Genomic DNA, 57,671 nt, shown 5'->3' on the forward strand with positions numbered 1-57,671 from the left:
ATCAGTCAGAATCTTGGTCAGCTGCTGCGTGGTGAGCCCAAGGAGCTCTGGGAGCAGGCTTACTCACGTTACACGGATGCCGGTGTGCCGGCCTCTCTGGCTCAGGTGGTGGCTGGCTCCGGTAGCTTGTATGCGGCGCTGGGAATAATCGAAGTGGCGCGTGAGCTGGACCGTCCGCTTGAGCATGCTGCCGCAGCCTTTTTTGGTCTTGGTGAGCGTCTTGAGTTGCAGTGGTTTTCACGCCAGCTTAACAGTCTGAGGGTAGAAAACTACTGGCAGGCTCTGGCAAGGGATGCCTTCCGCGATGATCTGGACTGGCAGCAGCGAGCTCTGATGGCCACTGTACTTAAAATGCACAAGCCCGATGGCGGCTCCATCGAGGAGCAGCTTGAGGATTGGGTGGCGTTGAACGAAGGGCTGCTGGAGCGCTGGAATCGTGTCCTGGCAGATCTGAAAAATGCTAAACATCAGGATTATGCGATGTATACTGTCGCCGTGAGAGAGCTGTTCGATCTCGCACGTACCTGTGTATTCGCTCAAGCTGACTGATATGAAGATGTCTGTCGGCTTTTTCATGCCGGCAGACATCCATGAAGCACCTGATCGTTGATCTTTTTATTACCAAAGAAGAGTACCTCAAATACTATCGTGGCAGTGCTGCCTGGGTATCCGCAGTTGCCCGTGATGGCCGTCAGGTACAGTTTCCAGCCAGTACTCTCAGGCGCTATCTGACCCATGCCGGTATCCGAGGCTCCTTTGTCATCTACTATGATAATGCCGGTAAGCTGATTCAAGTGGATAAACTCGGCTCAATGACTTGAGTCACGCTGTCATTTTTATCCCTCATCACGTTATAATGCCTCTCATTTTCCGACCATGATCCAGAGATGACCATGCTTTATACGCTTGCCAGATCCCTGATGTTTAAGATGGATGCCGAGACGTCACACAATCTTGCCCTGAGTGGTATGAATGCTGTCTCGCGGCTGGGGTTACAGCGTCTTGCCGGTGCCAGGGCAAGCGACCTGCCAGTAGAGGTGATGGGTATTCGCTTCCCCAATCCGGTAGGTTTGGCGGCGGGGCTGGACAAAAATGGTATTGCCGTGGACGGGCTGGCGGCCATGGGCTTTGGCTTCATTGAGGTGGGTACAGTCACACCTCGGCCTCAGGAGGGAAACCCCAAACCGCGCCTGTTCAGAATTCCTGAGCATTCCGCCATCATCAATCGCATGGGCTTCAATAATGCCGGTGTTGATCAACTGCTGAAAAATCTTGAGGCCAGCAGCTATGATGGTGTGCTGGGCATTAATATCGGTAAAAACAAGGATACGCCCAACAAGAAGGCGCATGAGGATTACCTGCTTTGCTTCCGCAAGGTATATAGTCGTGCCAGTTATATTACGGTGAACATCTCTTCTCCCAATACACCGGGGCTTAGAACCTTGCAGTTCGGTGATTCGCTGAACAGTCTGCTGGATTGCATCAAGACGGAGCAGGCCAAGCTGGCTAGACTGTACAAGCGTTATACGCCTGTAACCGTTAAGATTGCGCCGGATATGGGGCCGGAAGAGTTTGAGTTGGTTGCCAATGCACTGATGACCTACGAAATAGACGGTGTGATTGCGACCAATACCACCCTGTCTCGTGATGGGGTCGAGGACTCTGAGTTCTGCGATGAGGCTGGGGGCTTGAGTGGCGCACCTGTTCGCAATCGTTCAACAGCGGCAATCATGGCGCTTTCCCGGCATCTGAATGGCAGGATTCCTATTATCGGTGTGGGTGGTATTACAGAGGGTTTTGATGCGGCTGAAAAACTGGATGCTGGTGCGAGTCTGGTACAGTTGTATACGGGCTTTATCTATAAAGGGCCAGTGTTGATTCGTGACTCGGTCAGAGCGATAGAGAAGTTGAATAAAACTTGATTTGATGTCGGCTTTTTTGCCTGGAGTGCTCCCTTAAAAGGGAGCCCTCCGTGAAAGGAATAACTGTATGCTCCGTTTTATGAGTTTAGTTTAACCGAGTGATGGATTAACCTGAATTGCAGAAACGCCAGACATCCCGTTCCAGTGTGCTTCGCGTCCTTCTCGCCAGCCTCTCATCCAGTGACTTCGTTTTTCAGCTTCAGTAACCGGACAATCCTCTTTGGATTTGCCCCCGATTCCCGCATTAAAGCCACGGCTGAAAAGAGTTGAGCTTGGATCTCGTTTCTGTCTTTTCATAAATATACGCCTCTCATGCTTCTATTTTTCATAGCGTGCGGCAATAAAAACTACAGTCGCCGCAAGTGGCAGTGAGCCTGGTAGAAAAATCAGGTCACATGTACATTGATAACTGAATTCTGATCAGAAAGCGATTTAAAAAAACTATACCTTCGATGGTTCTTGATAGTTGTACTCACAACGCAGCTGCAAAAATACGCCGCTAATCATGCTGTTAAAGGTTACGATTGAATGAACAAAAAATGATGAATTTTTTTCATATTCATGACAGCTGTTCGGTTGTTCTGAATCGAGGTTACAGATGGAAATAAACGACGCGAATACGGCACTGAATTTTTTTGTGACCTGTCCCAAGGGAATAGAGCAACTGTTGGCGGAGGAGTTGCAAGTGCTGGGTGCAGAAGCAGTTCGCCAGACAGTAGCGGGCGTGTCATGTCAGGGTGATCTGGCACTGGGGTACAGGATCTGTCTGTGGTCGCGTCTTGGCAGTCGTGTGCTGATGCCATTGGCAGAGGGAGCGGTCAGGGATGCGGATCAGCTCTATGCTGTCGTGCAGCAGGTTGACTGGCTTGATCATCTGCGGCCCTCGGGAACCTTGACGGTAGACTTCAATGGTCGCTGTGAGGGAATTAATAATACCCATTTCGGTGCCCTCAAGGTCAAGGATGCGATCGTTGACCAGATCCGGGATGCGACAGGGCAGCGCCCATCGGTAGATCGTCAGGCTCCGGATCTTCGCGTCAATGTACACCTTGCCAGAGAGAAGGCCGTTATATCGCTGGATCTGTCGGGTGAGAGTCTGCATCGGCGTGGTTATCGTCAGGAAGCGGGTGAGGCGCCTCTGAAAGAGAGTCTCGCGGCAGCGATTCTGATCCGCGCGGGATGGGTGGAGAAAAGTAGCGGGCAGGCTGTGCTGGTCGACCCGATGTGTGGCTCGGGCACCTTGCTGATTGAGGCCGCGCTGATGGCGACCGATACTGCCCCCGGGTTGCTGCGTCGACAGTTTGGCTTTGCGCGTTGGTTGGGTCACAGGGAGTCACTGTGGCAGGCGCTGCAGGCTGAGGCTGTTGAGCGCAAGAATGCGGGTGCCGCGAATGTTCTGGTCAGATGTCATGGCTCTGATCAGGATCCTCGAGTGCTCGAGAAGGCAAAGCATAATGCGCGGCGTGCGGGTGTTGATCATCTGATCAGCTGGAAGGTGCAATCTGTTGAAGAGTGCCAGGCTCCTGAGCTGGGGGAAGCCGTCGGCCTGCTTATCTCCAATCCACCTTATGGTGAGCGGCTTGGCGAGGTGGAGCAGCTGATGTTTCTCTATCAGCAGCTGGGCAGGGTGATGAAAGATCAGTTTGCCGGTTGGCAGGCAGGTATCTTTACCAGCAACCCTGAGTTGGGCATGGTGCTGGGCATGAAGGCGCAGAAGCGCTATCAGTTATTCAATGGCACGCTCAAAAGTCAGTTACTGATGTTCGAGATCTATGAAAATCAGCCGGTGCCAGAGGAGCGGGAAAATCAGCCGGATCAGGTTCAGCCCCTGTCTGAGCAGGCGCAGATGTTCGCCAATCGACTGCGTAAAAACCTCAAGCAGTACTCGCGATGGGTCAGAAAAGAGGATATCGACTGCTACCGTGTCTATGATGCCGATATGCCTGAGTATGCTGTTGCGGTGGACTACTACGCGGGTCAGGTGGTGGTGCAGGAGTATGCGCCTCCAGCTAACATTGACAAGGTGCGGGCATTCAGTCGCTTGAATGACGTGCTGCAGGTAGTACCGGAGGTGCTCAATGTGCCGGCTGATCAGGTGGTCCTGAAGCAGCGCAAGCGTCAGCAGGGGACTGAGCAGTATCAGAAGCAGGATGAAACGGACCATTTTTTCACCGTCACCGAGCACGGCTGCCAGTTGCTGGTGAATCTTCATGATTATCTGGATACAGGACTGTTTCTGGATCACCGGCCGATACGCCGGCATATTCAGTCTGTAGCTGCTGGCAAGGATGTACTGAATCTGTTCTGTTATACCGCGAGTGCAACGGTGCATGCCATAGTGGGTGGTGCGCGCTCGAGTGTCAGTGTGGATATGTCCACAACCTATCTGGCCTGGGCTAAGCGGAATTTCAGGCTGAACAATGCTGATATGAGTCAGCATAAGCTGGTACAGGCTGACTGTATGCGCTGGCTCGAAGAGCAGCACAAGCCGGCCTATGATCTGATCTTCATGGACCCGCCGACATTTTCCAACTCTAAGCGGATGGAAGGGGTGCTGGATGTACAGCGCGATCATGTTGTGCTGGTGAAGGGTGCGATGGAGTTATTGCGTTCGGATGGTGTGCTGATCTTCTCCAACAACTATCGTCGCTTCAAGCTCGATCATGAGGCGTTGGATGCATACGAGATAGTGGATATCACACATAAAACGCTGGATCCTGACTTCAAGCGCAGCGCCAAAATTCACTGCTGTTTTGAGATTCGTCACAAGCGTTAAAAGAACTGGAGGAAGATCGGGGATCCGGGACGCCCATCAGGCGCCCCGGAGCAAGGCAGGAAATTATTTCTTGCCTGGGTAGTCGCGCATCTCTGCGCCAGTGTAAAGCTGGCGTGGACGGCCGATGCGGTTCGGGCTGGAGTGGAATTCGTTCCAGTGGGAAATCCAGCCAATTGTTCTGGACAGTGCGAAGATCACTGTAAACATGCTGGTCGGGATGCCGATCGCTTTCAAAATGATACCTGAGTAGAAGTCCACGTTCGGGTAAAGCTTGCGCTCAACGAAGTAGGGGTCTTCCAGGGCGATCTCTTCCAGACGCTTGGCGATCTTCAGTAGCGGATCATTTTCGATACCGAGTTCGGCAAGCACTTCGTCACAGGTCTTCTTCATCACCTTGGCGCGAGGATCAAAGTTACGATAAACGCGGTGACCAAAGCCCATCAGTCGGAAGTTGTCATCCGGATCCTTGGCCTTGGCAATGAATTCGGGGATATTTGCTTCATCACCAATCTCCTCGAGCATGCTCAGCACTGCTTCGTTGGCACCACCATGCGCCGGTCCCCACAGTGCAGCAATACCGGCAGCGATGCAGGCAAAGGGGTTTGCACCGGAAGAACCAGCCAGACGTACCGTGGATGTGGATGCATTCTGTTCGTGATCGGCATGCAGTGTGAAGATGCGGTCCATGGCGCGTGCCAGGATTGGATTGACTTCATAGTCATCGCAAGGTGTAGCAAACATCATCTGCAGGAAGTTTTCGGCATAGCCCATTTTGTTTCGCGGATGCATGAACGGCTGGCCGATGGAGTATTTGTAGCACATGGCTGCCAGTGTCGGCATCTTCGCAATCAGGCGATAGGCGCAGACCTCACGGTGGTTAGCATCATTGATGTCCAGAGAGTCGTGATAGAAGGCGGACAGTGCGCCAACTACACCACACATGATAGCCATCGGGTGCGCGTCGCGGCGAAAACCCTTGAAAAACTGGCTCAACTGCTCATGTACCATCGTATGATTGCTGATGGTATGGCTGAACTTGTCGAGCTCTTCCTTGGTTGGCAATTCTCCGTTCAGTAGCAGATAGCAGACCTCAAGATAGTGTGATTTCTCGGCCAGCTGCTCAATCGGGTACCCACGGTGCAGCAGAATTCCCTTGTCGCCATCAATGTAGGTAATGGAAGAGTCGCAGGCAGCAGTCGACACAAAGCCCGGATCATAGGTGAAAAGACCTTTGCCGGTCAGTGGGCGCACATCGATGACATCTGGCCCGAGTGTGCCGGAATAAACAGGAAGTTCAATGACTTCGTCTAGACCATCGACCGTCAAACGTGCTTTTTTGTCAGCCATTGGTGGCTCCTATCATTTTGTTTGGGTTACAACGACTTATAGTTAGTCGCGTGGCCATGCCTTGTGGGTCAGGCCTTCAAAGACCTGAACACTATAGAGCGTGTCACGCGATTGTCAATCAGTCGAAGGGTCAAGTTGTTGCGATGCAGCATAGCTTTACATTATCAACTTGTTACGGGGAATTAGCCGATAGTATGAGTCGGTGTGAGGCAAGCAAAAATACTAGACCATTGTTGTACAAGCCACGTGGTTCGTTGTATTCAGCCTTTGAAGTGACTATACTGCGTGCCCTGAGTTGGTGACATCTCTGATGCAAAGATGGATCGGAGAGTGATCCAGTTCGTGCATTTCGAGGTACTGCTTCTGAGCACTTCCTAGCAACCAAGTCCTGCAACAGGGCTATTGAGTGTGAACTAGAGCCGTGAACAAGAAAAGACCTGTAAATCTTGATATTCGTACCATTAAATTGCCACTCCCGGCGATTACTTCGATCATACATCGTGTCACAGGTGTAGCGCTGTTCTTCGGTGCCATCTTTGTCGTGTATATCCTGGGGTTGTCGCTGGAATCTCAGTCGGGCTTTAACGCTGCGGCTGCGATACTCCGGGATAGTTTCCTGGCTAAACTCATCGCATGGGGATTTGTGTCTGCCCTGCTGTACCACATGATTGCCGGTATCAAACACCTGATTATGGATTTCGGATACTGTGAAGAGCTCGAAAGTGGTCAGCTGGCGGCAAAAGTGACTTTGATTGTAGCTGCGGTCGCAGTTCTGCTGGCGGGAGTATGGATATGGTAACTAGCATCACAAGTTTTGGCCGTAGCGGCCTTTATGACTGGATGATCCAGCGCGTAACCGCTGTCGTATTAATGGCGTATACGATTTTTATGCTGGCATACCTGCTGTTTAATCCAGGTCTGGATTATGCGCAGTGGAGTGCTCTGTTCCAGGGTACCTTCATGCGTCTGTTCAGCTTGCTGGCGATCCTGTCACTCGCTGCTCATGCCTGGATTGGTCTGTGGTCTGTTTCCACTGACTATATCAAGCCAACGGTACTGCGCTTCATGTTCCAGTCCCTGTGTGGCCTGCTGGCATTTGTTTATGTCGTGTGGGGCATTCAGATCCTGTGGGGTATTTAACACATGTCTTCTAGTCTGCGTACATTGAGTTTTGATGCGATTGTTGTTGGTGGTGGTGGTGCCGGAATGCGTGCAGCACTTCAGCTGACTCAGTCTGGCTTGAATACGGCCTGTATCACTAAAGTATTTCCTACCCGTTCTCATACCGTCTCTGCACAGGGTGGTATCACCTGTGCAATTGCCAGTGCGGATCCCAATGATGACTGGCGCTGGCACATGTATGACACGGTCAAGGGTTCTGATTACATCGGTGATCAGGATGCCATCGAGTATATGTGTTCTGTCGGCCCTCAGGCGGTGTTTGAGCTGGATCACATGGGTATGCCTTTCTCCCGCACGGAGATAGGTCGTATCTACCAGCGCCCCTTTGGTGGCCAGTCCAAAAATTTCGGTGAAGGTGGCCAGGCGGCACGTACCTGTGCTGCTGCTGACCGTACCGGACACGCACTGCTGCACACGCTGTATCAGGCCAACCTGAAAGGCGGTACAACCTTCCTGAACGAATGGTATGCCGTAGATCTGGTCAAGAATGCAGACGGCGCCATCGTAGGTACTATTGCCATCTGTATCGAAACCGGTGAAACCGTTTATATCAAAGCCAAGGCTACGGTTCTGGCCACTGGTGGTGCGGGTCGTATCTATGCGTCCACTACCAATGCCCTGATCAACACGGGTGATGGTGTTGGTATGGCGCTGCGTGCCAATGTGCCTGCTCAGGATATGGAGATGTGGCAGTTCCATCCAACCGGTATTGCCGGTGCGGGTGTTCTGGTCACTGAGGGTTGTCGTGGTGAGGGTGGTTACCTGATCAACAAGGATGGCGAGCGTTTCATGGAACGTTATGCGCCCAACGCCAAAGACCTTGCAGGTCGTGATGTTGTAGCCCGTTCCATGATCCTTGAGATTCTTGAAGGTCGTGGTTGTGGTCCAGACGGTGACCATGTTCTGCTGAAGCTGGATCACCTGGGTGAAGAGGTTCTGCACTCACGTCTGCCGGGTATCTGTGAGCTGTCTCAGACCTTTGCAGCGGTTGATCCTGTCAAGGCGCCGGTGCCTGTTGTTCCGACTTGCCATTACATGATGGGTGGTATTATCACCAACATCGGTGGTCAGGCGATCACACAGGATGCCGACGGTAATGATCAGATCATCAATGGTCTGTTTGCCTGTGGTGAGGCGGCTTGCGTTTCCGTGCATGGTGCTAACCGTCTGGGTGGTAACTCACTGCTGGATCTGGTGGTATTCGGCCGTGCGGCCGGCATGCAGATCGAGAAGCAGATGCGTGAAGGCTATGAAGTGGCTGACGCAACTCAGTCCGATATCGATGCAGCCATGGCGCGTCTTAATCGCCTTAACAACAGCACGGGTGGTGAAAGAACTGCTGAAGTTCGCAAGGATCTTCAGAACACCATGCAGCTGTATTTCGGTGTATTCCGCGATGGTGCAAGCATGGAGAAGGGTCTTGCTCTGCTGCAGGAGATCCGCAAGCGTGTCGAAAATCAGTATCTGGATGACAAGAGCCAGGCATTCAATACATCACGTATCGAAGCGCTGGAGCTTGATAACCTGATGGAAGTGGCTGAGGCTACCGCAATTGCGGCTGTGGAGCGTAAAGAGTCCCGCGGAGCGCATGCGCGTAACGACTTTACCGAGCGTGATGACGAAAACTGGCTCTGCCATTCGGTCTATTTCCCGCAGGATAAGCGTATAGGTAAGCGTGCCGTCAACTTCGCTCCGAAGACGATGGAAGCCTTCCCACCGAAAACTAGAACCTATTAAGGGGCTGATACGATGCTGGTAAGTTTATATCGCTATAACCCTGAAACGGATGATGTGCCTTACATGCAGGATATCCATATCGATATCCCTGGCGGCAAGGACATCATGGTGCTGGATCTGCTTCAGTTGCTGAAAGAAAAGGACACAACGCTGACCTTCAGGCGCTCATGCCGTGAAGGCGTTTGCGGGTCCGATGGTCTGAACATGAATGGCAAGAATGGTCTGGCCTGCATCACTGCTCTGTCGCAGGTTGTTGAAAAAGACAAACTGGTGCTGCGTCCTCTGCCTGGTCTGCCTGTCATTCGTGATCTGGTCGTGGATATGGGGCAGTTCTACAAGCAGTACGAGAAGATCAAGCCTTATCTGATCAATGATACACCTGCACCAGCCATCGAGCGTCTGCAGTCTCCTGAAGAGCGGGCTGAGTTGGATGGTCTGTATGAGTGTATTCTCTGTGCCTGCTGTTCCACTGCATGCCCATCCTTCTGGTGGAATCCCGACAAGTTCGTGGGGCCGTCTGGCTTGCTGCAAGCCTATCGCTTCCTGGCGGACAGCCGTGATACTGCAACGGATCAGAGACTGGCAGAGTTGGATGACCCCTTTAGTGTCTTCCGTTGCCATGGTATAATGAACTGTGTCAACGTGTGTCCTAAGGGTCTTAATCCGACCAAGGCGATTGGCAAGATCAGGAATATGCTACTGCAACAAGCTACCTGATCCATAATAATAAAAACGGCGCTTATGCGCCGTTTTTTTATGTCCAGGGATGGGCGGTATGCCGGCAACGCAGGAGCGGTTGCCAGGTATATGTGTAGAAAGCGTTTTGATACAAGTTGTAGAACAACAGGGTTGTCAACGGCGACAAACCGACGGCTTGTTAATACCAGGTCAGATTCGTGCGGAGGCTAGCCAAAAGCACAATGTCTTTGGCTACCATAAATTCTGTAGAATTTATCCCGTTTGAAACGTGGTTTCAGTGTTAACAGCAGGCTAAAAGTCGTAAAATGTGCGCCTGCGTGGTCAGGCAGTATAATAACGACTGTGCAGCATCACAGAATCGGTAATCAGCAAAGGGCGGCTGGCACTGGTTGAGCAGGGACTTGGTGCATCCTGCTTTCCGGCTTCCCCAGACTCAGGGTGATATAACAATGCAAGACAGCATGATGGAGCTGCTTTGGAAGAATGCACATCTGTATGGTGGCAATCTTTCATACGTGGAACAACTGTACGAAGCTTACCTGATGGACCCGAATGCCGTTCCTCAGGAGTGGCGTGAAGAGTTTGATCGTTTGCCTGCAACAGGCGGCCCGATCTTCCAGGATGTGCCTCACTCAGCAATCAGAGAGCATTTCCTTCACCTATCCAAGAACCAGAGGCGTGCTGCGGCACCGTCTGCCGACAGCTACAGCTCCGAACACGAAAAGAAGCAGGTGCGCGTACTGCGTATGATCAATGCGTACCGTGTGCGTGGTCATCAGGTTGCCAAGATTGATCCCCTGAACCTGTTGAAACGTGAACCGATTCCCGATCTTGAACTGCGCTTTCATGAGCTTTCAGAAGCTGACTACGACACCACATTCCAGCTCGGTTCGCTGTTTTTCGGTCCTGAAGAAGCCACACTGAAGAATATCCTGGCCGATCTGAAGAAAACCTACTGCTCTTCGATCGGTGTTGAGTATATGCATATCGTTGATACGCAGGAAAAACGCTGGTTGCAGTCGCGCATGGAGCCTGTGCGTTGCGATCCTGTACTCGATGCTGAAGTGAAAACCCATATTCTGGAACGTCTGACGGCTGCCGAAGGTCTTGAGAAGTATCTCGGCTCTCGCTATGCCGGTGCCAAGCGTTTCGGTGTGGAAGGTGGTGAAAGCCTCATTCCCTGTCTGGATGAGTTGATTCAGCGTGGTGGACGCCAGGGTGCGAAAGAGATCGTGATCGGTATGGCGCACCGTGGTCGTCTGAACGTGCTGGTCAATATCTTCGGTAAGAACCCATCTGACCTGTTCGGTGAGTTTGAAGGTAAAAAATTGCTGGATACCTCCGGTGACGTTAAATACCACCAGGGCTTCTCATCCAACGTCATGACGCCGGGCGGCGAAGTCCACATGGCTATGGCATTCAACCCTTCACATCTTGAGATAGTGTCTCCGGTGGTTGAAGGCTCGGTGAGGGCGCGTCAGGATCGTCGTGATGACGCTGTCGGTACGACAGTCATTCCGGTTTCGATCCATGGTGATGCAGCGTTTGCCGGTCAGGGTGTGGTGATGGAAACCTTCCAGATGTCCCAGACTCGTGCCTATAAGACTGGCGGTACGATCCACATCGTGATTAACAATCAGGTCGGCTTCACGACATCCAAGAAAGAAGATGCTCGCTCCACTGAGTACTGTACCGATGTTGCCAAAATGGTTCAGGCACCTATCTTTCACGTGAATGGTGATGATCCAGAGGCGGTGCGTTTTGTGACGCAACTGGCGTTGGATTTCCGTAATGAGTTCAAAAAAGACGTGGTTATCGACCTCGTCTGCTACCGTCGTCGTGGACACAACGAAGCGGATGAGCCATCCGGTACTCAGCCTTTGATGTACAAACAGATCAAGGTGCAGAAAACTACGCGTGAACTCTATGCGCAGCGCCTGATTAACGAGGGCGTCATCACAGAAGATGAGATCAAGGCGCTTGAACAGAGCTATCGCAAGGCGCTTGAAAACGGAGAGCATGTTGCCAACTCTCTGGTACTGGAGCCTAACAGTGAGCTGTTCGTAGACTGGAAGCCATACCTCGGGCACCAGTGGTCTTTCGACGCTGATACGCGTGTCGACATCAAACTGTTGCAGGAGCTTGGCAACAAGATGTGCCATGTACCGGAAGGTTTCGGTATCCAGCGCCAGGTTGAAAAGATCTATGATGACCGCCGACGTATGGCAGCCGGTGCCATGGAGATCAACTGGGGCTTTGCTGAAACGCTGGCATACGCCACTTTGCTGGCTGAAGGATACCCTGTGCGTCTGACGGGCCAGGATGTTGGTCGTGGTACTTTCTCGCACCGTCATGCCGTTCTGCACAATCAGAAAGATGCCAGCACTTATGTGCCCCTACAGCATCTGGACGAAAAACAGCCGGATTTTGATATCTTCGACTCCTTCCTGTCAGAGGAAGCAGTACTGGCCTTCGAGTATGGCTATGCCACCACCATGCCAAATACCATGGTGATCTGGGAGGCTCAGTTCGGTGACTTTGCCAATGGCGCACAGGTAGTGATCGATCAGTTCATAACCAGTGGTGAGCATAAGTGGGGGCGTCTGTGTGGCCTGACCATGTTGCTGCCACACGGCTTTGAAGGGCAGGGGCCAGAGCACTCTTCTGCGCGTCTTGAGCGTTTCCTTCAGCTCAGTGCCGAACATAATATCCAGGTGTGCGTTCCGACCACGCCTTCACAGATATTCCACCTGATTCGCCGTCAGACAGTACGCCCTCTGCGCAAGCCGCTGGTAGTCATGACTCCGAAATCACTGCTCCGTCATAAGCAGGCGGTGTCGACGCTCGACGAACTGTCAGAAGGCAGCTTCCAGCCGGTAATCGGTGAGATCGATACGCTGGATCCGAAGAAGGTTAAGCGCGTAGTTCTGTGCAGTGGTAAGGTCTATTTCGATCTGTACAACAAGCGTGCAGAGCTTGAAAAAGACGATGTTGCGATTATTAGAATAGAGCAGCTATATCCCTTCCCTGAAGAGATTCTGGGCCAGGTGATTGCAGATTACACGAATCTCGAATCCGTGGTCTGGTGTCAGGAAGAGCCTATGAATCAGGGCGCCTGGTACTGCAGTCAGCACCATATGCGTCACGTGTTGCATCGCCACGATCCAAAGCTGTTCCTGACAGGTGTTGGCCGGCCACATGCAGCAGCACCGGCAGTAGGCTATATTTCTGTTCATCTTGAGCAGCAGGAACAGCTTCTGAACGAAGCGATTAACGGTTAACGACAGGTTCGATTGCGAACTACCAGAGCAGTTAAAAGGAAACAGCATGTCCATCGAAATTAAAGCACCGACTTTCCCTGAATCCGTGGCCGACGGTACCGTTGCAACCTGGCATAAACAGCCGGGTGACTCCTGCTCCGTTGATGAACTGATCGTTGATATCGAAACCGACAAGGTCGTCCTTGAAGTGGTGGCACCTGCAGACGGTGTTATCAAGGAAATTCTGAAGGCTGAAGGCGACACGGTTCTGAGTGAAGAGGTTCTGGCGCTGTTTGAAGCGGGTGCCGCTGCGAGTGCAGCGCCTGCTGCAGCGGCATCAGCGCCTGCTGCAACTTCAACTGATACTGCAGCAACAGATGCTGACAAGGTCGGTCCAGCCGCACGCAGACTGATCGACGAGCACGGCCTGGATGCATCCAAAATCCAGGGTAGTGGTAAGAATGGTGGCATCACCAAAGAAGATGTTCAGGCATATATCAACAGCCAGTCTTCTGCACCGGCAGCAGCACCTGCAGCAGCGCCAGCACCTGCTGCCAAAGCTGCGGCGCCTGTTGTCAATGTAGCGGCAGGTGAGCGTGTCGAGAAGCGCGTTCCGATGACCCGTCTGCGTGCGACTATCGCCAAACGTCTGGTTGAAGCTCAGCAGAATGCTGCGATGCTGACCACCTATAACGAAGTCAACATGAAACCGATCATGGAACTGCGTAAGCAGTACAAAGATCTGTTCGAGAAGACACATAATGGCACCCGTCTGGGCTTCATGTCCTTCTTCGTCAAGGCTGCTACTGAAGCACTGAAGCGCTTCCCTGCAGTCAACGCATCTATTGATGGCAACGATATGGTGTACCATGGCTATCAGGATATCGGCGTTGCCGTATCGACTGAACGTGGTCTTATGGTTCCTGTGTTGCGTGATACGGATGCCATGAATCTGGCTGATGTTGAAGCCGCCATTGCCGATTTCGGTCAGCGTGGTCGCGATGGTAAGCTGGGTATGGATGATATGCAGGGCGGAACCTTTACCATCACTAACGGGGGTGTATTCGGCTCACTGATGTCGACACCGATTCTGAACCCGCCGCAGACTGCGATCCTGGGTATGCACAAGATCCAGGAGCGTCCGATGGCTGTTAATGGTCAGGTCGTTATTCTGCCTATGATGTATCTGGCACTGTCATATGACCACCGTATGATTGACGGTAAGGAAGCGGTACAATTTCTGGTTACAATAAAAGATCTGCTCGAAGATCCGGCCCGCATGCTGCTTGATGTATAAGACAGCTGGTAACCCACGTGTTAACGACAGGATTGATTAAATGTCTGATAAATTTGATGTAATTGTTATTGGTGCAGGCCCTGGCGGGTATGTTGCTGCAATTCGCGCTGCTCAGCTTGGTCTGAAAGCTGCTTGTGTTGAGAAGTGGGTCGACGACAAGGGGACTCCTGTTCTGGGAGGTACCTGCCTGAACGTTGGTTGCATCCCCTCCAAGGCGCTGCTTGAAACCACTCACAAACTGCATGAAGCTCAGCATGGCTTTGCGGCTCAGGGTATCGTTGCTGAGAATGTTCGCATCGACACCAAGCAGATGGTTGCGCGCAAAGACCAGATAGTCAAAAACCTGACCGGTGGTATTGCAGGTCTGTTCAAGGCTAATGGCGTGACCCTGCTGCAGGGCAAAGGCAAACTGCTGGCTAACAAGCAGGTTGAAGTCACTGCGCAGGATGGTGCCGTGACTGTCTACTCTGCAGAAAACGTGGTCCTGGCTGCCGGTTCCGTACCGGTTGAAATTCCGCCGGCTCCACTGACCGAAGGTCTGATTCTGGACAACGCCGGTGCTCTGGATATCGACGAAACGCCAGAGCGCCTGGGTGTTATCGGTGCGGGTGTCATCGGTCTGGAAATGGGCTCCATCTGGGCGCGTTGCGGCTCTAAAGTCACTGTACTTGAAGCGATGGATAGTTTCCTGCCTGTAGCCGACCAGGACGTAGCTAAAGAAGCTCAGAAGCTGCTGACCAAACAGGGACTGGATATCAAACTGGGTGCGCGTTGCACTGGTACTGAAATCAAAGGTAAAGAGATCACCGTCAAGTACACTGACGCCAATGGCGATCAGGAGCTGGTGGTCGATAAGCTGATCGTAGCTGTTGGTCGTCGTCCTTTGACTCAGGATCTGATCAGCGCAGACAGCGGTGTGAAACTGGACGAGCGTGGCTTCATCTTCGTTGATGATCAGTGCCGTACGGATGCGCCGGGCGTCTATGCGATCGGTGACATTGTTCGTGGCCCGATGCTGGCACACAAGGCATCGGAAGAGGGCATCATGGTTGTTGATATCATTGCCGGTCATAAAGCCGCAATGAACTACGACTGCATCCCGAACATTATTTATACCTTCCCTGAGCTGGCATGGGTGGGTAAAACCGAGCAGGAACTTAAATCTGCCGGGGTCAAAATAAAAGTCGGCAAATTCCCGTTTGCGGCCTCTGGTCGTGCAATGGCAGCGAATACGACAGAAGGTTTTGTCAAAATGATCGCTGACGAAGAAACGGACAGAATACTGGGTGTTCATATGGTCGGAGGCATCGCTTCCGAACTGATCGCTCAGGCCGTTATTGCAATGGAGTTCTGCTCGACTGCAGAGGATCTGCAGCTAACGGTATTCGCTCACCCAACCGTGAGTGAGGCGGTACATGAAGCTGCTCTGGCAGTGGATAATCACGCCATCCACATTGCAAATCGCAAGAAACGCTAATAAGTGCTGCGATGCAGATGAGGCGCTAGTTTCGTCTGCCGTAGAGCAGCAAAGTGCGTGCAACGAGGTCTCTGACCGCAAGCGTTGTGCATGTTTAGTCAAATTTCAACGGATTAGAACATGAACCTTCACGAGTACCAAGGCAAACAGTTGTTTGCTGAATACGGTCTGCCGGTTTCCAAGGGTTTCGCGGTAGAAACACCAGAAGCAGCTGCTGAAGCAGCTGAAAAAATTGGCGGAGACATGTGGGTTGTTAAAGCCCAGGTTCACGCCGGTGGACGCGGTAAGGCTGGCGGCGTCAAGCTGATCAAGTCTCCTGCTGAAGCAAAAGAGTTTGCTGAAAAGTGGCTCGGCAACCGTCTGGTGACTTACCAGACAGACGCCAATGGCCAGCCAGTCACCAAAATTCTGGTTGAAACCTGCACAGATATCGCCAATGAGCTGTATCTGGGTGCTGTGGTTGATCGCTCAACTCGTCGTATTGTCTTCATGGCTTCTACTGAAGGTGGTGTTGAGATCGAGAAGGTTGCAGAAGAAACGCCTGAAAAAATCCTCAAGGCAACTATTGATCCAATGACTGGCGCTCAGCCTTATCAGGGTCGTGAACTGGCTTTCCAGTTGGGCCTGAAAGGTGATCAGATCAAACAGTTCGTCCATATCTTCATGGGTCTGGCGAAAATGTTTGAAGAGAAAGATCTGGCGCTGCTCGAGATCAACCCTCTGGTTATCACAGAGCAGGGTAACCTGCACTGCCTGGACGCTAAAATCGTGATCGACAGCAACGCGGTTTACCGTCACAAAGATATTCAGGAAATGCACGATCCTTCACAGGATGACGAGCGCGAAGGTCATGCTGCCAAGTGGGAACTGAACTACGTTGCCCTGGAAGGTAACATCGGCTGCATGGTTAACGGTGCTGGTCTGGCGATGGGCACCATGGACATCGTCAAGCTGCACGGTGGTCAGCCTGCCAACTTCCTTGACGTAGGCGGCGGTGCAACCAAAGAACGCGTAACTGAAGCGTTCAAGATCATCCTGTCTGACGACAGCGTGAAAGCCGTTCTGGTTAACATCTTCGGTGGTATCGTACGTTGTGACCTGATTGCTGATGGCATTATCGGTGCAGTCAAGGAAGTCGGCGTTAACGTACCTGTTGTTGTGCGTCTGGAAGGTAACAACGCAGAGCTGGGTGCACAGCGTCTGGCAGAGTCTGGTCTGGATATCATTGCAGCAACCAGCCTCACGGATGCAGCTGTTCAGGTCGTTAAAGCAGCGGAGGGTAAATAATCATGGCAATTCTGATTAACAAAGACACCAAGGTAATCTGTCAGGGTTTCACTGGTGGCCAGGGTACCTTCCACTCTGAACAGGCTATCGCATACGGCACCAAAATGGTTGGTGGTGTTACACCGGGTAAAGGTGGCACTGAGCACCTTGGCCTGCCTGTATTCAACACCGTTAAAGAAGCAGTAGAACAGACTGGTGCTGAAGCATCTGTGATCTATGTTCCTGCTGCCTTCTGTAAAGATTCTATTCTGGAAGCCGCTAACGCTGGCATCAAACTGATCGTCTGCATCACTGAAGGTATCCCGACTCTGGATATGCTGCAGTGCAAAGTGAAGTGCGATGAGTTGGGTGTTCGTCTGATCGGACCAAACTGCCCGGGTGTTATCACTCCGGGTGAGTGCAAGATCGGCATCATGCCTGGTCACATCCACCTGCCGGGTAAAGTCGGTATCGTTTCACGTTCAGGTACACTGACGTATGAAGCGGTCAAGCAGACTACAGATGCTGGTTTCGGCCAGTCTACCTGTGTTGGTATCGGTGGTGACCCGATCCCTGGCTCCAACTTCATCGACATTCTGGAAATGTTCCAGAATGACCCACAGACCGAAGCGATCGTCATGATCGGTGAGATCGGTGGTTCTGCTGAAGAAGAAGCGGCTGCCTACATCAAAGCCCACGTAACCAAGCCTGTGGTTTCTTACATTGCCGGTGTCACTGCACCTGCTGGTAAGCGCATGGGTCATGCTGGTGCGATCATTTCCGGTGGTAAGGGTACAGCAGCTGAGAAGTTCGCTGCCCTGGAAGACGCAGGCGTTAAAACTGTGCGTTCACTGGCCGATATCGGCAAGGCACTGACTGAGATCACTGGCTGGAAATAATCCTTCCAACCTTTGCTCCAGCGTACAAAAAGGCAGCCTCGGCTGCCTTTTTGTTTCTATTTACCGCCCAATTCAATGCTTACCTATGTGCAGCGAGGAGGTGAGAGAACGCAGGTGTATGGCATCGCCTGTGACTAATCGCCCTTTTGTCCGAGCGGCTGTGGCGATGCAGAGAAGTAGATGTCGCCATACCAGGCCCTCACCGTGCCACCGGTATCATCAGCGTCCGTCATCAATGCCACCCCATCGATAATATCAATGTCGATGCCAAAGACCTCCCTGAGGTCTTCACGCACGTTCCGTACATGGGTTACCCACTGGCCCACCAACTCGGGACCGCTATCCAGCGCCAGCATCTGTGCATTATCTCCGGCGTAGGCGTTGGGCCATCGGCTCCCCACTGGTTGGTGGTTGGACCACACATAATTGAGGGCTCGGGTACGCCAGAATGCCAGTCCGTTTCTTTTCACCACATAGATGCGCGCGGGGTAGTCATCGCCAGCCTTGGTGAGCTCATCCACACCGTCAATAATAGAGTCGATCCGCCAGCGCCAATGCAGGTATGGGGTTTCGCGCAAATCGATGTTCAGGGTGCGGTACAGTGCGCTGGCAGTACCGTTGGCGTCGGCTTGTAATACGCTCTCTCCATTGAGGTCAACAAGGCTATAGGTGGTTTTGCCATTGAAGGAGCGCTCACGCCACTCCTCCAGTCCGCTGGAAAAATCGCCGACTAATACTCTGTCTGAAGCGGAGGCGGTACCTGCCAGCATCGCTAATAACAATATTGGTGTGAAGATCCATTGCATTAAGATTCGCTCCGTATCAGCAGATTGTGCAGCAGCAGGTCGCTGATGGCGTGGTCGGTGTTTTCAAACAGAGCCAGACACTGCCGGGCAGTATCCGTTACGGGGTAAGTTAAGCTCGGTGTAACTATAGGTCATATGGTCGAGTGATAGAAGTGGCTACGGTACCTTACACAGGTGAGCTGGCATACGAGGGTGCCATGATCACATGGATAGCTAAAAACCTTACCTTACATCAGGTTAGTCTTATGTTGCATTTATCCTGCTGGCGTTCTACTCTCCGATAACTTAAACGGAATTGAATATATGCCCCACCTCCCTCAAAAGGATAGGGTACTGCCTGCAAAGGCGTCATGCTGGACGATAAACAATAAAAGGATAGAAGAATGAAATCGTTTAATCGTATGTTATTGAGTGTTGCGCTGGCTGCTGCTGTCAGCGCCGGTAATGTTGCCGCTTCTACTCTGGAGTCCATGAAGCCTGTTTCACTGCGACTTGCACATGTTGTGAACGAGCAGGATGGGTTTCATATCGCTGCAGTAAAATTTCAGGAGCTTGTGGCTGAAAGAACTGATGGCAAGGTGAGTGTCGAGATCTTCCCGAACGCATCCTTGGGTGATGAGCGTACGCTGCTGGAAGGCATGCAGATTGGCACGGTCGATATGGGTGTTATCACGAATGGTCCGGTTGCCAATTTTGTTGAAGAGATGGCTGTTTTCGAGCTGCCCTTCCTGTTTGCTTCACCGCAGGAGGCCTATGACGTGTTGGATGGCCCGATAGGTCAGGAGCTGCTGGATAAGCTGTCTGAAGTCAACTTGAAAGGGCTTGCCTACGCTGAGCGCGGCTTCCGTAACCTGACCAACAGCGTACGTGCAGTTCATTCGCCCGATGATATTCAGGGGTTGCGCATACGCGTGATGGAAAACCCTGTGTATACCGATACGTTCCGTGAGTTGGGTGCCAATGCTGTGCCAATGGCCTGGACGGAGGCGCTGACTGCCATGCAGCAGGGAACGATTGATGGTCAGGAGAATCCGGTTAACGTAATTCACTCCTTCAAGCTTAACGAAACCCAGACGCATATGACACTGTCACGTCATACTTATGCACCAGCCATTTTTGTGATGGGAATGGGAGTATGGAACCGTCTGCCTGAAGAGGCTCAGGGTGTTCTGGTGCAGGCGGCTAGAGAAGCAGCAGCGCATGAGCGTCAGATGAATGCGGATATGGAGTCCCAGCAGTTAGCCGATCTCAGAGCAGCAGGTGTGAACATTGTCGAAGATGCTGATATAGCAGCGTTTCAGGCTGCAGTAGCACCGGTGTATGAGAAGTATGGCGATCAGTTCGGTGACTATCTGGAGCGTATTCAGCAGGCACTGCAATAAGTGATAGGGTTACTTCAAAAGCTTGAGCGGGGTATTGATGCCATTTTGCAGCCGGTTGTCGTTCTGGGCATGCTGGCGCTGATTGGTGTCATTACTCTGCAGATCATTTCCCGCGTGTTTTTCAATGCGGTCCCCTGGACGGAAGAGATCGCGCGCTTTCTGCTGATCTGGATCACCTTTCTGGGGGCTGCGCTGGCGTTTCAGCGCGGGCGCCATATCGCAGTGACCTTTGTTGTCGATACCTTGCCCTTGGGGATTAAAAAGGTCGCTCGCATATTGGCGTGTCTGATCATCATCGGTTTTATGCTCTCGCTGGTAATAATCGGCTATGAGTATATGCAGGTGCAGAGTTTTCAGAAGTCACCCTCGCTGCGTTGGTCCATGTACTATGTCTATGCCATCATGCCGATCAGTGCGGCACTGATGTTGTTTTATGCCTTGATTGATTTGCTGGAGCTGGTGACCAATCGTGTACCCGCTCCGACTGCTGAGCCTCCCATATGACTGCTGTGCTCTTCTTGCTGTTTTTCCTGTTCATGCTACTGGGTGTGCCGATTGCGCTGGCTATCGGCGCCAGTACCCTGTTGGCGCTGCATGCTCAGGGTGTTCCGCTGATGGTGGTAACTCAGCAGATGTTTCAGGGTATCAACTCTTTTGCACTGGTTGCCGTGCCGATGTTTATCCTGACCGGTGATCTGATGGCTCAGGGTAAGATCAGCGAAAAACTGGTCAACTTTGCGGATTCGCTGTTTGGATTTCTGAAGGGTGGGCTGGCGATAGTATCGGTAATGGCGGGCATGTTCTTCGCCGCAATTTCTGGTTCCGGTGCTGCAACAACAGCGGCTGTCGGCTCAACGCTGGTGCCGGAACTGAAGCGCAAGGGCTATGATCCAGCCTCTGCTGCGAGCCTGATAGCAGCCAGTGGTACCATCGGTGTGGTCATCCCACCCTCTGTACCGATGATCATCTATGCGGTAATTGCTCAGGAGTCGGTTGCCAAACTGTTCCTGAATGGCTTTTTACCGGGGTTGGCGATGGGGGTAGGTTTGATGGCGGTTGCAATAGTGCAGGCGTATCGTCGCAACTATCCCAAAGGCACGCCACTGTCACTGAATACGATCCTGAGGACGCTGAAGAGTGCCAGCTGGGGTTTGATGACGCCGGTGATCATTCTGGGAGGAATTTTCTCGGGCATATTCACGCCGAGCGAGGCGGCTGTAGTTGCTGTTAATTATGCTTTGCTTGTATCACTGTTTATCTACCGTGATCTGACCTTGCGCCAGATCTATCGCATTCTGATCCGCTCGGCTATCACCACATCTGTGATCATGCTGGTCATTGCCACATCAGCGGTGCTGAGCTGGACACTATCCAGTTGGCAGGTTCCGAGTGCGTTGGCGAATACGGTTCTTTCTTATTCCACCAATCCCTACATTATCATGCTGCTGGTGGTGCTGGTGATCTTGCTGACTGGGGTGTTCATTGAAACAGCCAGTGCGCTGATCATCCTGACACCGGTCCTGCTGCCGCTGGTGACGAAAATCGGGATAGATCCGATTCACTTTGGCTTGATCATTGTTGTTGGGCTTGCGATAGGTATGATCACACCACCCGTGGCGATCAATCTCTATGTGGCCTCCTCGGTGACACAACTGCCGCTGGAGACAATTACGCGTGCCATCATACCCTATCTGCTGGTATTGATCGCGGTGCTGATGCTGGTTGTCTATCTGCCCATCATGCTGGGCGGGCTGGGGTGAGAGAGGCCAGCTATTCTCGCTCAGTCACTTTCGGAAACCAGTGTGGGAAACCAGTGCTGTCTGATTTCACTCAACCGTCCTGAGGCCTTCAGATGCTCAACACCCAGATCAAAGACCATTAACATATCACGGCCTGTGGGGTGGCTTTTGCTGGCTGTGGCATATTCAAAAGTTTCTCCAAAGGAGGGGTGTTTTGTGTAGGGGTTTGGCAGACCCGCTTCACTCAGTGCATAGTCGAAGTTGGTTTCATAGCCAGCCAGCCCATCGATCCTTCCTGCATCCAGCATCTGGAAACCCTGAAGTATGTCGGACAGTCCATATTTGTAAAAGCCCGTGGCTTGTTCCCACTCCGCTCCGTAGTTCCATCCACGCATGGCTCCGATCGTGAGGTTATGCAGTGATGCCAGCCCGTCCCACTCCAGAGTTTTGTCCGGCAGGGTATAGATGATAAAGCGGGCTTCATTGATAGGGTTTACCGAGTAGTGGAAATACTCGGTCCGCTCCTCGTTATATCCGGTAGGAAACAGGATCTCGACTGAATCGCTGCGGGCCATCTCGAAAGCGCGGGTCCAGGGAACGACATGAATCTGGATGGTATAGCCCTGGCTGTGATAACTTTCACGCAGGATGTCCCAGCTGAATCCCTGCAGGCTGCTTGAATCCTGTCCGGGAGGAATACGCTCTTCAACAACTCTCTTTGTATCGGGTTTATTGAAAATCAGAGGCGGGTAATCTGTCAGGGTAGCGACACTGACGATGCGCTCATCCGCTTGAGCTGCCGTCAGGGTGAGGAGCAGGCAGGTCAGTGGTATCAGTCTCAGTCTGAAAAGCATCAATAGTTCCCTCTTAATTATCATGTGGTGTTAATATTGGCTTGCGTTTTGGCTTTCAGCCGATTGCGGTGGTTCCGGTTGTGTTCGTAAAGGTCCAGTGCAGTTTTCATCGCGATCAGCAGAATCAGAACCGGGGCTATGCTGCCAGCATTACCAAGTAGAATCACGCCAGCACCCGCGATCAGTGCGACATGTAAAATCACAATGCGTCGATAGGGATCGGCCATGATGGATTCAGCCTTGCGACCGATATCCTCTTTGCCGATAAAGTTGTTCATGACGGTCGAGATGCCATGACTGATGACAAATGACAGCAGTGGCAGAGTCAGCAATGCCGGATACAAGGCGATGATGTTCCTGAACACTTCGGCGACCAATAGAAAAGGCATCAGGAGTATCAGCCCATCATCCGCGCCTGAGTTCAGTATTTCACTCTCGCCGACCAGCGTGGAGAGTGATAGCACGATCATTCCATGAACACCACAGAATGCGCTGTAGTGGAATGTGAAAAAAATCACGATGCCAATCGCCTTGATACCGCATGCATAGATCATGCGAACGATGGTATAGACCCCGATCACGATATTCTCAAGCCAGTAGAGCAGCAGCAGAGCGCCAGCATCCCATCCCAGAAAAATTACGCCAAACAGTGGGATAATGTTGGCAAGAATCAGCGCCTTGGCCGGGATACTGAGTGGGCCGGGAAAGAGTGCCTGTTTTATGCTGCCCTGTGTAAATGCTGACTGCTGCTCTGCCAGACTTGAGGGGGCTGCTTCTGTTCCAGGCTCATTCGCTTCGATCCGACTACCGGGCTTAGGGAGGGTCAGGGCTGACTCGACTGTCTCATGATCTATCTGAAGAGCGTCGGCGAAGTGATGTATCAGCCGACGTTCCTGAGCTGTAATGATGTTGTCATGCCGTGAGACAGCACTAAGCGCCAGAAACAACCTTTGGCGGAAAGCGGTTTTGGTGCCTGCAAAGTAATTTAATGCCTGATCCACCTGCAGATCGCAAACCTGCTTCTGAGGCAGGAGCGGCGGAAGCTGGTCCAGGGGGGCGAGCTTGATGCCTTGCTGATAAGCATCTGAGGCTGCTTGCTGTTGGCGATGCTCAGCCCAGGCAAAATGGCTGAGCAACAGCGCACAGTGCTGTCTAAGCTCTGCGGTAGTTGGTCTGTGGTGTGGTGAAGTGTCAGTGTTGTTCAACTGGATACTCCTCATCTGATGCGGTGAGGTGACTGTTCATACTGTCAGGAAACCATTGCACCTTGATGCGATCCAGTTCACCACTCGCGTTGAGATAATCCATGCCTTGGTCAAATACTTCAAGCAGATGAAGAGCATTTGGATTCTGCAGACTGGCTGCCGCAAACTCCATGGTTCTGCCGAAGGAGGGGAGCTTGGTGTAGATGTTGGGCTTACCGGCGTGATCCAGGGCATAGTCAAAATTGGTCTCGTAGCCGGCAAGTCCATCAATACGGCCAAGATCCAGCATCATGAACGCCTGAAGAATATTGCTCAGAGGGAATTTGTCTATCTGGTCATTGGCCTCCCATTCCAGGCCATAGTTCCAGCCACGTAACATGCCTATTGTCTGTCCTTCGAGCGACTTCAGTCCCTCCCAACTGATTGGTTTATCCGGCTGGGTATAGATGATGAATTCAACTTCATTGATGGGGTGTGTGGAGTAGTAAAAGTAGTTTGTACGCTCCTGATTGAAGCCGGTTGGAAATAGAATATCGATACTGCCCGCCTTGACCATCTCATAAGCGCGTGGCCAGGGCAGTATGTTCAGGTCTATCGTATATCCCTGACTGTGGTAGCTGGCGCGCAGCACATCCCAACTGAATCCCTGTAGACTGGTGGCATCCTCTCCCGGCGGGATGCTTTCCTCTATGAGGTCCTGAGCGTCTGATCTGGCAAAAGTCAGGGGAGGGTTATCTGTAAGAGTGGCAACTGACACGCGCAGCTTTTCTGATAGCGGTTCGTCAGATAGTTGTTCCTCAGCGACCAGTCCACCGGGGAGGAGCAGTACAGCCAGCAGAAGCAAGCAACTGAAGGGTCGAGTTGTTGTAACCCCGGTTGATTTCAGACTCATTGAATTGTCTGCCGTTATAATAGGTTACTGAAGTATAAAACAGTTGCTTGCCTGCGTGCAGAAAAACCAAAGCCTGATCTGTATCTATTAAATTTGACTTATATTCTCTGTATGCTGAGCTTATGGTTTTACAAGCGCTATGACTTGTCATTTTTACACATCTTCCGCAGGAGGCACATCAGGAATGACCCGCAAAGAACCCCCGTCAACTTCAGACAAACCGACCAGTTGGCACAACCTTTCTGCAGATGAAACGTTGACATCCTTGAAGGCGAATAAGCAGGGTTTGCCCGAGAGTGACTCTGTCGAGCGGTTGAGTCAGATCGGTCCCAATCGTCTTAAACCGCCCGTAAAGCAGAGTGGGTTAGCCCGCTTTATGCTGCAGTTTCATAATGTTTTGATCTATATCCTGTTGCTGGCTGCGGTCGGAACAGGCTTGATGCAGCATTGGGTGGATACCGGTGTGATTATCGGGGTGGTTGTAATCAATGCGCTGATCGGATTCATTCAGGAAGGCAAGGCAGAAAAAGCGCTGGACTCGATACGTAATATGCTCTCACCCAAAGCCAAGGTGCTGCGCAATGGGCATCCTGTAACGGTTGATTCAGAAACGCTGGTACCGGGTGATATCGTGATTTTGCAGGGTGGAGATCGTGTGCCTGCTGATCTGCGCCTGTTTGAAGCGCGCAATCTGCGCATAGATGAAGCGCTGCTGACAGGTGAGTCGGTGGCATCCGAGAAGGCTGTCGGTGCTGTGAAGCAGGATGCGGATCTTGGCGACCGTTTCTGCATGGCGTTTTCCGGCACGCTGGTCGCATTTGGCCGTGGCATGGGCGTCGTGGTGGAAACCGGCGAGCGTACGGAAATAGGTCGCATCAGCACTCTGCTGTCGGAAACCCAGAGTCTTACCACGCCACTGATTCGACAGATGGATGAGTTCGGGCGTCGGCTCAGCTTTGCCATCATGGCAATTGCTGCCCTGACTTTTGCTTTTGGTCTATGGGTGCGTGACTACTCGGCTATTGATATGTTTCTGGCTGCGGTCAGCCTGGCGGTGGCTGCTATTCCTGAAGGGCTTCCAGCCATCATGACCATTACCCTGGCCATAGGTGTGCAACGCATGGCACGTCGCAATGCGATTATTCGCAGGCTCCCTGCTGTGGAAACACTGGGGTCAGTCACAGAGATCTGCTCCGACAAGACCGGTACGCTGACACGCAATGAAATGACCGTACAGACAATCGTGACACGTGAGCGTGAATATCGTGTCAGTGGTGTAGGTTATGGGCCGCAGGGCGACTTCTATCTGGGCGAGGTGGATGTAGAACCGGGTGATACTGAGGAGGTTCTGGATGAGCTGCTGCAGGCGGCCCTGCTGTGCAATGAGGCTCATCTGGCAGAGCGCGATGGGCGTTGGGTGCTGGAGGGCGATCCGACAGAAGGTGCATTAATGGCAGTGTCCATGAAGTCTGGCCTTGATCCGGATCAGTTGCGAAAGGATCGCCCGCGTACCGACAGCATCCCCTTTGATTCCGCCCACAAGTTCATGTCCACGCTGCACCATGATCATGAGGGGCATGGTTACATTATCCTCAAAGGCGCACCTGAACGGGTTCTGGAGCGATGCACCAGTCAACGGATGCTGGATGGTGATGCACCGCTGGACAGCGAGTTCTGGCATCAGCAGATGGAGCTGGTGGCAGCACATGGACAGCGCTTGTTGGCGATAGCAGCGCGCCGCACCGCACAGGAACATGTTGAGCTGAATTTTGCTGATCTTGAAACGGATATGGTACTGCTGGGTCTGGTCGGTATCATCGACCCGCCACGTGAAGAGGCAATAGTCGCTGTGCGCCAGTGTCACGAAGCCGGTATTCGTGTGCGCATGATTACAGGGGATCATGCAGCAACGGCGCTGGCAATAGGTAGTGAGCTGGGTATTGGCGATGGTAAGCAGGCGCTGATCGGTCAGGAGATTGAGGCGATGACCGATCAGGAGCTGCAGGAGCGGGCGCGTGATATCGAGGTATTTGCGCGCACGACACCTGAGCATAAGCTGCGTCTGGTCAAGGCACTGCAGGCGGATCAGCAGGTGGTGGCGATGACAGGCGATGGTGTCAATGATGCGCCAGCCCTTAAGCGGGCGGATGTCGGGATCTCAATGGGGATGAAAGGGACAGAAGCTGCCAAAGAAGCATCGGAGATGGTGCTGGCAGATGATAACTTTGCCTCCATTGCTCATGCCGTTGAAGAGGGGCGGACGGTTTATGACAATCTGAAAAAAGCGATCCTGTTTATCCTGCCGACCAATGGTGGTCAGGCGTTTACCATTGTAGCAGCGATCTTTCTTGGGCTGGCGCTGCCACTGGAGCCGGTTCAGGTGCTCTGGGTCAATATGGTGACCGCGGTCACACTGGCGCTGGCACTGGCGTTTGAACCACCGGAGCCAGGACTGATGACAAGGCAGCCGAGGCGCCCGAACTCACCGCTGTTGAGTGGTTTTCTGGTCTGGCGGGTGCTGTTTGTGTCGGTACTGCTCGTCGCTGGAACATTTGGCCACTTTTACTGGATGCTGGAGCTGCAGGGTGCCAGTGAGGCTCTGGCCAGAACCACGGCGATCAACACACTGGTGGTGGCGCAGATGTTCTACCTGATCAACAGTCGCTATATTCTGGAATCTGTTCTGAATCGAAATGGTCTGCTGGGCAGTCGCCCGGTTCTTTTGGCGATCAGTATTCTGGTGGTGCTGCAGTTGCTATTCACCTACGCAGGGCCTTTCCAGTTCCTGTTCAACACGGTCGCCATCGGCTTTGATGAGTGGGTGAGGATACTGATTTTCGGTGTGTGCCTGATGCTGGTGGTTGAAGCGGAAAAGGCGATACTACGACCTCGGCTGGATCGCAGTAACACCTGAACCGGTTATTCGAATCGGTGAGGGTCCACCTGCAGACTGGTGACGCGGTGTCCGAGCAGAATGATTCTGCCCTGATACCGCTCATCACCGGTGGAGGTGAATTCAAACAGATAGCTGCGCCAGAGGTGCAGCCGACCGTCATCACCACGTTTAAACCAGAAGCCGCGCAGTGCGATACTCTCATCCAACAGTTGCAGATCCATGCTGGCGCAATAGCGTTTAACATGGCGCAGAGCCAGCTCCTTCATTTTCAATCCCTGCCACCATTGCAGCAGGATGAACAGAATCAGTGCCAGCCAGAAAAGGTCGCGCAGTTCAACAAACACCGGTTTCTGTCTCCCTGCCAGAAGCCACTGTGAGTGGCTGTACAGTGCAAATAGCCCTGATAATCATACGATGATAATTCCTGAGTAAAATGATAAGGTATAGACAGGACTCAACAGAAGATGGATACACGATATGGCTTCACATCATCACACTCTGGAGCAGCTTAATTTCGATAACAGCTATGCCAGGCTGCCTGAAACCTGGTATCAGCGCACCCAGATTCAGCCGCTGAAAAACGCCCATCTTATCAGCTTTAATCCTCAGGTTGCATCTCTTCTGGATCTTGATCCCTGCCGAGTGAACCCAGACCAGCTGGCTTATTATTTTGGTGGTGGGGGAGTGCTGCCTGGCACTGAACCACTTGCGATGAAATATACCGGTCACCAGTTCGGTGTCTATAACCCGCAGTTGGGTGATGGTCGTGGATTGCTATTGGGGGAGGTGTTGAATCATAAGGGTGTGCGCTGGGATCTGCATCTTAAAGGGGCAGGGCGCACCGCCTTTTCCCGCTTTGGTGATGGCCGTGCGGTATTGCGCTCCAGCATTCGTGAGTATCTGGTCAGCGAAGCGATGCATGGGCTCGGTATTCCGACCACGAGAGCCCTGTGTCTGATCGGCAGCGAAGAGTATACGATGCGTCAGGGCATGGAACCCTGTGCCATGCTGCTTCGTGTTACCCGGTCGCATATCCGATTCGGGCACTTTGAGTATTTCTACTACAGTAACCGTCATGATGAGCTGGCTCAGTTGGCTGATTACTGTATTGAGCGCTACTACCCTGAATGCAGGCAGGCCGAGAACCCGGTCAGCGCCATGTTGGATGAGGTGATTGAACGGACCGCCAGGCTGGTGGCACAGTGGCAGAGCTATGGTTTTGTGCATGGTGTGTTGAACACGGATAACATGTCGATTCTGGGTGAAACCTTCGACTATGGCCCTTATACCTTCATGGATGAATACAAGCCTTCTCTGGTCAGTAACAGTAATGATCATGACGCGCGTTATGCCTTTGAGCGTCAGCCAGCGATTGTGATGTGGAATCTGGCTTGTCTGGCGCAGGCGCTGTTACCACTGGTCCCCCGGGAAGAGTTGGAAGCGCATCTGGACAGTTTTCAGGCACGATTTGAGACCCACGAGCTGGATATTAAACGTCGCCGCCTGGGATTGCTGACTCATCAACCGGGTGATGATGAATTGATTGTCAATCTCTGGCAATTGATGGCTGATCAGCGTCTTGATCTCAACCGTCTGCTGCGAGCTCTGGCACAGTTTCATCCCTCGCAACCGGAAAGCCGCACCGCCGCATTGTCTCTGACATCGGCCGAACAGCCCTTGAGCGCCTGGCTGGATCGCTATGCTGATCGCATCGCTCTGGAAGCTGCCAGTCAACCAATACGCCGACAACAGATGCATGCCATGAATCCGCTGTTTGTTCTGCGTAACTATATGGCCGAAGAGGCGATACGTGCTGCGACTCAGGGGGATTATCGTCTGGTGAATGAGCTGCTGGGGCTGCTGCGTCACCCGGGCCAGCACAATGATGACATGATCCAGTATGCGTCAACACCACCGGACTGGGCTGCGGGTATCTGTTTGAGTTGTTCATCCTGAAGTGATTCGACAGGGTTTATGTTTTACTATATTGCAAAAGCTTATTTGCGGATGATGAGTAGACTGAATGGAAGATCTGCTGATTTTTATTGGAGGAAACTGGCTGAACCTGACGGCGTTGGCCTGGTTTCTGATCTGCTTCAATGGCTATATGAACTATGCCAGGGCCAAGAGCTATAACACCCCCTGTCTGGCCAGCATTCTGCACCTCTACCGCACCGAGTGGATGCGCCATATGCTGATGCGCGAAAACCGCATCACCGATACCACTGCTGTTGCAAATCTTGAGCGCAGCGTATCTTTCTTTGCCTCCACAACAATACTGGTGCTGGCTGGTCTGATCACCGTTTTCAGTGCCATGGACAAGGCTATTACACTGGTCGCGGAAATCCCCTTTGCCTATCCTGCGACCAAGGAGGAGCTTGAGCTGAAGCTGCTGGTGATGGTAATTCTGTTTGTGTTCGCATTTTTCAAATTCACCTGGAGTCTGCGTCAGTACGGTTTTGTTTCCGTGATGATCGGTGGTGCACCCATGCCTCAGGAAGGCGTTGATCGGCGCGCGAATGAAGCGCATGCCGCACGTATCGCAAAGATGTCGTCGATGGCAGCCAATAATTTCAATCTTGGATTGCGCTCCTACTATTTCAGCATTCCGGTCCTGAGCTGGATGATCAACCCCTGGTTGTTCATGGTGCTGTCTGTGGTGATTGTTTTTGTGCTATATCGCCGTGAGTTTGCCTCCTCCACGCTGAAAACCCTGATGATGAGTTCGGAGTTGAACCCAGAGCTTTATGATCGCCGTCAAGACGATAAATCCATGGGTGGTCTCTGAAAAGGGACTACTTGCTTTATCTTCCCAGTTATTGCCCTTGAAAAAACACGGGTCTTACCCCATATCCTCAGCACGTAGCAGAATTTTCAGTGTACATGCCATGTGCATGTATGTTTTTTGAACAGAACGACTGCAGTGATTGATTGGGTAATAGATCTATGAGCATAGAAACTCAGAAAGAAACACTTGGCTTCCAGACCGAAGTAAAACAGCTTCTGCACTTGATGGTGCACTCTCTGTATTCCAATAAAGAGATCTTTTTGCGTGAGCTGATCTCCAATGCGTCAGATGCGGCTGAGAAACTTCGTTTTGAAGCGCTTTCCAACGCCGACCTCTATGAAGGTGATGGTGATCTGAGAGTGCGTGTGGAGTTCGACAAGGACGCCCGCACCGTCACGATAGAAGATAACGGCATCGGTATGAGTCGCCAGGAGGTCGTGGACCATCTGGGAACTATTGCCAAGTCTGGTACGGCCGGATTCATGTCCAATCTGACTGGCGATCAGGCAAAAGACAGCCAGTTGATCGGCCAGTTTGGTGTCGGTTTCTACTCCTCCTTCATCGTTGCCGACAAGGTTGATGTGTACTCTCGCCGCGCCGGTTTGCCTGTCACAGAAGGTGTGCACTGGTCCTCTGCCGGTGAGGGTGAGTTCTCCATCGCCACTATCGAGAAATCCAGCCGTGGTACCCGCATTGTGCTGCATCTGAAAGAGGCTGAAAGCGAATTCGCAGATGGCTGGCGCCTGCGTTCACTGGTACGCAAGTACTCAGACCATATCGCCGTGCCAGTGCAGATGCTGAAAGAAGCGACGCCTGTTGAAGAAGAGGGCGAGGAAGCCAAAGCCGAGCCTGTGATCGAATATGAGAACGTCAACAGTGCGACAGCCCTGTGGACGCGCAGTAAAAATGATGTCAGTGATGAAGACTATCAGGCCTTTTACAAGCATATCTCGCATGACTTCAGAGACTCCCTGGCATGGTCGCATAACAAGGTTGAAGGCAATCTCGAGTACACCAGCCTGCTGTATGTACCGGAAAATGCACCCTACGATCTCTGGAACCGTGATGTACCGCGCGGCCTGAAGCTCTATGTACAACGCGTATTCATCATGGATCAGGCTGACCAGTTTTTGCCGTTGTATCTGCGTTTCATTCGCGGGGTGGTAGACACCAACAATCTGTCGTTGAACGTATCACGTGAGATTCTGCAGAAGGACCCGAATGTCGATAAACTGCGCTCGGCCTTGACCAAGCGTGTTCTGGATATGCTGAGTAAACTGGCTAAGGACGATACCGAGAAGTACAACAACTTCTGGAAAGAGTTTGGCCAGGTTTTGAAGGAAGGTCCAGCAGAGGATTATGCCAACCGCGAGAAGGTCCTCAAACTGCTGCGCTTTGCGTCCACACATGAAGGCAAGCCTGAGCAGACGGTTGCGCTGGAAGACTATGTGGCGCGAATGAAAGAGGGCCAGGATAAGATCTACTATGTGGTTGCAGACTCCTTCAATGCCGCTAAAAACAGCCCGCACCTTGAGATTTTCCGCAAGAAAGGGATCGAAGTGCTGTTGCTCAGCGATCGTATCGATGAGTGGATGATGAGCCAGTTGTTTGATTTCGATGGCAAGTCTTTCCAGGATGTGGCCAAGGGTGAACTGAACCTGGGTGATATCGAGTCGGAAGAGGACAAGAAACATCAGGAAGAGGCCAGCAAGCAGCTGGAAGGGCTGATTGAGCGACTCAACAAGGTGTTGGAAGGGCGCGTATCCAATGTGCGTGTCACGCACCGCCTGACGGATTCGCCTGCGTGCCTGGTGCTGGGTGACTATGATATGGGGCTGCAGATGCGCAAGATCATGGAAGCGGCGGGTCAGAAGGTGCCCGACAGCAAGCCCGTTTTTGAGGTGAATCCCGAGCATCCGCTGATTCAGAAACTCGATCAGGAGGGCATCGAAGACCGTTTCTCGGAGTTGGCGCTGGTACTGTTTGATCAGGCCGAGCTGGCTGCTGGTGGTCAGTTGGATGATCCGGCGAGCTATGTGGCACGCCTAAACAAACTGCTGCTGGAACTGAGTGCCTGATAAAAAACTGTTTGCAGCAGATTCATGACAGCCACCTTCGGGTGGCTTTTTTGCTTATGTCCAGGGATGGACGGTATGCTGGCAATGCAGGAGCAATTGCCAGCGATGTGTTTCCTTTTTTGGCAATATGGTTTAATTTGCTTGAAGACAGACTATTTTGATAACCGGTTTGGAGTAAGAAATGTCTGAAAATAAAAAGGCTTTACTCAATCAGTTCGATGCTCTGCTGGCGGTGACCACCGATATGGTTCTGTTGCTCAAGGATGACAGAGTGATAGGTGCCAGTGCCGGCGACCAGGAATGGCTTGATGCCAGTCTATTGGTTGAAAAAAAACTGACTGACATCCTGCCTCAGGATATGGCCAGTTATTTCAGTGAGCTTGGCAAGAAGGCGTTTGAATCTGGCGAGACAGTCTATGCGGACTATGCATTTCGTCCGGAGCATATGCCCTATTTCAGCGAGCTTGGTATGCCTGAGCCGATTGCGTACAAGGGTCGGATGCGGGCAGCAGACAATAATGTGATTGTCTGGGTATCCAAGAATATGAATGATCGCAAGAAGCTTGAGCGTAAGATCACGCATCAGGCGCAGCGAGACTCACTGACTGGCGCCTATAACCGCCGAGCTCTGTTGCCGGTGCTGGAGCAGAATGTGGCTCAGTCGATTCGTTATGACGGCATCTGCAGTCTACTGTTGATCGACATCGATAACTTCAGTGACATAAACGATCAGTTTGGCTGGGATGCCGGGGATCAGCTTTTGCGGCAGATTGTGACCGAGCTTCACCGTATGAAACGTACGTCTGATTTCCTGGCACGCTACGGGGATGACCAGTTGGCACTGTTTCTGTCTGAAACCAACCATGAGCAGGCGATGCTGGCTGGTGAGCGTGTCAGACGCCTGGTGCATGAGCTGGAGGTGCCCTACCCGACAGGCAATCTCAAGTGTACCGTCAGTGTTGGTGTATCCACAATTCTCGGGCTGGAGGATACTGCTCCGGATATGCTCAAGCGCATTGAAGAAAACCTGGCAGTTGCCCGGCAAAGTGGTGGCAACCGAGTTGAAGGGGAGGGGTGAGGAGCTCCAGGCTCTCCTGTCCTCTGTTTTCTCTTTTGTTAACAGGGCCAAGTTTTTGACTGGCCCTGATACCCATGCCCCATGCAATCTGTCGTTGACTCGTAACACATATTCCTGCCATTTATGGTTGCAAAATCCTTCCGTCTGAACCATCTTTAAATGTGACTGATTATTAATATTAAACGGAATGGAAAAATTCCTTTTAGTATCATGTAATTATAAAAATTATACAAAATGTCGGTACTTTTATACAAAGTGTCGTTTGCAGCCAGCACCCCGGTTGTACTATCAATCATATTCAGATATGTTTCTTGTAAGAACAATAATTACGACTGTGCTACTGAGCTGTTTTGTCAGTTCAGGCTTGTTTGGTCGATCTGCCCAGCCCAATAGTCGGGAGGAGAACTACCAATGGAAACACCGACCAATACGGATCGGAAAGGCAAGAAAAAATCCTTCGTGGTTTTTGACAGTGTGCAAAAAACCTACGATGGTGAATCTCTGGTTGTAAAGAATTTCAACCTGGATATGGATCAGGGGGAGTTCATAACACTGCTTGGGCCGTCTGGTTCAGGCAAAACCACCTGTCTGATGATGATGGCTGGTTTTGAAGTCCCGACACATGGGCAGATACTGCTCGATGGTGTACCCATCACCCGTTTACCGCCGCACAAGCGAGGAATTGGGATGGTGTTTCAGAACTACGCCCTCTTTCCTCACATGACCGTCGCCGAAAACCTCGCTTTCCCTCTGCAAGTCCGCAATATGAACAAATCTGATGTCACCGCCAAAGTGAAACGTGCCCTGAGCATGGTTCGCCTGGACAACTTCGGTGATCGTCGTCCAGCTCAGTTATCCGGTGGTCAGCAACAGCGTGTTGCCGTTGCACGTGCACTGGTGTTTGAGCCGGAGCTGGTATTGATGGACGAGCCTCTGGGTGCGCTTGATAAGAACCTGCGCGAAGAGATGCAGTTCGAGATCAAGCATATCCATGATCAGCTGGGCGTCAGCATGATCTATGTGACACATGATCAGTCAGAAGCACTGACCATGTCGGATCGTATCGCCGTATTTGATGACGGCATCGTACAGCAGCTCGCTTCACCCGAAGCGCTGTATGAAGCCCCCGAAAATGCGTTTGTCGCGAGCTTCATCGGTGAAAACAACGCTTTTGTTGGCGATGTACTGGAGCTGAGCGAGCAGGAGGCCTCGGTCAAACTGCCTACCGGTCAGGTGGTGCGTGCACTGCCGGTTAACGTATCAGGTAAGGGGCAGAAAAGCACCCTGTCACTTCGCCCTGAGCGCGTTGTGATCAACCCCGAACCCGGGACTCAACCTAATATTCTGGATGCCGTGGTGCACGAGGTGATCTATATGGGTGATCACCTCAGAACCCGTTTTTCCGTCGCCGGAAACGATAATTTCATTGTAAAAACCCCTAACTCTTTCGGTGTCAGCCGTCATAAGGCGGGAGACAAGATAACAGTTGGATGGAACGTAAGTGACTGTCGCGCATTAGATGCGTGAATCGAAACACAGGCATATGCCTTAACAAAAACAACATGCAGGAGCTACACATGAAAAAATCTTTTCGTAAATCCGCTTTGACGGCTGCCGTGATGCTCGGCACTTTGGGTGTCGTATCTGCGGCTCAGGCTCAGCAACCCTTGAACGTTGTATCCTGGGGCGGTGCATATACCATGAGTCAGGAAGAGGCTTACTCCAAGCCCTGGACTGAAAAAACCGGACAGCGTATTGTCAATATCGACCGTTCTGCGACAGGTCTGGCAGGTCTGCGTGCACAGGTTGAAGCCGGAAACGTGACCTGGGATCTGGTGGATATGCTGCCAGCTGATGCCAAGATCGCCTGCGCTGAAGGCCTGATCGAAATACTGGATCATGATGAGCTGCTGTCTCCGGCACCGGATGGAACGCCTGCGAGCCAGGATTTTGTCCCAGGCGCACTTGATGAGTGCTTTGTAGCCACTATCGTTTACTCCAACATCGTTGCCTTCAACACCGAGATGTTCCCTGCAGATAAGCAGCCATCCAAGATAGCCGATATCTTCGATCTGGAAAACTACCCAGGCATGCGTTCACTGCAGCGTCGCCCGATCAATAACCTGGAGTGGGCACTGCTGGCAGATGGCGTACCGCATGATGAAGTTTACGAGATGCTGACCACTGAAGCGGGTCTGGAGCGTGCATTCGCCAAACTGGATACCATTAAAGATAACACCATCTGGTGGTCTGAGGGTGCACAGCCACCACAGCTGCTCGCAGATAAGGAAGTGGCCTTTGCATCAGCCTATAACGGTCGTATCTTTGATGCTCAGGTAAATGAAAACCAGCCATTCGAAATCATCTGGGACGGTCAGGTATTCGAGTTGGATGGTTGGGTAGTGCCACGTGGCAAGATGGATGTTGCCAAGGACTTCCTGCGCTTCTCCACCGATACAGAGCGTAACGCTGCTCAGGCGAGTTACATCTCTTATGGTCCTGCCCGTATGAGTGCGGCTGGGTTGGTTGGTCAGCATATTCCAACTGGAATTGAGATGACTCCTCATATGCCAACCTACGAGCCTAACTTTGCAACGGCTCTGCCAAAAGATGATGAATTCTGGGCTGACTATCAGGATGAACTGAATGAGCGTTTCGATGCCTGGCTCGCAAACTAATCCCGAATCAGGGGTTGTCGGCAGCGGCGGTGCGACAGCACCGCTGCTCGCCGCAGATGGGCGCCCGTTGAAGGTCAGCCTTCGTCGGGCAATGTTCAAAAACAAGGCAAGAGCGTTACTGCTGGTATCGCCTCTGCTGATCTTTCTTTTTGTTGCTTTCGTCATGCCGATCTTCAGCATGCTGACACGAAGTGTCGAAAGTAATGAAGTGATTACGCTGCTGCCCAACACCGCCATGGCAGTTCAGGCCTGGGATGGTGAAGGACTGCCCGACGAGTTGACCTTTGCTGCATTGGCGGGGGATCTCAAGCAGGGACAGATAGATCGTAATCTGGGCCGGGTGGCGAGCCGACTGAATTATGAGTATTCAGGCATGCGCTCAACCATTACAGGTACAGCACGACGGATAACCAATCTGGAAAATCCGGAATCCTGGAAAGAGACACTGATTGATATCAACAGTAACTGGGCAGACACGGGTGTCTGGCGGGTTATCAAGCGTGAGTCATCAGGCTACACCCTGAGCTATTACCTTGCTGCAATGGATATGCGTTATGACGAGGAGGGTAAAATCGTTCGGCAGCCTGAAACACGCAGGGTCTATGTTGATTTGATGATCAAAACGCTCTGGATGAGCATTCTGATCACTTTCATGTGCTTCATACTGGGCTATCCTGTGGCATTTCTGTTGGCCAGTCTACCGTTGAGCACCTCTAATCTGCTGATGATGATGGTACTGTTGCCGTTCTGGACCTCTTTGCTGGTGCGAACGACAAGCTGGATCGCCATTTTGCAGAGTCAGGGAGTTCTGAACAATATTCTGGTGGCGATAGGTGTTGTGGACGATAACAACAGGCTTCAGCTGATCTATAACCAGATAGGTACTATAGTGGCGATGACGCATATCCTGCTGCCGTTCATGATTCTGCCTTTGTATTCAGTAATGAAGAGTATTTCACCGTCTTATATGCGCGCTGCACGCTCAATGGGTGCAACGGGCTATACCGCCTTCAGGCGGGTTTATTTCCCGCAAACACTGCCGGGAATAGGCGCTGGTGCGATACTGGTGTTCATACTGGCGATCGGTTATTACATTACACCGGCGCTGGTGGGTGGTGAGTCTGGCCGCTTTATCACCAACTTCATTGCATACCATATGCAGGTATCACTGAACTGGGGACTGGCTGCTGCGATAGCCTCGATACTGCTTGGAGCTGTTATCATGCTGTATCTGCTCTATAACCGCATCGTCGGTTCAGATAATCTGAAACTGGGTTAGGGGAGGAACTACCTATGGCAGTACCTGCCTACGCAACACCTGCAGAAAGGGTCTGGTATTACGCCTTCAGAATAATCTGTGGTCTGATCTTCTGTTTTCTGGTCGGGCCACTGTTCATCATTATTCCGTTGAGCTTCAATGCCGAGCCTTACTTCTCCTTTACCCAGAAGATGCTGACACTGGATCCGGAAGGGTTTTCACTGAGGTGGTATCAGGACTTCTTCACCTCAGCTGCCTGGCTGCACTCGATCAAGAACAGTATCATCATTGCTGTAGCCTCGACGATACTGGCTACCGTGCTTGGCACTATTGCGGCACTGGGCTTGTCCAGCCGCTTCATGCCCTATCGCTCGGTGGTGATGGCGATACTGATCTCGCCGATGATCGTACCGGTGATCATCTCAGGTGCAGGTATGTTCTTTTTCTTCTCCAGCATAGGTATTGCACAGACCTATCTGGGGGTGATACTGGCGCATACCGCACTGGGTATACCCTTTGTCGTGATTACGGTGACGGCCACTTTGACTGGCTTTGACCAGAGTCTGATCAGGGCGGCTGCATCCATGGGCGCGAACCCGACTACTACCTTCTTTAAGGTGATATTGCCACTGGTATTGCCAGGGGTGATTTCGGGAGCGTTGTTTGCCTTTGCAACCTCGTTCGATGAGGTGGTGGTGGTGCTGTTCATCTCGGGTCCAGCTCAGTCAACCATGCCGATTCAGATGTGGTCGGGTATTCGTGAGTCGATCAGTCCGACGATACTGGCGGTGGCTACCATTCTGGTGCTGCTGTCGATCGCGATGCTGACAACGGTGGAGCTGTTACGCCGCCGCTCTGAAAAGATTCGCGGTATCTCACCGGGTTGATCAGCATTATCCATTTAGAAAGCGGGCTTGGCCCGCTTTATTTATTTGTACTCTGCTCAGGTCTGTGGGACCGGCTGAGTGATTTTTCTCGACCTTGCCAGCCGAGCGGGTTAGCATTGCCGCCCGGTACTTCTGCCAACTGATTCAAATTTTTGAGGCTCCATGAAACCCACCATCCTGCTGGGCACAGCCCTGATTCCGGACACCCGAACCGAACTGAAGCTCTATTCCCATGATGGTGAGTTTTCCATCAAGATACCCGGTCGGGGTGAGTTGATGAACACGCGTGTGCATGGGTCAGAAATTGCCTTGGCTGAACTGGCCTGCGAGCGTATGGCAGAGAAGCAGACTCCAAGGGTGTTGGTTGGCGGTCTGGGCATGGGCTTTACCCTGGCGGCTGCTTTGAAATCTGCAGGCCCGAGCGCCGAGGTTGTCGTTGCAGAGCTGGTGCCTGAGGTGGTTGAGTGGAATCGTACTCTGATGGGCGAAGCATCGGGTCATCCGCTGTCGGACCCGCGCAGTAAGGTACATGTTGGGGATGTGGCAGAGCTGATCCGTTCAGAAAAGGATGGGTTCGATGCCATCATGCTGGATGTCGATAACGGCCCGGAAGCGATGATTCGCCGTGAGAACAATTGGCTGTATACCATTGCAGGGCTTGAGGCGGCGCATGATGCCTTACGCCCGGGTGGTGTGTTGGCAGTGTGGTCTGCCGGACCCGATCAGATGTTCAAGGCGCGTTTGCACCATGCTGGATTCAAGGTGGAAGAGAAAATTGTCAGGCCGAACAAGTCCGGCAAGGGATCGCGTCACTATATCTGGGTAGGTACGTCAAGAGTCAAGCCAAGAGTCTGATGTGCAGGGGAGCTGTATGTAAAGAGAGCGGCAGGAGTAACACTCCTGCCGCTGATGAGGATCAGTCTTTGACGACATCCACGAAGTAGGCGTCTTTTCCATCTACATTTTCACGCACCAGTCCGTGAACGTCGGTTTCAAACCCCGGGAACATGGCATTGAAATCACGTGCGAACTCCAGGTAGCGCAAGATCGATTTATTGAATCGCTCGCCAGGAACCAGTAGCGGTATGCCCGGTGGGTAGGGTGTTACCAGCATGGCTGTGACTCTGCCCTCCAGCTCATCTATTGATACTCGCTCCACATCACGATGCGCCATGCGCGCCCAGGCATCAGCCGGTGTCATGGCAGGCTCGATCTCAGACAGATACATCTCGGTAGTCACACGGGCAACATCATACTCTTTGTAGACGTTGTGAATCTGATTACACAGATCACGCAGTCCGATCCGCTCATAGGCAGGATGCTTGCGGGCAAACTCCGGCATCACGCGCCACATCGGCTGGTTATGATCATAGTCATCCTTGAACTGCTGCAGCTCGGTGACCATTGAGTTCCAGCGGCCCTTGGTAATGCCGATCGTGAACATGATGAAGAAGGAGTAGAGGCCTGTCTTCTCAATGATGATACCGTGCTCTGCCAGATACTTGCTGACTATGGCGGCTGGGATACCCTGCTCATCAAACTGACCTTCAAGATTCAGGCCCGGTGTGATGATGGTGGCTTTGATCGGGTCGAGCATGTTGAAGCCTGATTCGATCTCCCCGAAGCCGTGCCATTTATCATCCGTGTGTATCACCCAGTCATCGCGATCACCGATCCCTTCCTCGACAAGGTCATCCGGCCCCCAGACCTGGAACCACCAGTCACCTTCACCAAACTCCAGATCCACCTTGCGCATGGCGCGGCGGAAGTCGAGGGCTTCCAGAATGGACTCCTCAACCAGTGCCTTGCCACCGGGAGGTTCCATCATCGCCGCAGCGACATCGCAGGAGGCTATGATGGCATATTGGGGGCTGGTGGATGAGTGCATCAGGTAGGATTCATTGAAGCGGTGCGTATCCAGTTTGCGCTTGGTACCATCCTGCACCAGAATCTGGGACGCCTGGGAGAGGCCCGCCAGCAGCTTATGAGTAGACTGGGTGGCAAATACCAGCGTATCTTCAGAACGCGGGCGGTTTTCACCGATCGCATGCATATTGTGATAGAAGGGATGGAAGGTGGCATGCGGTAGCCAGGCTTCATCAAAATGCAGCGTATCGATGCTGTCCCCAAGCATCGACTTGATCGTTTCCACGTTATACAGCACGCCATCGTAGGTGCTTTGAGTGATAGTCAGAATACGTGGTTTTTTGTTCTTTGCCTTGCGGGCAAAGGGGTTCTGTTCAATCTTGCGAAGGATGGTTTCAGGATCGAACTCGGATTTGGGGATAGGTCCTATGATGCCGTAATGGTTCCGGGTCGGCATCAGAAAGACAGGTACGGCTCCGGTCATAATGATGGAGTGCAGTATCGATTTGTGACAGTTACGGTCGACGATAACGATATCGCCCGGTGCCACGGTTGAATGCCAGACCATCTTGTTGGAGGTGGAGGTACCGTTGGTGACAAAGAACAGATGATCACAATTGAAAATACGGGCGGCATTGGCTTCGCTGGCGGATACAGGGCCGGTATGATCCAGCAACTGCCCGAGTTCGTCCACGGCATTACAAACATCGGCACGCAGCAGGTTTTCACCAAAAAACTGGTGGAACATCTGCCCGACCGGACTCTTCAGAAATGCCACGCCGCCGGAGTGTCCGGGGCAGTGCCAGGAGTAGGAGCTGTCACTGGCATAGGCCATCAATGCCTGGAAGAAAGGCGGTGCCAGGCAGTCCAGATACTTGCGTGCTTCGCGGATGATATGGCGTGCCACAAACTCCGGTGTATCCTCGAACATATGAATAAATCCGTGCAGTTCGCGCAGGATATCGTTCGGAATATGACGTGAAGTGCGTGTTTCACCGTATAGAAAAATCGGAATGTCGGCATTTCGTTTGCGTACTTCTGCAATGAAGTTTCGGACAGCTGTCAGGGCTATGCCGACATCTTCATCACTGCCACCGCCGAACTCTTCATCGTCGATCGACAGAATAAAACAGGATGCACGGCTGGCCTGCTGGGCAAAGGAGGTCAGGTCGCCGTAGCTGGTAAAGCCGACAACCTCCATCCCTTCGCTGCTGATTGCCTGGGCAAGGTCACGGATACCGGAACCTGAGATGTTTTCGGAGCGAAAATCTTCGTCAATGATGATGACGGGAAAACGAAATTTCATCAATGCTGCCTGTTGTCGGTGGTTGAGAAGTCATATTCACCTGTGAATGTTACAGACGTATTCTACAGACAGAATTCTTAACTGGAAACGAATAGTCTCTGCCCAGTTTAAACAGGTCGACTCATCTGCATGGAGGTGCCACTGGAAGATGAGTGTTGACTACTCTGGTTATTAGTCTAGCTTTGAACCTAAGGATATGTTTTTACTCTTTTGATTCATCAGCAGCGGAATATCTTCATGCAAGAGCCCGTAAAGGTATCACTGAGTGTCCGTTTCCTCTTTCTGGTGTTACCTGTATTGTTTGTTGTGTCATCTGTGTTTCTGGCAGTGCTGGCTTATAACGAACTGAAAAATGCCGAGCGCCTGAGCCGTCAGGTGTCACAGGATCAGGCCTCTCGAGTGGCTTACCTTCTGGCGGAACCTGTATGGCAGTTCTCTGATACTGTCTCCGTCACTCTGTTGGAATCTGTCCTTGAAGATCCGCAGATTATCTGTACTGCGCTGGAGTATGAGCGCAGCACACGTATTCCTATCCGCATCGGTGACTGCTCCGAAGAGGCGATTGGTCAGACAGAGCTGTTCTGGGCACCGGTCAACTACACTCATCAGGGTAATCAACTGCAGATAGGTAAGGTACACCTCTACACCTATGTTGATCATGGATGGCATACCATTGCCAAGGAAGTTCTTCAGTTGGCAGGGCTTGTCATCATGCTGTTCATGGCTTTGGCACTGACGACTGCACTGGCTTTTCGCTGGACTATTCTGAGGCCTTTGAATCGTGTGTTTGATTCGCTCAGACACTATCAGCGGACCGGGCAACGCCAACCGGTTAACTGGAGTACAACGGATGAGTTGGGTCTGTTGATCACCGAGTATAATGAAAGCCTTAAGCGCCAGGCCGAATCAGAACAGAGTGCTCACTCAGCCCGCGAGTTGGCTGAGAAAGCCCTGCATAACCTGAAGCAGGCTCAAGAGGGGCTGATTCAGGCTGAGAAGCTGGCTTCGCTGGGGAGCCTGGTGGCGGGTATCGCGCATGAGATCAACACACCAGTAGGCAATAGCGTCACCGTAGCGACATCTCTGCATGAAAATACACGGGTGTTTCGTGCAGCTCTGGAGAGTGGAGCACTAAAGCGATCGAGCCTTGAGCAGTATCTGGATAATGTTGATGAGGCTACCGGCATACTGGAGAGAAATCTTCATCGTGCTGTTGAGCAGGTATCCAACTTCAAACAGGTTGCGGTGGACCAGACGAGCTCTCAAAGACGTGTCTTTGATCTGAAAGAGGTGGTGGATGAGGTGATGTATACACTACGCCCCAGGATCAAGCACACACCTCACAAAGTGACGGTTAAAATTCCCGCCGGGATTCAGTGTGACAGCTTTCCCGGGCCTCTTGGTCAGGTGGTGACTAACTGCTTCAATAATACACTGCTGCATGGGTTTGACGGTATCGAGGCGGGTGAGATAGTCATTGATGCCGAACGGTTGGATGAGGGCAGGGTGCGGCTGACCATGTCTGATAATGGCACTGGGATGGAACCGGAGCAGTTGAAAAAGGCGTTTGATCCATTTTACACCACCAAGCTGGGGAAAGGAGGATCCGGGTTGGGGCTGCATCTTGTCTATAATATTGTTAACGGGGTACTGGGTGGTAGTGTTCAGATCAGCAGCAAGAGTGGTGAGGGGCTGACCGTAACACTTGAAATTCCAACTTCTGCTCCGGATCAGACAGATCGAAAAGGTGATATATGAGCCAAGACCCTACTGATAGCAATGACCTGGTTCAGTTCACAGAAGAGGAGGTATCATCTTCACCCAGCGAAGAGCAGTATGAATCATTCTGGCCGGTTCTGGTGGTGGATGATGAGATAGGGGTGCATGAGGCTACTCGCTATGCCTTGAAGGATTATCAGATACTGGACAGGCCTGTCCGATTTTTCAGTGCCTACACAGCCGATGAAGCACGCGAAATGCTTCAGTCTCATCCTCAGTTTGCCTGTATTTTGCTTGATGTGGTGATGGAGTCGGATGATGCCGGTCTTAAGCTGGTCAGTTTTATCCGTGAAACACTCGAGGAAACCAGTACCCGCATTATTCTGCGCACCGGTCAGCCTGGCTATGCACCTGAGCTTGAGGTGATCCGCAAATATGATATCAACGACTACAAATCCAAAGGTGAACTGACGCGCAGTCGCTTGATCACCACCCTGACTGCGGCGATTCGCTCCTACCATCAGATCAAGACCATTGAAACCAATCGACAGGGGCTTAATCTGATTATTGAAAGTGCCTCTGGACTGTTTCTTGAACGAGCTGTACACACCTTTGCCAAGGGTGTGTTGATGCAGCTATGCAGTATGTTGAATATCGATGAGAACGGCTTTCTGTGCTGTCATGAAGACGCCCAGGATAATCAGGTCAAGGTACTGGCAGGGCTTGGGCGCTATTCGGATCTGGTCGGGTCCACGGTTGAAGCGCTCAATGATGAGAAACTGCTGCAGGAGATCAATCATGCACTCAGCACACGTGAGAACCTGATCGACAAGGATCATGTGATTTTCTACATGCGCTCACCTCATGGAGATGAGCTGGTAGTACGTATCGAAACACTGCGCCCGCTCAGCGATATGGATGTCAAGCTGGTGGAACTCTTCTCAGTCAACATCTCGGTAGGCTTTGATAATGCCCGGATGTTTGAGCGTATAGAGCGTCTGGCATTTGTTGATCACCTGACCGGGTTGCCCAACAGAACAGCATTTGCTCAGATACTTGGCAACTATGTCAAAGGCCATGTTCCGTTCATGCTACTGATGGCCGATATCGATAATTTTCAGGCTGTTAATGATGGCTTGGGGCGAGTGGTCGGTGATCAGACCCTGGTGATGACAGGGACGCGTCTGGAGCAGTTCTTTGGAGAGGGCTGTGAGCTGGCAAGAGTATCGGCTGATACTTTTGGTTTTATTCTTACGGATATCAATCTCAGTAAACTCGAGATTCAGCTCAGGAAATTGAAAAAGTCTTTTGATCATGGCCTGTCGATCGACAACTACGAAGTACCGGTCAGTCTTACTCTAGGTGTCGCTCTGTATCCGGATCATGGCAATGATGCTGAAACACTGCTGCAAAATGCCAGCATTGCACTAAAGCACTCCAAGCGTAGCCTGCGTGCTGGTTTCAGTGTATTCAATATCGAATTTGAGCGGGCATTACAGCAGCGGTTGGAAATCGCCAGCGAACTTCGTCATTGTGTGGCTCAGGGTCAATTGGTGCTCCATTTTCAGCCACAGGTGTCACTTATCAAGAAGGCAGTGATCGGTGCGGAAGCCCTGGTGCGCTGGCGTCGTCACAATGGAGATCTGATGTCTCCATTGCTGTTCATTCCAGCGGCTGAAACCTCGGGTCATGTTCTTGCCATCGGGGCCTGGGTGATGGAGGAGGCGTGTCGACAACAGCAGATCTGGGCACATCGAACCGGCGCTGATCTGGTTGTCGCAGTCAATGTGTCAATGAGGCAACTGGTTGATGTGGAATTCATCAACATGATGGATGATGTATTGAGGCGCACATCTATCAATCCTGCGATGCTGGAGCTGGAAGTCACTGAAACCGTGATGATGGAAAACTCTGAGTCTGTTGGCGAAATTCTTCACCAACTGAGAAAACTCGGGATTCAGGTGGCGATAGATGACTTCGGCACAGGCTACTCTTCCCTGAGTTATCTTCAGAAGCTGACAGTGGATCGTCTGAAAATTGATCAGTCATTTGTCCGCGGTCTTGCTCACCGGGTTGAGGATCAGGTCATTGCGGCGTTGATTATCAAAATGGGGCATCTACTGAATATCAAGGTGATAGCAGAGGGTGTGGAAACTCAGGAGCAGCAGAATGAGCTGCTTAAGCTTGGCTGTGATGATGCTCAGGGGTATCTGTATGCGAGACCTATGGAGTCTCATTTGCTGATGGATTTTATTCGACAGTTTTGAGGCTCTTGTCTGTACTTTACGCTAGCTGCTCCTATATTAAGTTGTAAGGCACAGCTTCTGTCTATCAAGGGGGCAATAATGAAATACGCCTATCAAAAAATAACACTTGTCCTGGTGCTTATCCTATTCAGCTGCTCAGCTTTCGGGGCTGTCGGAAAGATCTCTTTACTATATGGAGATGCTACGATTCTGCGAGGTGATGCCTCGCTTATGGCCCAAACAGGGAGCGAGCTGGAGGTTCGGGACACTCTGATGACTTCAGCCGGGGCCAGAGCACAGTTGGTTTTGGGTGATAATACTGTCATCAGCCTGGGAGGTAATGCTGAATTCCGAGTTGATGAATTCATTAATACTGATGATGATGCTCGCATGTCCCTGAATATTGCTCAGGGTACTTTCAAGGCGATATCCGGACAAATTGTTAATCGATCACCAGAGAGCTTTCGACTTAACAGTCGGACGGCGACTGTTGGGATTCGAGGAACCATCATCACGGGTAAAATTACTCCCGAATTTGAATTGTTCGCTACTATTCGCGGCAATATTTTTGTCATAGAAAATGTAACAGGTGCACAGGTTGATGTGCCTGCAGGGCAGTTTACACGTGTTATTGCCGGTTTCCCGCCTACTCCGGCAGCTGATCTGACTCAGGATATAGTCAACGAACTGGCTACAGATGTTGAAGTTCCTCCACCTTCTGCCGGACGCATGCTGGAATCGTCAGGATCGGTTGAGCCAGCACAGATGGTCATGCTGAGTGCAGTAGCAACTGAACAGGAGGTTCTGGAATACGCCGGTAGGTTGGACGATGCAATGCCATCAAGAGATTTACGGCGCGAGTTGGCTGGCGATAGTCTGAGTGATCAAGCGATAGCAGACAGAAGTGAACAGGCGGCAGTGGATCAAATCAATGAAAGTCATGACGGACCACTAACACCACCGCAGAACCCTGATGAGCCACCTCCATCACATGACCAGCCAGGCACAATTATTGATGAACCTGAGCTGACAGATGCTGAGCAATTGGAGCGATATCTGTGGTGGTGGTATAGCTTCTACAGCTCAGAGTTTGCAAATGTAACCTTTGTCCCGCCGGTGACACAGTTACCTGGTGCCAGTGATCATTACTCTGTATGGGGAAGCTGGACGGGAGGTGTCTGGGTTGCTGGATCACGTACACCAGAAACGGTTAATCATATTAATAGCCTTCTGGGTACCTCTACCATCTATAACTATTTTGGTCAGGCAAGAGGTCATGTCTATATGAACAGCTTCAGTGCTGCGCCTTATGACATACTTCTGGACTCAGTCAACCAGACTCAACTCAGTTTCAACTTTGGAACCGGGGTTTACTCCGGGTCCATCCGCTTCCACACCAGTGGCGGGTCAGGAACACTCTGGGATATTTCACTTTCAAACGGCGTTGTCACGGAAAATGGGGTGTTCACTTTTAATGCCAGAGAAAATGTGTTGAATACTGAAGGAGGACTGATAGGAAACTTCTATGGACCAGCGGCCGAGTCGCTGGGAGGTTTTTTCAATCTGGTTAATTCAGCCCAGGAGCGACAGGCCGTGGGTGTGATAAGGGCGGTAAGATGATGAATTTTTCTCAAATTTTCAGGTCATTTTTTGCTGCTTCTCTCCTGATGACTGCCTCGGCTTCCTATGGTCAGGTACAGGGGGCAGAAACTGCAGACGGTCGACTAGAGAGGCTTAATCAGTCGTTTGAAGCTGCGATGGAGCAATACCGTCAGCGAAACTATCATGATGCTTATGGTGCATTTGATGAGTTGAGCGAACAGATTCCGGGTAACATCACCGTTAATCTTTTTCTGGCCAGAAGTGCTCTTGAGCTGAAGCGATATGACGAAGCGCTGATCGCGCTTGAGCGAGTATTCATAATAGACCCGGATCATGCTCAGGCAAGAATTGAGATGGCACGTTGGTACTCTGTGCTTAACCAGCCGCATCTGGCTGTAAATGAGTTGGATATTGCGTTGAGGCAGGAGCTTCCGGATCAGGTGAGGGAAGAGGCAGAAGCCTTTCAACGTGCCTTGATAGCCAGGCAGAGTCGGCACAGTTTGACCAGAACGCTTGTGGTTGGGCTCGTATATGACAGTAATGCCAACAATGATATCGGCGGAGGAAGTATTATTGAGCTACCAGGTCTTGGGAATATCGGTATCATGGGAAACGATGAAGTTCGTGACTATGGCTTAACTCAGGCTTTGATCCTTGACCATGTTTATGACTTTGGATTGCGAGGAGGCTGGCACTGGGAAAACCGGCTGACAGGTTTGAATCGCAATAACAAAAAAGAGTCAGGTAATGATATTTTCTATCTTGCGGTTGACTCAGGGCCCTCCTACGTTTCTGATAACTACAAAGCCAGCTTTCCTGTTGTGCTGGAAAGGGTATGGCTGGATTACAGTACTTATTTAAGTAGTGTTTCAGCTTCTGCAAAATATGACCATGCGGTTTCATCAGATCTTCTTCTGAAAGCATCCTATCGTATTCAATCGCTCAACTACTCCAGTGAAAACAGTCCTCGAAACGCCTTGAGCAATAAGGTGGCCGTCGGCTTTCAACGTAATTTTGGAGTCAACCCGGTTACTCTCGAAATGGCAGTCAGTGTCGAGGATCGTAAGCAACGCTCATCCAGTCGGTACATGACTAATCCGGCAACATTGAAAGAGCTGGGAATGAGCGTCGAACTCTCGAAACTCCTTAATGATAAGCTCAGAGGGAGCATCGGCTATAGCTGGCGGAAAACCGACTACAAAGAGACCAGTTTTCTCTTTGCCAACAGTCGTGAGGATAAGGTTCATCGATATGATCTTGGGTTGACCTATGCTCTGGATAGGCGATCAGCAATCGGTGTCGGCGTTGCCTATGCCAACCATAACTCTAACCAGGGGCCTTTCGACTATGATAAAACTACAGCCTTCGTGAATTATATACTGAGGTTCTGAAATGCAGCGAGGCTGGCTGCATCTGTGGATAGCTCTGACACTTTATGTCATTACTCTGGGCTTATATACAACCCTGTCAGGCTTTGTGGATCCATATGAGGTCAGGCTTAAGGATCAGATGCTATCCATCAGGGGAGAAATGCCGGCAGACGCTGATATCATTATTATTGATATTGATGAGCGGAGTCTGAGTGAACATGGCCAGTGGCCTTGGTCGCGTGATCTTGTTGCAGAACTTCTACTGAAGCTTCATCAGGCCGGTATAGGTATGATTGGTCTGGATATCATATTTCCAGAGCCTGATCGAAGTTCACCTCATCGAGTGCTGAAAGCGCTGGGCTTACCGGCCGATGACGCACCGGATCATGACCAGATCCTGCTTGATGCGATAATGAATACTCCGACGGTTTCCGGATATGTTTTTGCCATGGAACCGGACGGTATCGTTTCTGATGAAGCCCTTGATACGCTGGCCTTGATTGTTGAATATGATAAACCTGTTGATTCACTTTTGCCTAAGCCTCACCGATCAATACTCGGTGTCCCGCAAAAAATAAACCCCAGCTTATTCAGCGGATATATCAATACCCTTCCTGACAAGGATGGTGTAATTCGTCATATGCCTTTGCTGATGGAGTTCAATGGCATGCTTTATCCATCTCTGGCTTTGGAGATGACGCGCCTTGCGCTGGGTGTGAGCAGGGTGAACGTTCTATACGAAGATATTCAGGTTGCCATGGTTCAGCTTGAAGGCTATCAGATTCCAACTGATATGTATGGAAGAGTGCGAATCAACTTCCGGGGGGAAGCCAGACGCTATAATTATATTTCAGCTTCAGAGGTATTGAACCAGTCTGTTTCATCAGAGGATTTAGCCGGAAAAATCGCCTTTATCGGCACTTCTGCTGCAGGTTTGTATGACTTGAGAAGTACACCTTTAGATTCTGTTTTTCCAGGGGTAGAGGTACATGCGACTGTGCTGGATAATCTTTTAAATCAGGACTTTCTCATGACTCCCTATTGGGCGCCTGGTGCTGATGTAGCCAAAATTACAGCTGTTGCAGTTCTGGTTTGGCTCTTCTTAACTCTTCCCGGATCAAGTTTCGGTTCTTTATTGGCCCTGGTGCTTTTAATTTTTTTACTTATATTGGATTACTATCTGATGGTATCCAAAGGACTGGTGTTGCATTCGCTTTTGCCTGTATTACTGCTTATATCATTGTTCCTTATTGGCACTGTTTTGAACTATGTACTTGAAGCCAGGCAGAAAGCGAAGATCATCAGGCGTTTCGAAAGAAAGGTTTCCCATGATGTTGTCACACAACTGCTGAAGAGTGAGGAGCTGATTCTGGAAGGAAGTGAGCAGGAGGTGACTGTTTTCTTCAGTGATATCAGGGGGTTCACAGCCCTGTCTGAGATGATCGGGTCGGCGAAGGCATTAATTTTGCTTCTCAATCGCTATATGACGCCTATGACTGGAATCATCACGGCGCATAAAGGTACCGTCGACAAATTTATCGGTGATGCGATTATGGCTTATTGGAATGCTCCCTTGCCTGATCAGTTTCATGCTGATCAGGCGCTGCAGGCTGCAATCGAGCAGATAATGGCATTGGAGCAACTGAATGAGATGTTTCAACAGGAGGGGCTGCCTCCTCTGAAGATAGGCATTGGTTTGAATACCGGGGTTGCTGTTGTGGGTGAGATGGGGTCAACTGATCGTTCCGACTATACTTGCATTGGTGATGAGGTGAATCTGGCTTCCCGTACCGAAGGGTTGTGTAAACTGTTTGGTGCAACTATTGTATTGACTGAGTCCACGCTGCAGGCACTGCGCCAGAAGGAACGATACCGTTTGCGCTGTCTCGGTCGTGTTGCGGTGAAAGGGCGTGAGCACCCGGTTACTGTGTATGAGAGCCTAGGTTATGTAGGGCAGGAGTGGGTGGCATTCGACACTGACGCACAGCTTTTCATGGAGTATGGCCTATCACTTTTTCAACAGGCTCGATTTACTGAAGCTGCCTATTTTTTCACCCGCTTACTCGAACAGGATAATCAGGCTCTTTATCGCTTCTATCTGGATCACTGCCTTGAGTACCAGCGGAACCCCGAACCTGACTTTGACGGGACTCTGAGACTGACATCAAAGTAAGGATGTTGATTGATAATAGAAAGTTGATTTCATCATACGTGATCGAGGTCTTTTGCAGCTATGACTTTAATTTAATTTTCTGCTACCATTCGGTCGATCTTGGGGGAGTAATCTTCCTGTCTGCCAGATAAGCAGACACTGAGTGACTGTCAACATACTTGAGCCCCATTGCTCATGGCAGTTGCGTCCCGAAAGTGGGATTGATGAGACCTGAGACACAGTATGCCGCCTTGGTGGGCAGGTATATTGTGTCTTTGGTTTATTTTGCCCGCCCGGACAGCTCAAATGGATGCCTTTATCTCCTCGACACTGGTGGTTGCCATCGCTGAAATCGGTGACAAAACCCAGCTGCTGACTCTTTTCCTTGCTGCACGCTACGCTCGGCACAGTGCCATTATTCTGGGTATTCTGGTGGCCACGCTGCTTAATCACGGTTTGTCTGCCTGGTTGGGTGCCTGGGTCGTGCAGTGGTTCCCGCCTTTACTGTTGCCCTGGATACTGGGTGGCAGCTTCATCGCTGTGGGACTTTGGGTGTTAGTGCCGGACAAGGATGAGGGTGCAGACGCCAGTGTGCTGGCCTATGGCGCATTTACCGCCACCTGCATACTGTTTTTTCTGGCCGAGATAGGTGATAAGACTCAGGTGGCTACCGTCATTATGGCGGCACGATTTGAAAATGCCTTGCTCTGGGTGGTTGCCGGCTCCACTCTGGGAATGATGCTGGCCAATGTGCCAGTCGCCTATGCCGGCAGTTGGCTGATGCAGCGTATCTCACTGACATGGATCCGCTGGGTAGCCTGTGGTCTGTTCGTCCTGATGGGCCTCATGAGTATAGTGGTTTATAAATAGCGGCTTATAAATAGTGGCCTACCAATAATAATACGCTTTCTGGAGTCTGACGATGACATGGAGAATGACGCTTGTTTTGATGGCACTGCTAGGGTGCGTTCAGACAACCATTGCGGGCGATGACTGGTCTGATCGGGTAACGGTTGCGACAGTTGAATCTGTCAGTGAACGGTTGGTGCAGCGTTTTGCTGCTGAAGTCGTCAGCCTGAATCATACTTTTCTGGCCAGTGAGTTGTCTGCTCGCATTGAGAAGATCCTGGTACGCCCGGGTGAGTCGGTAGAGCAGGGGCAGCTTCTGGTAAGGCTTGATTGCCTGGATACGCAGGCCCAGCGGGCACTTCTGCAGGCGCGATTACGTGATATCGAAGCCGGGTTGAAGCGTGCTGAGCGTCAGGCTGAACGTTTACAGGGATTGCAGTCGCGTCAGCTCACAGATACCTCATCACTTGAAGATGCGCAGACCGATGTTGAGCGTGCGCGTGCCCAGATACAGGGTGTTCGTGTGGAGCTGGGGCTGGCCGAACGTCAGATTGAGCGTTGTGACATTCATGCTCCCTTCAAGGCTACAGTGTTACAACAATTGACCGGTGAGGGGCGGTGGGTGAGTCCGGGTACTCCGTTATTGGAGCTGGTTCAGATCAGCCCAGCTGAAATTGAAGTACAACTGCCAGTCAGCCTGTTTTTGCATAACGGCAGTCAATGGCAGGTTGAGTTCAGTGCAACAGGTCTTAATCCTGAACCCGTTACACTAATTCGACAGTCCATGGTTCAGGACCCGCGCAGCCGCACCGTCAGCACCTGGTTCACCGCACCGGATAATGCACGGATCGGCATGACTGGCCAATTGATCATTGATCATGGCGTTGAGTATATTCCGGCCAACCTGATCCTGCGCAGGGAGGGCGTGCTGGGTGTTTTTCTGATTGAGTCCGGCTGGCCAGAGTTCTTCCCGCTGGAGGGAGCGCAGGAGGGAAGACCCTTCCCGGCTCCTCCTGAGTGGTCACAGCGTCAGATCGTGATTTCTGGCCATCATCGGCTGCCCTTGCCGAGGGGGGAGTGATGATTCATCGTTTCCTCAGTAATACGGTATTCACCAATCTGGTGTTTGTGCTGGTCCTGTTGATCGGATTGATGTCTTATAATCTGATGCCCAGACAGAAGGATCCGACCATCAATTTCAACTGGATCGTGATCATGACATTTCTGCCGGGAGCCAGTGCAGAAGATATAGAGATGCGGGTTACGCAACCCCTCGAAGATGCCCTGCGCAAACTGAATGATGTCAATTTTGTAGCCAGCACATCACGTGTTGGCATGTCCAATATACTGGTGAGGTTCCGCGATCTTGATGAGCGCACATTCGACAAGCGTGTGAATGACCTGCGCCGGGAAATACAGAATAAGCGAAGTGAATTACCACCGGATATCATTGAGCCAACCATCATTGAGATCACCAGCGCGAATGCCTTTCCGACAGCTACGATTCTGCTCCAGGGGCAGGCTGATGATGAAATGCTGCGAAGCCATGCGTTTCAGGTCAAGCGTGAACTGGAGCGGATACGCGGGGTAGATCGCGCCGACAGCGTTGGAATGAATGATCCTGAAGTACAGGTCCAATTGGACTTCGATCTGCTGGCTGGACTGGGTATTTCCCCGACGCTGGTGGCCGATATGATCTCGATGCAGTGGCGGGATCAGGCAGCCGGTAAGCTGACTGTTGCCAATGAGCAGTGGCTGGTAAGACATATCGGACAATCACCCGACCCTGATCAACTGGCCAGAATGGTGCTGCCCCACAGCAGTGGTGAAATGTTGCTGGAGGAGGTGGCCCGCGTCCAGCGCAGCCGTCAGGATGCCACCCAGAGGGTGCTGTTCGAAGATAAGCCTGCCGTCATGTTTGCAGTCATGAAGGATGCAAATGCCAATACACTGGTTCTGGTAGAACAGCTGGAGGCCTTTGTCGAGGATTATAATCAGCGCCATGAAGAGCAGGGAGTTCGAGTGGTGCTGGCCGATGACCAGACCGAGTCGACCCGCCGCGCGATCGATACGATGCAGACCAACGCATTGCAGGGCCTGACTTTCGTTCTCTTGGTCAGTTGGCTGTTCCTGGGCTGGCGCATCGGGTTACTGGTGGCGATGGCGATCCCCTTCTCGCTGGCCGGCGTGTTTATCGTTCTGAATATGACCGGTGAGACACTCAATCTGACCGTTCTGCTTGGCGTGATCATTGCGCTGGGTATGTTGGTGGATGTGGCAGTGGTCATGGTTGAAGCGATGCATCAGCGTCTGCATCAGGGGATGCAGACGATTGATGCAGCGATCGCCGCGATGCAGGAGGTGGGCTGGCCGATTCTGGCCGCCGTATTGACGACTATGGCGGCTTTCCTGCCACTGATGTTGCTGCCGGGCATTCTGGGCGATTTCATGCGAATCGTGCCGATGGTTGTGACCATAGCGCTGATCTTCAGTCTGGTGCAGGCTTTCTGGATGTTGCCGTCCCAGAGCCATTTTCTGAATATTCAACGCAGCTCTGCAGCGTCCATTCATTCCCGGCGTGAGCACACCCTCAGGCGCATGCGCAATCTGTATGGACGAATACTGGTCAGCAGTTTTCGCCACCCCTGGGTAACACTCCTGCTATTGATCAGTGCCTTCTCTTCAGCAGTCTGGCTGGTGGCCACTGAACGTATTGCGACCAACTTCTTTGCTGCAGATACTCTGCAGGTGTTTTATGTGAATGTGGATATGCCGGCTGGTACCACACTGGATAATACCCTCAATAAAACACAGCAGGTGGAGGCTTTGACTCGCGACTGGCTGAAGCCGGAAGAGGTGCGTTCACTGGTGCCTTATGCCGGTCAGATGTTCACCGAGACGGAGCCACTCATCGGTGAGTCCTATGGCCAGATTTTTGTCAGTCTGACCCCTCGGTATAACAATGGGCGCAGTGCGGATGAGATCATCGATGGGCTGCGTGATCATCTGCTTGCAAATACGCCAGTTCCTGCCACAGTCACTCTGCTCAAGCTGTCTGATGGACCTCCCAGCTCCATGCCGATCAGTATCAAGGTAAGAGGGGATGACTATGAAGAGATCAAGGCTGCGGTCAATGATCTGACACGAGTACTGGAGGCCATTCCAGGTGTGACCGATATCACTAATGACGCCGCTCCCGGGAGTCAGCAACTGATCACTCGCTTGAATATGCCGGCAATCGCACGCGCCGGGCTGGATGCCGGCAGTGTCATGCGTACACTGCGTATACTGACCGATGGTGAAGTGGTGGCGCAGATGAATGACCGCGGTGAGCAAGTTGATCTGCGTATCCGCAGTCAGGCTCAGGAAACGGATGATATTCAGCGCTGGCTGGATACGCAGATAGCGACCCCAGTTGGGGGCCGTGTACCTCTCAGCGAGTTGCTGGAGATGGAAGTACAGACGGGATATGCCAGTTTGAGGCACTACAACTTCAGCAGATCGATCACGCTTGAAGCTGATCTGGATCGCAGTGTGATTGATACGCTTCAGGCCAACCAGCAGGTGATGGATGCCTGGGAAACTCTGGCGGGCTCTCATCCTGGCATCACGCTGGATTTCTCCGGTGAACTGGATGATATTCAGGAGTCGCTGGATGCGATGGTGATCCTGTTTGTGCTGGGCGTCGGCCTCATGTATCTGATACTGGGTGCGCAGTTCCGCAGCTACTTCCAGCCACTGATTATTCTGTTGACCATTCCAATGGCGTTCACCGGAGTGGCCTATGGACTCTGGTTCAGTAAGAACCCTTTGAGCCTGTATACCCTGTATGGCTTGATTGCCCTGTCAGGTATTGCTGTGAACTCCGCCATCGTGCTGATGGCGGCTGCCAACAGCCGCCGTGAGGCCGGTATGAGCATCCAGCATGCAATCGTCTATGCTGCCCGCCGGCGTCTGGTGCCGATTATCATCACCGCGGCGACAACCATGGCGGGGCTGATGGGGCTGGCTGTGGGGCTGGGTGGCAAATCACTGATTTTCGGACCGGTGGCCACGGCAATTGTCTGGGGGATCAGTGTTTCAACCCTGCTGACACTCTTCACCATTCCTCTGATCTACAAAATGACGGCGAGACGGCGCAGCAGAGATATATAGAGCTTAGGATCAGATAATCACAGGATGGCTCAGATCAGCAATATTCAGGCGTCTGGCTTCATAGTGATAGAGCGCACGAATGGAGTCTACTTTGAGTACGCTGCCGGGAGGGCCGTTGGCAATCAAACGGCCCTCCTGCAGCAGCAGGATGCGATCAGCGTAGCGTGCAGCCAGATTCAAGTCGTGCAGTACAAGGATGACTGCATAGCCAGATTCGTGCGCCAGTTTACGACTCAGTGCCAGTACCTGATGTTGATGCCCCAGATCCAGCGCAGAGGTGGGCTCATCCAGCAATAACAGACGCTCTGCATTTCCTTCTCCCAGTTGTGCCAGCACTCTGGCAAAGTGCACACGCTGTTTTTCACCGCCGGAGAGCTGAGGAAACAGACGGTCACGCAGATGCCAGACATCCAGTTTGCGCATCGCCAGCTCCACTTCCAGCTCATTTTCTTCACTGCTGCATCTGTGTGGGATACGACCCAGCATGACGATCTCTCTGGCCCGGAAGGGGAAGAGGACAGCTGTCTGCTGAGGCAGAACACCGACCAGGCAGGCCAACTCCATCCTGTTCCAGTTCTGTCGAGGCTGACCGAAAAGCGTTACTGGATAGTGTTGATGACTCAGATCACCACTGATCGCCTTGAGCAAGGTACTCTTTCCGGCACCATTAGGGCCCAGAATTGCGATCACTACTCCGCAGGCGGCCTTTAACGATAGCTCAGACAGCAGATTGCGCCCCTCCATCCGGATATTCAGATCTTCAATCTCAACAGCAATCATGTCCGTCATATCAGTCCTGCCCCTTTTTTCTGCCTCAACAGCAGCCCAATAAAGAAAGGTGCTCCTATCAGCGCTGTAATGATCCCAACCGGCATTTCGGCAGGCGCTGCAAGCGTGCGTGCGAGCATATCGGCTATGAGCAGCAGCCAGGCGCCGACAATAGCGGACAGCGGAAGAAGGGTTTTATGATCAGGTCCTGTCAGCAGGCGCACCAGGTGAGGCACTACCAGGCCGATGAAGCCGATAATACCGACTGCAGATACACTGACGCCCACCGTGATGGTGGCGAGCAGCAGAAGGCGCCTTTTGAGGGGATTGACATCGATGCCGAGATGACCAGCTTCAGCTTCTCCCAGTGCGAGGGCATTGAGATGATTCGCTTCTCGATACAACAGCAACGCACAGATAAGGCTGCAGCAGCAAACGATCGCTACCAGTGTGCGGTTAGTCTGGGCCAGAGAGCCCATCTGCCATAGTGTCAGATCCCTTAGTGCCTGGTCATCGGCCAGATAGTTCATAAACCCCAGCAGACTCATCGACAGGGCCGTGATGGCAATGCCAGCCAGTAGAAGGATGCTGACAGAGGTACCCCAGGGGGTTTTTGCCAGTTGGTAAACGACAAGTGATGCTGCCAGCGCGCCGAGGAAAGCCATGAAGGAGGTCAGCCCCAGACTGATCCATTCCGGCATCGACAGTGCCAGTGGGGCCAGCAATACGAGTGCGATGGCAGCACCCACGGCAGCACCGCTCGACACGCCGATAATTCCGGGATCTGCCAGCGGGTTGCGGAAAAGCCCCTGCATTGCAGCGCCCGAAATAGCCAGCGATGCTCCCACAGCCAGGCAAAGCAGAGTCCTGGGTAGTCGGATATGGGTCAGTACCAAGGCTTCAGTCTGATCCAGAGGAGTCAGGCCAAATAGTTGCTTCCAGTTAAGGGTGATGGGCCCCGTCAGCATGGAATAGAGACTGGTCAGCACCAGTGCCAGCATGATGATAAGCAGCAGGTTGTTGGCACGTAACTGCATCATGATGGATACCAGATAGAGTTAAGCCTCAGCGCTTCCGCCAGGGTTTTGAGACCGAATCCGCCCAGCAGGCTGGTGCTGTCTATGAGCTGAAGTTGACCATTTCTGGCGGCTGGTGTGTTTCGCAGCATCGGGTAGCGCTGCAGCAGTCGTTCAATATTCTGTTCGGAGTGCAACTGGCGCTCTGCAACCAGGATT

Annotated in this window: 45 protein-coding genes (2 of these 45 only partly in view); 34 read left to right on the plus strand and 11 right to left on the minus strand. The window is 51.9% G+C overall.

Features of this window, described 5'->3' with window-relative positions; all coding sequences use genetic code 11:
* The 3 genes from F7R27_RS05920 to F7R27_RS05930 all read left to right on the plus strand — a co-directional run.
* Nucleotides 1–549: the 3' end of an NAD-glutamate dehydrogenase gene (locus tag F7R27_RS05920; RefSeq protein WP_151703314.1), read on the plus strand. 4,302 nt of this gene lie to the left of the window's left edge; only the last 549 of its 4,851 coding nucleotides appear in the window; its start codon lies beyond the left edge, outside the window; the stop codon is at nt 547–549.
* Between the two features lie 41 nt (nt 550–590).
* A complete protein-coding gene (locus tag F7R27_RS05925; RefSeq protein ID WP_151703315.1) occupies nt 591–821 on the plus strand; it encodes a DUF2835 domain-containing protein in 231 nt (76 codons plus the stop codon).
* A 72-nt stretch (nt 822–893) separates the two neighbouring features.
* Nucleotides 894–1,922, plus strand: coding sequence for a quinone-dependent dihydroorotate dehydrogenase (locus F7R27_RS05930; RefSeq protein WP_151703694.1), 1,029 nt, complete (start codon nt 894–896; stop codon nt 1,920–1,922).
* 90 nt (nt 1,923–2,012) lie between these two features.
* Here F7R27_RS05930 and rmf read toward each other — a convergent pair whose 3' ends face one another.
* Nucleotides 2,013–2,219, minus strand: coding sequence for a ribosome modulation factor (gene rmf, locus F7R27_RS05935; protein ID WP_151703316.1), 207 nt, complete (start codon nt 2,217–2,219; stop codon nt 2,013–2,015).
* 301 nt (nt 2,220–2,520) lie between these two features.
* Between rmf and rlmKL the strand changes: the two genes are divergently transcribed.
* The gene (rlmKL, locus tag F7R27_RS05940; RefSeq protein WP_168927440.1) at nt 2,521–4,698 is read left to right on the plus strand and encodes a bifunctional 23S rRNA (guanine(2069)-N(7))-methyltransferase RlmK/23S rRNA (guanine(2445)-N(2))-methyltransferase RlmL; all 2,178 of its coding nucleotides are present in this window, start codon (nt 2,521–2,523) and stop codon (nt 4,696–4,698) included.
* A gap of 63 nt (nt 4,699–4,761) precedes the next feature.
* Here the strand turns inward: rlmKL and gltA are convergent, their stop codons facing one another.
* Nucleotides 4,762–6,045 carry a citrate synthase gene (gltA, locus tag F7R27_RS05945; protein ID WP_151703317.1) on the minus strand — a complete coding sequence of 428 codons (1,284 nt, stop codon included), beginning with the start codon at nt 6,043–6,045 and terminating at the stop codon, nt 4,762–4,764.
* Between the two features lie 421 nt (nt 6,046–6,466).
* On the opposite strand from gltA, the gene sdhC reads away from it, so the two are divergent.
* The 9 genes from sdhC (at nt 6,467) to sucD (ending at nt 17,862) form a co-directional block, all read left to right on the plus strand.
* A complete protein-coding gene (gene sdhC / locus F7R27_RS05950; RefSeq protein WP_151703318.1) occupies nt 6,467–6,844 on the plus strand; it encodes a succinate dehydrogenase, cytochrome b556 subunit in 378 nt (125 codons plus the stop codon).
* A complete protein-coding gene (gene sdhD, locus F7R27_RS05955) occupies nt 6,838–7,185 on the plus strand; it encodes a succinate dehydrogenase, hydrophobic membrane anchor protein (protein WP_151703319.1) in 348 nt (115 codons plus the stop codon). Before sdhC ends, sdhD begins: the two co-directional genes overlap by 7 nt.
* Before the next feature lie 3 nt (nt 7,186–7,188).
* On the plus strand, nt 7,189–8,964 hold the full coding sequence (gene sdhA, locus F7R27_RS05960) for a succinate dehydrogenase flavoprotein subunit (protein ID WP_151703320.1): 1,776 nt from the start codon (nt 7,189–7,191) through the stop codon (nt 8,962–8,964).
* A gap of 12 nt (nt 8,965–8,976) precedes the next feature.
* Nucleotides 8,977–9,681, plus strand: coding sequence for a succinate dehydrogenase iron-sulfur subunit (locus tag F7R27_RS05965; protein ID WP_151703321.1), 705 nt, complete (start codon nt 8,977–8,979; stop codon nt 9,679–9,681).
* 431 nt (nt 9,682–10,112) lie between these two features.
* Nucleotides 10,113–12,944 (plus strand): 2-oxoglutarate dehydrogenase E1 component, encoded by a 2,832-nt coding sequence (locus tag F7R27_RS05970; protein ID WP_151703322.1) that lies wholly within the window; start codon nt 10,113–10,115, stop codon nt 12,942–12,944.
* 46 nt (nt 12,945–12,990) lie between these two features.
* A complete protein-coding gene (odhB, locus tag F7R27_RS05975; protein WP_151703323.1) occupies nt 12,991–14,220 on the plus strand; it encodes a 2-oxoglutarate dehydrogenase complex dihydrolipoyllysine-residue succinyltransferase in 1,230 nt (409 codons plus the stop codon).
* Nucleotides 14,221–14,260: 40 nt separating this feature from the next.
* Nucleotides 14,261–15,697 carry a dihydrolipoyl dehydrogenase gene (gene lpdA / locus F7R27_RS05980; protein ID WP_151703324.1) on the plus strand — a complete coding sequence of 479 codons (1,437 nt, stop codon included), beginning with the start codon at nt 14,261–14,263 and terminating at the stop codon, nt 15,695–15,697.
* A 120-nt stretch (nt 15,698–15,817) separates the two neighbouring features.
* Nucleotides 15,818–16,984 carry an ADP-forming succinate--CoA ligase subunit beta gene (gene sucC / locus F7R27_RS05985; protein ID WP_151703325.1) on the plus strand — a complete coding sequence of 389 codons (1,167 nt, stop codon included), beginning with the start codon at nt 15,818–15,820 and terminating at the stop codon, nt 16,982–16,984.
* A 2-nt stretch (nt 16,985–16,986) separates the two neighbouring features.
* The gene (sucD, locus tag F7R27_RS05990) at nt 16,987–17,862 is read left to right on the plus strand and encodes a succinate--CoA ligase subunit alpha (RefSeq protein WP_151703326.1); all 876 of its coding nucleotides are present in this window, start codon (nt 16,987–16,989) and stop codon (nt 17,860–17,862) included.
* A gap of 134 nt (nt 17,863–17,996) precedes the next feature.
* On the opposite strand, the gene F7R27_RS05995 is transcribed toward sucD, so the two are convergent.
* Nucleotides 17,997–18,668, minus strand: a complete 672-nt coding sequence (locus F7R27_RS05995; RefSeq protein ID WP_151703327.1) for a DUF3047 domain-containing protein — start codon at nt 18,666–18,668, stop codon at nt 17,997–17,999.
* Between the two features lie 383 nt (nt 18,669–19,051).
* Between F7R27_RS05995 and F7R27_RS06000 the strand changes: the two genes are divergently transcribed.
* The 3 genes from F7R27_RS06000 to F7R27_RS06010 are packed head-to-tail and all read left to right on the plus strand — an operon-like array spanning nt 19,052 to nt 21,810.
* Nucleotides 19,052–20,050, plus strand: coding sequence for a TRAP transporter substrate-binding protein (locus F7R27_RS06000; protein ID WP_151703328.1), 999 nt, complete (start codon nt 19,052–19,054; stop codon nt 20,048–20,050).
* A complete protein-coding gene (locus F7R27_RS06005; RefSeq protein ID WP_240776258.1) occupies nt 20,051–20,554 on the plus strand; it encodes a TRAP transporter small permease in 504 nt (167 codons plus the stop codon).
* Nucleotides 20,551–21,810, plus strand: coding sequence for a TRAP transporter large permease (locus F7R27_RS06010; protein ID WP_151703329.1), 1,260 nt, complete (start codon nt 20,551–20,553; stop codon nt 21,808–21,810). Before F7R27_RS06005 ends, F7R27_RS06010 begins: the two co-directional genes overlap by 4 nt.
* 20 nt (nt 21,811–21,830) lie before the next feature.
* Here F7R27_RS06010 and F7R27_RS06015 read toward each other — a convergent pair whose 3' ends face one another.
* From F7R27_RS06015 to F7R27_RS06025, 3 genes are read right to left on the minus strand one after another with little or no spacing between them, the layout of a single operon-like run.
* Nucleotides 21,831–22,643 (minus strand): substrate-binding periplasmic protein, encoded by an 813-nt coding sequence (locus F7R27_RS06015; RefSeq protein WP_168927441.1) that lies wholly within the window; start codon nt 22,641–22,643, stop codon nt 21,831–21,833.
* 20 nt (nt 22,644–22,663) lie between these two features.
* Nucleotides 22,664–23,848, minus strand: a complete 1,185-nt coding sequence (locus F7R27_RS06020) for a DUF6498-containing protein (protein ID WP_151703331.1) — start codon at nt 23,846–23,848, stop codon at nt 22,664–22,666.
* The gene (locus F7R27_RS06025) at nt 23,835–24,740 is read right to left on the minus strand and encodes a substrate-binding periplasmic protein (RefSeq protein ID WP_151703332.1); all 906 of its coding nucleotides are present in this window, start codon (nt 24,738–24,740) and stop codon (nt 23,835–23,837) included. The genes F7R27_RS06020 and F7R27_RS06025 overlap by 14 nt, the downstream gene beginning before the upstream one ends.
* 184 nt (nt 24,741–24,924) lie before the next feature.
* Here F7R27_RS06025 and F7R27_RS06030 point away from each other — a divergent pair, with 184 nt between their 5' ends.
* The gene (locus F7R27_RS06030) at nt 24,925–27,654 is read left to right on the plus strand and encodes a cation-transporting P-type ATPase (RefSeq protein WP_151703333.1); all 2,730 of its coding nucleotides are present in this window, start codon (nt 24,925–24,927) and stop codon (nt 27,652–27,654) included.
* 5 nt (nt 27,655–27,659) lie between these two features.
* Here the strand turns inward: F7R27_RS06030 and F7R27_RS06035 are convergent, their stop codons facing one another.
* Nucleotides 27,660–27,980 carry a DUF3301 domain-containing protein gene (locus tag F7R27_RS06035; protein WP_151703334.1) on the minus strand — a complete coding sequence of 107 codons (321 nt, stop codon included), beginning with the start codon at nt 27,978–27,980 and terminating at the stop codon, nt 27,660–27,662.
* A 133-nt stretch (nt 27,981–28,113) separates the two neighbouring features.
* Between F7R27_RS06035 and F7R27_RS06040 the strand changes: the two genes are divergently transcribed.
* From F7R27_RS06040 to F7R27_RS06080, 9 genes are all read left to right on the plus strand, one after another.
* The gene (locus tag F7R27_RS06040) at nt 28,114–29,592 is read left to right on the plus strand and encodes a protein adenylyltransferase SelO (protein ID WP_151703335.1); all 1,479 of its coding nucleotides are present in this window, start codon (nt 28,114–28,116) and stop codon (nt 29,590–29,592) included.
* Nucleotides 29,593–29,659: 67 nt separating this feature from the next.
* Nucleotides 29,660–30,424, plus strand: coding sequence for a DUF599 domain-containing protein (locus tag F7R27_RS06045; protein WP_151703336.1), 765 nt, complete (start codon nt 29,660–29,662; stop codon nt 30,422–30,424).
* A gap of 158 nt (nt 30,425–30,582) precedes the next feature.
* Nucleotides 30,583–32,502 carry a molecular chaperone HtpG gene (gene htpG, locus F7R27_RS06050; RefSeq protein WP_151703337.1) on the plus strand — a complete coding sequence of 640 codons (1,920 nt, stop codon included), beginning with the start codon at nt 30,583–30,585 and terminating at the stop codon, nt 32,500–32,502.
* A gap of 181 nt (nt 32,503–32,683) precedes the next feature.
* On the plus strand, nt 32,684–33,580 hold the full coding sequence (locus F7R27_RS06055; protein WP_151703338.1) for a GGDEF domain-containing protein: 897 nt from the start codon (nt 32,684–32,686) through the stop codon (nt 33,578–33,580).
* A 411-nt stretch (nt 33,581–33,991) separates the two neighbouring features.
* Entirely contained in the window at nt 33,992–35,107 is a 1,116-nt protein-coding gene (locus F7R27_RS06060; protein WP_151703339.1) for an ABC transporter ATP-binding protein, read from the plus strand.
* 50 nt (nt 35,108–35,157) lie between these two features.
* Nucleotides 35,158–36,258, plus strand: a complete 1,101-nt coding sequence (locus F7R27_RS06065; RefSeq protein WP_151703340.1) for an extracellular solute-binding protein — start codon at nt 35,158–35,160, stop codon at nt 36,256–36,258.
* Nucleotides 36,227–37,537, plus strand: coding sequence for an ABC transporter permease (locus F7R27_RS06070; protein ID WP_151703341.1), 1,311 nt, complete (start codon nt 36,227–36,229; stop codon nt 37,535–37,537). The genes F7R27_RS06065 and F7R27_RS06070 overlap by 32 nt, the downstream gene beginning before the upstream one ends.
* 14 nt (nt 37,538–37,551) lie before the next feature.
* On the plus strand, nt 37,552–38,403 hold the full coding sequence (locus tag F7R27_RS06075) for an ABC transporter permease (RefSeq protein ID WP_151703342.1): 852 nt from the start codon (nt 37,552–37,554) through the stop codon (nt 38,401–38,403).
* Between the two features lie 162 nt (nt 38,404–38,565).
* A complete protein-coding gene (locus F7R27_RS06080; protein ID WP_151703343.1) occupies nt 38,566–39,258 on the plus strand; it encodes a spermidine synthase in 693 nt (230 codons plus the stop codon).
* Between the two features lie 61 nt (nt 39,259–39,319).
* Here the strand turns inward: F7R27_RS06080 and F7R27_RS06085 are convergent, their stop codons facing one another.
* Nucleotides 39,320–41,575, minus strand: coding sequence for an arginine/lysine/ornithine decarboxylase (locus tag F7R27_RS06085; protein ID WP_151703344.1), 2,256 nt, complete (start codon nt 41,573–41,575; stop codon nt 39,320–39,322).
* Between the two features lie 237 nt (nt 41,576–41,812).
* Here F7R27_RS06085 and F7R27_RS06090 point away from each other — a divergent pair, with 237 nt between their 5' ends.
* The 8 genes from F7R27_RS06090 (at nt 41,813) to F7R27_RS06125 (ending at nt 55,668) form a co-directional block, all read left to right on the plus strand.
* The gene (locus F7R27_RS06090; RefSeq protein WP_151703345.1) at nt 41,813–43,333 is read left to right on the plus strand and encodes a sensor histidine kinase; all 1,521 of its coding nucleotides are present in this window, start codon (nt 41,813–41,815) and stop codon (nt 43,331–43,333) included.
* On the plus strand, nt 43,330–45,561 hold the full coding sequence (locus tag F7R27_RS06095) for a bifunctional diguanylate cyclase/phosphodiesterase (protein WP_151703346.1): 2,232 nt from the start codon (nt 43,330–43,332) through the stop codon (nt 45,559–45,561). Before F7R27_RS06090 ends, F7R27_RS06095 begins: the two co-directional genes overlap by 4 nt.
* A 252-nt stretch (nt 45,562–45,813) precedes the next feature.
* Complete coding sequence (locus tag F7R27_RS06100; RefSeq protein WP_168927442.1) at nt 45,814–47,160, plus strand: FecR family protein; 1,347 nt, start codon at nt 45,814–45,816, stop codon at nt 47,158–47,160.
* A 47-nt stretch (nt 47,161–47,207) separates the two neighbouring features.
* On the plus strand, nt 47,208–48,533 hold the full coding sequence (locus F7R27_RS06105; protein ID WP_168927443.1) for a tetratricopeptide repeat protein: 1,326 nt from the start codon (nt 47,208–47,210) through the stop codon (nt 48,531–48,533).
* Between the two features lies 1 nt (nt 48,534).
* Nucleotides 48,535–50,685: a CHASE2 domain-containing protein gene (locus tag F7R27_RS06110; RefSeq protein ID WP_151703349.1), complete on the plus strand. Its 2,151-nt coding sequence runs from the start codon at nt 48,535–48,537 to the stop codon at nt 50,683–50,685.
* Between the two features lie 285 nt (nt 50,686–50,970).
* Nucleotides 50,971–51,534, plus strand: coding sequence for a TMEM165/GDT1 family protein (locus F7R27_RS06115; protein WP_151703350.1), 564 nt, complete (start codon nt 50,971–50,973; stop codon nt 51,532–51,534).
* A gap of 52 nt (nt 51,535–51,586) precedes the next feature.
* Nucleotides 51,587–52,594 (plus strand): efflux RND transporter periplasmic adaptor subunit, encoded by a 1,008-nt coding sequence (locus tag F7R27_RS06120; protein ID WP_151703351.1) that lies wholly within the window; start codon nt 51,587–51,589, stop codon nt 52,592–52,594.
* Nucleotides 52,594–55,668, plus strand: a complete 3,075-nt coding sequence (locus F7R27_RS06125; protein WP_151703352.1) for an efflux RND transporter permease subunit — start codon at nt 52,594–52,596, stop codon at nt 55,666–55,668. Before F7R27_RS06120 ends, F7R27_RS06125 begins: the two co-directional genes overlap by 1 nt.
* A gap of 9 nt (nt 55,669–55,677) precedes the next feature.
* Here the strand turns inward: F7R27_RS06125 and F7R27_RS06130 are convergent, their stop codons facing one another.
* The 3 genes in view from F7R27_RS06130 to F7R27_RS06140 are tightly spaced (each overlapping or abutting the next) and all read right to left on the minus strand, a layout consistent with a single transcriptional unit that may run on beyond the window.
* The gene (locus tag F7R27_RS06130) at nt 55,678–56,457 is read right to left on the minus strand and encodes a heme ABC transporter ATP-binding protein (protein ID WP_151703353.1); all 780 of its coding nucleotides are present in this window, start codon (nt 56,455–56,457) and stop codon (nt 55,678–55,680) included.
* Nucleotides 56,454–57,476 carry a FecCD family ABC transporter permease gene (locus F7R27_RS06135; protein WP_168927444.1) on the minus strand — a complete coding sequence of 341 codons (1,023 nt, stop codon included), beginning with the start codon at nt 57,474–57,476 and terminating at the stop codon, nt 56,454–56,456. The genes F7R27_RS06130 and F7R27_RS06135 overlap by 4 nt, the downstream gene beginning before the upstream one ends.
* Nucleotides 57,473–57,671, minus strand: partial view of a heme/hemin ABC transporter substrate-binding protein gene (locus F7R27_RS06140; protein WP_151703354.1) — the 3' portion only. 629 nt of this gene lie beyond the right edge of the window; 199 of the gene's 828 nt are visible here — the last part of the coding sequence; its start codon lies beyond the right edge, outside the window — the gene reads right to left on this strand; it ends in the stop codon at nt 57,473–57,475. The genes F7R27_RS06135 and F7R27_RS06140 overlap by 4 nt, the downstream gene beginning before the upstream one ends.

The organism is Nitrincola alkalilacustris (assembly GCF_008973755.1).
GTDB classification, from domain to species: domain Bacteria; phylum Pseudomonadota; class Gammaproteobacteria; order Pseudomonadales; family Balneatricaceae; genus Nitrincola; species Nitrincola alkalilacustris.

What these genes read in the sequence shown, in the direction of transcription:
- sucD (WP_151703326.1), top strand. Translation starts at nt 16,987, where the DNA reads ATGGCAATTCTGATTAACAAAGACACCAAGGTAATCTGTCAGGGTTTC.
- F7R27_RS05925 (WP_151703315.1), top strand. Translation starts at nt 591, where the DNA reads ATGAAGCACCTGATCGTTGATCTTTTTATTACCAAAGAAGAGTACCTC.
- F7R27_RS06040 (WP_151703335.1), top strand. Translation starts at nt 28,114, where the DNA reads ATGGCTTCACATCATCACACTCTGGAGCAGCTTAATTTCGATAACAGC.
- odhB (WP_151703323.1), top strand. Translation starts at nt 12,991, where the DNA reads ATGTCCATCGAAATTAAAGCACCGACTTTCCCTGAATCCGTGGCCGAC.
- sdhD (WP_151703319.1), top strand. Translation starts at nt 6,838, where the DNA reads ATGGTAACTAGCATCACAAGTTTTGGCCGTAGCGGCCTTTATGACTGG.
- F7R27_RS06130 (WP_151703353.1), bottom strand. Translation starts at nt 56,457, where the DNA reads ATGACGGACATGATTGCTGTTGAGATTGAAGATCTGAATATCCGGATG.
- rmf (WP_151703316.1), bottom strand. Translation starts at nt 2,219, where the DNA reads ATGAAAAGACAGAAACGAGATCCAAGCTCAACTCTTTTCAGCCGTGGC.
- F7R27_RS06045 (WP_151703336.1), top strand. Translation starts at nt 29,660, where the DNA reads ATGGAAGATCTGCTGATTTTTATTGGAGGAAACTGGCTGAACCTGACG.
- F7R27_RS06090 (WP_151703345.1), top strand. Translation starts at nt 41,813, where the DNA reads ATGCAAGAGCCCGTAAAGGTATCACTGAGTGTCCGTTTCCTCTTTCTG.
- htpG (WP_151703337.1), top strand. Translation starts at nt 30,583, where the DNA reads ATGAGCATAGAAACTCAGAAAGAAACACTTGGCTTCCAGACCGAAGTA.
- rlmKL (WP_168927440.1), top strand. Translation starts at nt 2,521, where the DNA reads ATGGAAATAAACGACGCGAATACGGCACTGAATTTTTTTGTGACCTGT.
- F7R27_RS06100 (WP_168927442.1), top strand. Translation starts at nt 45,814, where the DNA reads ATGACTTCAGCCGGGGCCAGAGCACAGTTGGTTTTGGGTGATAATACT.
- F7R27_RS06115 (WP_151703350.1), top strand. Translation starts at nt 50,971, where the DNA reads ATGGATGCCTTTATCTCCTCGACACTGGTGGTTGCCATCGCTGAAATC.
- F7R27_RS06105 (WP_168927443.1), top strand. Translation starts at nt 47,208, where the DNA reads ATGACTGCCTCGGCTTCCTATGGTCAGGTACAGGGGGCAGAAACTGCA.
- F7R27_RS06110 (WP_151703349.1), top strand. Translation starts at nt 48,535, where the DNA reads ATGCAGCGAGGCTGGCTGCATCTGTGGATAGCTCTGACACTTTATGTC.
- F7R27_RS06015 (WP_168927441.1), bottom strand. Translation starts at nt 22,643, where the DNA reads ATGCTTTTCAGACTGAGACTGATACCACTGACCTGCCTGCTCCTCACC.
- F7R27_RS06060 (WP_151703339.1), top strand. Translation starts at nt 33,992, where the DNA reads ATGGAAACACCGACCAATACGGATCGGAAAGGCAAGAAAAAATCCTTC.
- sdhA (WP_151703320.1), top strand. Translation starts at nt 7,189, where the DNA reads ATGTCTTCTAGTCTGCGTACATTGAGTTTTGATGCGATTGTTGTTGGT.
- F7R27_RS06000 (WP_151703328.1), top strand. Translation starts at nt 19,052, where the DNA reads ATGAAATCGTTTAATCGTATGTTATTGAGTGTTGCGCTGGCTGCTGCT.
- F7R27_RS05995 (WP_151703327.1), bottom strand. Translation starts at nt 18,668, where the DNA reads ATGCAATGGATCTTCACACCAATATTGTTATTAGCGATGCTGGCAGGT.
- F7R27_RS06120 (WP_151703351.1), top strand. Translation starts at nt 51,587, where the DNA reads ATGACATGGAGAATGACGCTTGTTTTGATGGCACTGCTAGGGTGCGTT.
- F7R27_RS05965 (WP_151703321.1), top strand. Translation starts at nt 8,977, where the DNA reads ATGCTGGTAAGTTTATATCGCTATAACCCTGAAACGGATGATGTGCCT.
- F7R27_RS06085 (WP_151703344.1), bottom strand. Translation starts at nt 41,575, where the DNA reads ATGAAATTTCGTTTTCCCGTCATCATCATTGACGAAGATTTTCGCTCC.
- F7R27_RS06030 (WP_151703333.1), top strand. Translation starts at nt 24,925, where the DNA reads ATGACCCGCAAAGAACCCCCGTCAACTTCAGACAAACCGACCAGTTGG.
- gltA (WP_151703317.1), bottom strand. Translation starts at nt 6,045, where the DNA reads ATGGCTGACAAAAAAGCACGTTTGACGGTCGATGGTCTAGACGAAGTC.
- F7R27_RS06065 (WP_151703340.1), top strand. Translation starts at nt 35,158, where the DNA reads ATGAAAAAATCTTTTCGTAAATCCGCTTTGACGGCTGCCGTGATGCTC.
- F7R27_RS05970 (WP_151703322.1), top strand. Translation starts at nt 10,113, where the DNA reads ATGCAAGACAGCATGATGGAGCTGCTTTGGAAGAATGCACATCTGTAT.
- F7R27_RS06095 (WP_151703346.1), top strand. Translation starts at nt 43,330, where the DNA reads ATGAGCCAAGACCCTACTGATAGCAATGACCTGGTTCAGTTCACAGAA.
- lpdA (WP_151703324.1), top strand. Translation starts at nt 14,261, where the DNA reads ATGTCTGATAAATTTGATGTAATTGTTATTGGTGCAGGCCCTGGCGGG.
- F7R27_RS06070 (WP_151703341.1), top strand. Translation starts at nt 36,227, where the DNA reads ATGAGCGTTTCGATGCCTGGCTCGCAAACTAATCCCGAATCAGGGGTT.
- F7R27_RS06075 (WP_151703342.1), top strand. Translation starts at nt 37,552, where the DNA reads ATGGCAGTACCTGCCTACGCAACACCTGCAGAAAGGGTCTGGTATTAC.
- F7R27_RS05930 (WP_151703694.1), top strand. Translation starts at nt 894, where the DNA reads ATGCTTTATACGCTTGCCAGATCCCTGATGTTTAAGATGGATGCCGAG.
- F7R27_RS06010 (WP_151703329.1), top strand. Translation starts at nt 20,551, where the DNA reads ATGACTGCTGTGCTCTTCTTGCTGTTTTTCCTGTTCATGCTACTGGGT.
- sucC (WP_151703325.1), top strand. Translation starts at nt 15,818, where the DNA reads ATGAACCTTCACGAGTACCAAGGCAAACAGTTGTTTGCTGAATACGGT.
- F7R27_RS06125 (WP_151703352.1), top strand. Translation starts at nt 52,594, where the DNA reads ATGATTCATCGTTTCCTCAGTAATACGGTATTCACCAATCTGGTGTTT.
- F7R27_RS06080 (WP_151703343.1), top strand. Translation starts at nt 38,566, where the DNA reads ATGAAACCCACCATCCTGCTGGGCACAGCCCTGATTCCGGACACCCGA.
- F7R27_RS06025 (WP_151703332.1), bottom strand. Translation starts at nt 24,740, where the DNA reads ATGAGTCTGAAATCAACCGGGGTTACAACAACTCGACCCTTCAGTTGC.
- F7R27_RS06055 (WP_151703338.1), top strand. Translation starts at nt 32,684, where the DNA reads ATGTCTGAAAATAAAAAGGCTTTACTCAATCAGTTCGATGCTCTGCTG.
- F7R27_RS06135 (WP_168927444.1), bottom strand. Translation starts at nt 57,476, where the DNA reads ATGATGCAGTTACGTGCCAACAACCTGCTGCTTATCATCATGCTGGCA.